Source organism: Rhodoferax sp. AJA081-3 (assembly GCF_017798165.1).
Classification (GTDB): domain Bacteria; phylum Pseudomonadota; class Gammaproteobacteria; order Burkholderiales; family Burkholderiaceae_C; genus Allorhodoferax.
Window position 1 is genome coordinate 54,643 of sequence record NZ_CP059068.1, and the last position, 56,947, is coordinate 111,589.

General features: G+C 61.3%; 55 protein-coding genes and 2 pseudogenes (2 of these 57 running past the window's edge). 26 read left to right on the top strand and 31 right to left on the bottom strand.

What is annotated here, in order from left to right; genetic code table 11:
* Positions 1-281: the 5' portion of a tetratricopeptide repeat protein gene (locus HZ993_RS00305; RefSeq protein ID WP_209395292.1), read on the bottom strand. It extends 187 nt beyond the left edge of the window; 281 of the gene's 468 nt are visible here — the first part of the coding sequence; it begins with the start codon at positions 279-281; its stop codon lies beyond the left edge, outside the window.
* A gap of 120 nt (positions 282-401) precedes the next feature.
* Entirely contained in the window at positions 402-1,442 is a 1,041-nt protein-coding gene (locus HZ993_RS00310; RefSeq protein WP_209395293.1) for a zinc-dependent alcohol dehydrogenase family protein, read from the bottom strand.
* 156 nt (positions 1,443-1,598) lie between these two features.
* On the opposite strand from HZ993_RS00310, the gene HZ993_RS00315 reads away from it, so the two are divergent.
* On the top strand, positions 1,599-2,078 hold the full coding sequence (locus HZ993_RS00315; protein ID WP_209398193.1) for an Lrp/AsnC family transcriptional regulator: 480 nt from the start codon (positions 1,599-1,601) through the stop codon (positions 2,076-2,078).
* A 170-nt stretch (positions 2,079-2,248) separates the two neighbouring features.
* Here the strand turns inward: HZ993_RS00315 and HZ993_RS00320 are convergent, their stop codons facing one another.
* The 4 genes from HZ993_RS00320 to HZ993_RS00335 form a co-directional block, all read right to left on the bottom strand.
* Positions 2,249-2,788 (bottom strand): GNAT family N-acetyltransferase, encoded by a 540-nt coding sequence (locus HZ993_RS00320; protein WP_209395294.1) that lies wholly within the window; start codon positions 2,786-2,788, stop codon positions 2,249-2,251.
* A gap of 12 nt (positions 2,789-2,800) precedes the next feature.
* Positions 2,801-3,403, bottom strand: a complete 603-nt coding sequence (locus tag HZ993_RS00325) for a DUF6151 family protein (RefSeq protein ID WP_209395295.1) — start codon at positions 3,401-3,403, stop codon at positions 2,801-2,803.
* 3 nt (positions 3,404-3,406) lie between these two features.
* A complete protein-coding gene (locus HZ993_RS00330) occupies positions 3,407-3,886 on the bottom strand; it encodes a VOC family protein (protein WP_209395296.1) in 480 nt (159 codons plus the stop codon).
* An 84-nt stretch (positions 3,887-3,970) separates the two neighbouring features.
* Positions 3,971-4,138, bottom strand: coding sequence for a hypothetical protein (locus HZ993_RS00335; protein WP_209395297.1), 168 nt, complete (start codon positions 4,136-4,138; stop codon positions 3,971-3,973).
* Between the two features lie 132 nt (positions 4,139-4,270).
* On the opposite strand from HZ993_RS00335, the gene HZ993_RS00340 reads away from it, so the two are divergent.
* Positions 4,271-5,869 carry a thioredoxin fold domain-containing protein gene (locus HZ993_RS00340; RefSeq protein ID WP_209395298.1) on the top strand — a complete coding sequence of 533 codons (1,599 nt, stop codon included), beginning with the start codon at positions 4,271-4,273 and terminating at the stop codon, positions 5,867-5,869.
* 51 nt (positions 5,870-5,920) lie between these two features.
* On the opposite strand, the gene HZ993_RS00345 is transcribed toward HZ993_RS00340, so the two are convergent.
* Positions 5,921-6,295 carry a C40 family peptidase gene (locus HZ993_RS00345; protein ID WP_371816954.1) on the bottom strand — a complete coding sequence of 125 codons (375 nt, stop codon included), beginning with the start codon at positions 6,293-6,295 and terminating at the stop codon, positions 5,921-5,923.
* 233 nt (positions 6,296-6,528) lie between these two features.
* Between HZ993_RS00345 and HZ993_RS00350 the strand changes: the two genes are divergently transcribed.
* The 3 genes from HZ993_RS00350 (at position 6,529) to HZ993_RS00360 (ending at position 9,504) form a co-directional block, all read left to right on the top strand.
* Positions 6,529-6,780 (top strand): hypothetical protein, encoded by a 252-nt coding sequence (locus HZ993_RS00350; protein WP_209395300.1) that lies wholly within the window; start codon positions 6,529-6,531, stop codon positions 6,778-6,780.
* A gap of 20 nt (positions 6,781-6,800) precedes the next feature.
* Positions 6,801-7,415: an isochorismatase family protein gene (locus HZ993_RS00355; RefSeq protein ID WP_209395301.1), complete on the top strand. Its 615-nt coding sequence runs from the start codon at positions 6,801-6,803 to the stop codon at positions 7,413-7,415.
* A gap of 193 nt (positions 7,416-7,608) precedes the next feature.
* Positions 7,609-9,504 (top strand): propionate--CoA ligase, encoded by a 1,896-nt coding sequence (locus HZ993_RS00360; RefSeq protein WP_209395302.1) that lies wholly within the window; start codon positions 7,609-7,611, stop codon positions 9,502-9,504.
* Positions 9,505-9,620: 116 nt separating this feature from the next.
* On the opposite strand, the gene HZ993_RS00365 is transcribed toward HZ993_RS00360, so the two are convergent.
* Positions 9,621-10,097, bottom strand: a complete 477-nt coding sequence (locus HZ993_RS00365) for a hypothetical protein (RefSeq protein ID WP_209395303.1) — start codon at positions 10,095-10,097, stop codon at positions 9,621-9,623.
* Between the two features lie 145 nt (positions 10,098-10,242).
* Complete coding sequence (locus tag HZ993_RS00370) at positions 10,243-12,114, bottom strand: fibronectin type III domain-containing protein (RefSeq protein ID WP_209395304.1); 1,872 nt, start codon at positions 12,112-12,114, stop codon at positions 10,243-10,245.
* Between the two features lie 49 nt (positions 12,115-12,163).
* Here HZ993_RS00370 and HZ993_RS00375 point away from each other — a divergent pair, with 49 nt between their 5' ends.
* From HZ993_RS00375 to HZ993_RS00405, 7 genes are all read left to right on the top strand, one after another.
* Positions 12,164-12,523 (top strand): DUF2946 family protein, encoded by a 360-nt coding sequence (locus HZ993_RS00375; RefSeq protein ID WP_245213765.1) that lies wholly within the window; start codon positions 12,164-12,166, stop codon positions 12,521-12,523.
* Between the two features lie 113 nt (positions 12,524-12,636).
* Positions 12,637-13,188, top strand: coding sequence for a YcnI family protein (locus HZ993_RS00380; RefSeq protein WP_209395306.1), 552 nt, complete (start codon positions 12,637-12,639; stop codon positions 13,186-13,188).
* 25 nt (positions 13,189-13,213) lie between these two features.
* Positions 13,214-13,708, top strand: a complete 495-nt coding sequence (locus HZ993_RS00385) for a copper chaperone PCu(A)C (protein WP_209395307.1) — start codon at positions 13,214-13,216, stop codon at positions 13,706-13,708.
* Positions 13,709-13,747: 39 nt separating this feature from the next.
* Entirely contained in the window at positions 13,748-14,158 is a 411-nt protein-coding gene (locus HZ993_RS00390) for a DUF2946 family protein (RefSeq protein WP_209395308.1), read from the top strand.
* Positions 14,159-14,239: 81 nt separating this feature from the next.
* Positions 14,240-16,546, top strand: a complete 2,307-nt coding sequence (locus HZ993_RS00395; protein ID WP_209395309.1) for a TonB-dependent receptor — start codon at positions 14,240-14,242, stop codon at positions 16,544-16,546.
* 16 nt (positions 16,547-16,562) lie between these two features.
* The gene (locus tag HZ993_RS00400) at positions 16,563-17,825 is read left to right on the top strand and encodes a sialidase family protein (protein WP_209395310.1); all 1,263 of its coding nucleotides are present in this window, start codon (positions 16,563-16,565) and stop codon (positions 17,823-17,825) included.
* Entirely contained in the window at positions 17,809-18,318 is a 510-nt protein-coding gene (locus HZ993_RS00405; RefSeq protein WP_209395311.1) for a hypothetical protein, read from the top strand. The genes HZ993_RS00400 and HZ993_RS00405 overlap by 17 nt, the downstream gene beginning before the upstream one ends.
* Positions 18,319-18,421: 103 nt before the next feature.
* Here HZ993_RS00405 and HZ993_RS00410 read toward each other — a convergent pair whose 3' ends face one another.
* The 4 genes from HZ993_RS00410 to HZ993_RS00425 all read right to left on the bottom strand — a co-directional run bounded on the left by HZ993_RS00410 (position 18,422) and on the right by HZ993_RS00425 (position 21,086).
* Positions 18,422-18,898, bottom strand: a complete 477-nt coding sequence (locus HZ993_RS00410) for a RidA family protein (protein WP_209395312.1) — start codon at positions 18,896-18,898, stop codon at positions 18,422-18,424.
* Positions 18,899-18,904: 6 nt separating this feature from the next.
* Positions 18,905-19,564, bottom strand: a complete 660-nt coding sequence (locus HZ993_RS00415; RefSeq protein WP_209395313.1) for a glutathione S-transferase family protein — start codon at positions 19,562-19,564, stop codon at positions 18,905-18,907.
* Between the two features lie 151 nt (positions 19,565-19,715).
* Entirely contained in the window at positions 19,716-20,303 is a 588-nt protein-coding gene (locus HZ993_RS00420) for a PEP-CTERM sorting domain-containing protein (protein WP_209395314.1), read from the bottom strand.
* A gap of 126 nt (positions 20,304-20,429) precedes the next feature.
* The gene (locus HZ993_RS00425; protein WP_209395315.1) at positions 20,430-21,086 is read right to left on the bottom strand and encodes an ABC transporter ATP-binding protein; all 657 of its coding nucleotides are present in this window, start codon (positions 21,084-21,086) and stop codon (positions 20,430-20,432) included.
* A gap of 44 nt (positions 21,087-21,130) precedes the next feature.
* Between HZ993_RS00425 and HZ993_RS00430 the strand changes: the two genes are divergently transcribed.
* Complete coding sequence (locus HZ993_RS00430) at positions 21,131-22,105, top strand: tripartite tricarboxylate transporter substrate binding protein (protein ID WP_209395316.1); 975 nt, start codon at positions 21,131-21,133, stop codon at positions 22,103-22,105.
* 2 nt (positions 22,106-22,107) lie between these two features.
* Here the strand turns inward: HZ993_RS00430 and miaA are convergent, their stop codons facing one another.
* The 6 genes and pseudogenes from miaA to mutL (HZ993_RS00460) all read right to left on the bottom strand — a co-directional run.
* Positions 22,108-23,094 (bottom strand): tRNA (adenosine(37)-N6)-dimethylallyltransferase MiaA, encoded by a 987-nt coding sequence (gene miaA, locus HZ993_RS00435; protein WP_209395317.1) that lies wholly within the window; start codon positions 23,092-23,094, stop codon positions 22,108-22,110.
* On the bottom strand, positions 23,081-24,301 hold the full coding sequence (locus tag HZ993_RS00440; protein WP_209395318.1) for a multidrug effflux MFS transporter: 1,221 nt from the start codon (positions 24,299-24,301) through the stop codon (positions 23,081-23,083). The genes miaA and HZ993_RS00440 overlap by 14 nt, the downstream gene beginning before the upstream one ends.
* Positions 24,276-25,697, bottom strand: coding sequence for an MATE family efflux transporter (locus HZ993_RS00445; RefSeq protein WP_209395319.1), 1,422 nt, complete (start codon positions 25,695-25,697; stop codon positions 24,276-24,278). Before HZ993_RS00445 ends, HZ993_RS00440 begins: the two co-directional genes overlap by 26 nt.
* 85 nt (positions 25,698-25,782) lie before the next feature.
* Positions 25,783-26,058 (bottom strand): cell envelope biogenesis protein TolA, encoded by a 276-nt coding sequence (locus HZ993_RS00450; protein ID WP_209395320.1) that lies wholly within the window; start codon positions 26,056-26,058, stop codon positions 25,783-25,785.
* Between the two features lie 39 nt (positions 26,059-26,097).
* Positions 26,098-26,991, bottom strand: a complete 894-nt coding sequence (locus tag HZ993_RS00455; protein WP_209395321.1) for a DMT family transporter — start codon at positions 26,989-26,991, stop codon at positions 26,098-26,100.
* A 71-nt stretch (positions 26,992-27,062) separates the two neighbouring features.
* A pseudogene (mutL, locus tag HZ993_RS00460) lies at positions 27,063-27,680 on the bottom strand (DNA mismatch repair protein MutL); the annotation flags it as partial.
* Positions 27,681-28,006: 326 nt separating this feature from the next.
* On the opposite strand from mutL (HZ993_RS00460), the gene HZ993_RS00465 reads away from it, so the two are divergent.
* On the top strand, positions 28,007-28,984 hold the full coding sequence (locus HZ993_RS00465; protein ID WP_209395322.1) for an IS110 family transposase: 978 nt from the start codon (positions 28,007-28,009) through the stop codon (positions 28,982-28,984).
* A 33-nt stretch (positions 28,985-29,017) separates the two neighbouring features.
* Here the strand turns inward: HZ993_RS00465 and mutL (HZ993_RS00470) are convergent.
* Positions 29,018-30,340 (bottom strand): annotated as a pseudogene (mutL, locus tag HZ993_RS00470) (DNA mismatch repair endonuclease MutL); the annotation flags it as partial.
* A gap of 43 nt (positions 30,341-30,383) precedes the next feature.
* Positions 30,384-31,061, bottom strand: a complete 678-nt coding sequence (locus HZ993_RS00475; protein ID WP_209395324.1) for a hypothetical protein — start codon at positions 31,059-31,061, stop codon at positions 30,384-30,386.
* Between the two features lie 311 nt (positions 31,062-31,372).
* Here HZ993_RS00475 and HZ993_RS00480 point away from each other — a divergent pair, with 311 nt between their 5' ends.
* Complete coding sequence (locus tag HZ993_RS00480) at positions 31,373-32,596, top strand: M20 aminoacylase family protein (RefSeq protein ID WP_209395325.1); 1,224 nt, start codon at positions 31,373-31,375, stop codon at positions 32,594-32,596.
* Here HZ993_RS00480 and HZ993_RS00485 read toward each other — a convergent pair.
* The 6 genes from HZ993_RS00485 to HZ993_RS00510 form a co-directional block, all read right to left on the bottom strand.
* Positions 32,593-33,597, bottom strand: coding sequence for an ABC transporter ATP-binding protein (locus HZ993_RS00485; protein ID WP_209395326.1), 1,005 nt, complete (start codon positions 33,595-33,597; stop codon positions 32,593-32,595). The two genes, HZ993_RS00480 and HZ993_RS00485, sit on opposite strands and share 4 nt — an antisense overlap.
* Positions 33,594-34,565 (bottom strand): ABC transporter ATP-binding protein, encoded by a 972-nt coding sequence (locus tag HZ993_RS00490; RefSeq protein ID WP_209395327.1) that lies wholly within the window; start codon positions 34,563-34,565, stop codon positions 33,594-33,596. Before HZ993_RS00490 ends, HZ993_RS00485 begins: the two co-directional genes overlap by 4 nt.
* Before the next feature lie 6 nt (positions 34,566-34,571).
* Positions 34,572-35,483, bottom strand: a complete 912-nt coding sequence (locus HZ993_RS00495) for an ABC transporter permease (protein ID WP_209395328.1) — start codon at positions 35,481-35,483, stop codon at positions 34,572-34,574.
* A gap of 41 nt (positions 35,484-35,524) precedes the next feature.
* Positions 35,525-36,505, bottom strand: a complete 981-nt coding sequence (locus tag HZ993_RS00500; RefSeq protein ID WP_209395329.1) for an ABC transporter permease — start codon at positions 36,503-36,505, stop codon at positions 35,525-35,527.
* 63 nt (positions 36,506-36,568) lie between these two features.
* The gene (locus HZ993_RS00505) at positions 36,569-38,140 is read right to left on the bottom strand and encodes an ABC transporter substrate-binding protein (RefSeq protein ID WP_209395330.1); all 1,572 of its coding nucleotides are present in this window, start codon (positions 38,138-38,140) and stop codon (positions 36,569-36,571) included.
* Between the two features lie 164 nt (positions 38,141-38,304).
* On the bottom strand, positions 38,305-39,018 hold the full coding sequence (locus HZ993_RS00510) for a DUF2726 domain-containing protein (RefSeq protein WP_209395331.1): 714 nt from the start codon (positions 39,016-39,018) through the stop codon (positions 38,305-38,307).
* Positions 39,019-39,163: 145 nt separating this feature from the next.
* Here HZ993_RS00510 and HZ993_RS00515 point away from each other — a divergent pair, with 145 nt between their 5' ends.
* The 10 genes from HZ993_RS00515 to ald all read left to right on the top strand — a co-directional run bounded on the left by HZ993_RS00515 (position 39,164) and on the right by ald (position 50,129).
* Positions 39,164-39,925, top strand: a complete 762-nt coding sequence (locus HZ993_RS00515) for a pseudouridine synthase (RefSeq protein WP_209395332.1) — start codon at positions 39,164-39,166, stop codon at positions 39,923-39,925.
* 190 nt (positions 39,926-40,115) lie between these two features.
* Positions 40,116-41,081, top strand: coding sequence for a YncE family protein (locus tag HZ993_RS00520; protein ID WP_209398195.1), 966 nt, complete (start codon positions 40,116-40,118; stop codon positions 41,079-41,081).
* Entirely contained in the window at positions 41,065-41,871 is an 807-nt protein-coding gene (locus HZ993_RS00525; protein ID WP_209395333.1) for a polysaccharide deacetylase family protein, read from the top strand. The genes HZ993_RS00520 and HZ993_RS00525 overlap by 17 nt, the downstream gene beginning before the upstream one ends.
* A 39-nt stretch (positions 41,872-41,910) precedes the next feature.
* On the top strand, positions 41,911-42,867 hold the full coding sequence (locus tag HZ993_RS00530) for a sterol desaturase family protein (protein WP_245213767.1): 957 nt from the start codon (positions 41,911-41,913) through the stop codon (positions 42,865-42,867).
* Positions 42,868-42,984: 117 nt separating this feature from the next.
* Complete coding sequence (locus HZ993_RS00535; RefSeq protein WP_209395334.1) at positions 42,985-43,863, top strand: EI24 domain-containing protein; 879 nt, start codon at positions 42,985-42,987, stop codon at positions 43,861-43,863.
* A gap of 235 nt (positions 43,864-44,098) precedes the next feature.
* Positions 44,099-45,514 carry a type I glutamate--ammonia ligase gene (glnA, locus tag HZ993_RS00540; RefSeq protein WP_209395335.1) on the top strand — a complete coding sequence of 472 codons (1,416 nt, stop codon included), beginning with the start codon at positions 44,099-44,101 and terminating at the stop codon, positions 45,512-45,514.
* A gap of 197 nt (positions 45,515-45,711) precedes the next feature.
* Entirely contained in the window at positions 45,712-46,221 is a 510-nt protein-coding gene (locus HZ993_RS00545) for a hypothetical protein (RefSeq protein ID WP_209395336.1), read from the top strand.
* A gap of 5 nt (positions 46,222-46,226) precedes the next feature.
* Positions 46,227-47,285, top strand: a complete 1,059-nt coding sequence (glnL, locus tag HZ993_RS00550) for a nitrogen regulation protein NR(II) (protein ID WP_209395337.1) — start codon at positions 46,227-46,229, stop codon at positions 47,283-47,285.
* Between the two features lie 22 nt (positions 47,286-47,307).
* A complete protein-coding gene (gene ntrC, locus HZ993_RS00555; RefSeq protein ID WP_209395338.1) occupies positions 47,308-48,822 on the top strand; it encodes a nitrogen regulation protein NR(I) in 1,515 nt (504 codons plus the stop codon).
* Between the two features lie 191 nt (positions 48,823-49,013).
* Positions 49,014-50,129, top strand: a complete 1,116-nt coding sequence (gene ald / locus HZ993_RS00560; RefSeq protein WP_209395339.1) for an alanine dehydrogenase — start codon at positions 49,014-49,016, stop codon at positions 50,127-50,129.
* A gap of 50 nt (positions 50,130-50,179) precedes the next feature.
* Here the strand turns inward: ald and HZ993_RS00565 are convergent, their stop codons facing one another.
* A complete protein-coding gene (locus tag HZ993_RS00565; protein ID WP_209395340.1) occupies positions 50,180-50,950 on the bottom strand; it encodes an exodeoxyribonuclease III in 771 nt (256 codons plus the stop codon).
* 99 nt (positions 50,951-51,049) lie between these two features.
* Between HZ993_RS00565 and HZ993_RS00570 the strand changes: the two genes are divergently transcribed.
* Positions 51,050-54,361, top strand: coding sequence for an ATP-binding protein (locus HZ993_RS00570; protein ID WP_209395341.1), 3,312 nt, complete (start codon positions 51,050-51,052; stop codon positions 54,359-54,361).
* Positions 54,362-54,445: 84 nt separating this feature from the next.
* On the opposite strand, the gene HZ993_RS00575 is transcribed toward HZ993_RS00570, so the two are convergent.
* The 3 genes in view from HZ993_RS00575 to HZ993_RS00585 are tightly spaced (at most 20 nt apart) and all read right to left on the bottom strand, a layout consistent with a single transcriptional unit that may run on beyond the window.
* Positions 54,446-54,853 carry a response regulator gene (locus HZ993_RS00575; RefSeq protein ID WP_209395342.1) on the bottom strand — a complete coding sequence of 136 codons (408 nt, stop codon included), beginning with the start codon at positions 54,851-54,853 and terminating at the stop codon, positions 54,446-54,448.
* Positions 54,854-54,873: 20 nt separating this feature from the next.
* On the bottom strand, positions 54,874-56,619 hold the full coding sequence (locus tag HZ993_RS00580; protein ID WP_209395343.1) for a bifunctional diguanylate cyclase/phosphodiesterase: 1,746 nt from the start codon (positions 56,617-56,619) through the stop codon (positions 54,874-54,876).
* Positions 56,616-56,947: the 3' portion of a response regulator gene (locus HZ993_RS00585; protein ID WP_209395344.1), read on the bottom strand. 49 nt of this gene lie beyond the right edge of the window; the window shows 332 of its 381 coding nt (coding positions 50-381); the start codon falls outside the window, past its right edge — the gene reads right to left on this strand; it ends in the stop codon at positions 56,616-56,618. The genes HZ993_RS00580 and HZ993_RS00585 overlap by 4 nt, the downstream gene beginning before the upstream one ends.

Here is a 56,947-nt window from a genome sequence, read left to right on the forward strand (position 1 = left end):
TAGGCCGCAAAGGCTGCGTCGTAGCGGCCCAGCCAGCGGTTGGAGAAGCCCAGGTAGTTGTATGCATCTGCGTTCTTGGGGTCTTGCGCCACCACCTTGTCGAAGCTGGCCACGGCCAGTTCCCAGTTCTTGGCGTCAATGGCGTTTTTGCCAGCGACAAAGCTGTCGACCTGCGCGTTTTGCACCGGTGCGGCTTCGGCCGGTGCGGCCAGGGCAGCGCCGGCCATGGCGAGGCTCAGCGCGGACGTGAGGAACAGATTGCGGATAGAGATTGAGGACATGTTTGACTCCCGGTAATAAATAAGGGGTTAAAGGTTCGCGCTGCATTGCGGCACCTAAGACAAACGATGGATCTCCTCAAACGGATGCAAATTATCTGAAAATACTTTGTGGTGGCGACTTCAGAACTCAGTCACCACGGTTACGCCGGCCACGTCGAACCTGTCCATGTTCATCAATGCATGGATGGATTGCTCCAGGTTGATCTGTTTGCCTATGAGTTTTTCGGGCGCCAGTTTGCCGGACTGCACCATGTCCAGCATCGCGCCGTAGCGGTGTGCCTGCATGCCGTGGCTGCCCAGGATTTCCAGCTCGTGGGCGATGACCTTGGCCATGGGGATGGCGGGTGTGCTGTTCTCCGCCAGCATGAGCCCGACCTGTATGTGTTTGCCGCGCCTGCGCAGGTTGCTGATCGAATTGAAGCAGGTGGTGGGGTGGCCCAGTGCATCCAGCGAGACGTGGGCGCCGCCTTGGGTGATGTCGGTCACGGCCTCCACCACGTTGGCCACCTGGGTCGCGTTCACGGTGGCAACCGCACCCATGGCCCGCGCCATGGCTAGCTTTTCATCCGAGATGTCGATGGCAACCACGTTGGCCCCCACCGCGTTGGCAATCATGATGGCCGACAGGCCCACACCTCCGCAGCCGTGCACCGCCACCCACTGCCCGGCGGACGTTTTGCCCTGGTCTACCACCGCGCGGAACGAAGTCACAAAGCGGCACCCCAGGCTGGCAGCGGTGGCAAAGTCCAGCGTGTCGGGCAAGGCCACCAGGTTGAGATCTGCCTTGTGGATGGAGACGTATTCGGCAAACGAACCCCAGTGGGTAAAGCCGGGTTGAAACTGCCTTTCGCAAACCTGCTGGTTGCCCGAGTGGCACTCTGGGCAGGTACCGCAGCCCCCTACAAATGGCACGGTGACCCGGTCGCCCACCCGCCATTTGTATACGTCTTTGCCGACCGCCTCCACAATGCCCGCCAATTCATGGCCAGGAACATGGGGGAGCACGATGTCGGTGTCATGCCCAACCCAGCCGTGCCAATCACTGCGGCAAACACCCGTGGCCTGCACCTTGACGACAACACCATGTGCCTCGGGTGTGGGGTCCGGCACGGTTTTCAGTTGGGGTGGGGCGGAAAAGGCTTCATAAACTACGGCTTTCATGGGGGATGCTCCTTATATCTGGGGGTGGTTTGAGTTTTGCGGTCCAAAAATTATGGGTGATTTCGTCTGAAATTACCTTTCCTTCTTCACTACCAAACACGGCATTTTGTGGAGCTATATTTCTACAATGTAGAAAAACTGGAAGGATCCACTCAAATAGCTGATTTTGATAAAACAGATGCCGAAATCCTGGATCACCTGCAACGTGACGGCCGCCTGTCCAACGCCAAACTCGCCGAGCAGCTCTCGCTGAGCGAAACGCCTTGCTGGCGGCGTGTGAAGCGGCTGGAAGAGCAGGGCGTCATCGAGGGATATCAGGTCATGCTGAACCGCCGCAAGTTGGGCTTCGGGGTGATGGCGTTTGTGCAGCTGTCTTTTACGCGGCACAGTGAAGAGTCGACCGCTGCGTTCGAGAAAATCATTCAGGCCAGCCCCAATGTGCTGGCTTGCCACAACACGACCGGCGAGGCCGACTTCCTGCTGCAGGTGGTCGCCAGAGACCTTGATGACTACAGCCGTTTTGTGGAAACGGTGCTTAGAAAGTTGCCATTCGTGTCGAGCATCCGGTCGAACTTGTCCTTGCGGGAGATGAAGGCGTCGAATCGCTTGCCCGTGGTGGATATGTTTTCCGTCTGATTGGTGTTGGTGGCTTGGGGGACATCACCAGCGTCGGCGGGCCACTTCAGCGTGTACCACCCGCCCATTATGGAACGGCTGGTTGAGGATCAGACGGAGTTCATTACTATGTATTTGATAGCTAAGTAGCTATATTGCACGGGGGCTATAGGCAGATTTTGCTTAAGCCGTTAGCTGGTGGCGGTGTTTGGAGTGATCCAGTAGCGTTGCACCACTTCGCCCCTGTCGGGCAGAAACTCTTCGGACTCCAGCACACCGCCATTGCGCACAATCACGCCCGCAGACGCCACGTTTTGCTTGGCGCAGGTGAGCAGTGCGCGCCCCACGCCCAGATGCGCGGCCCGCAACAACGACAGCCGCAAGATGGCAGTGCCCAGGCCTTGGCGGCGCGCGGTGGGGCGGATCCCGTAGCCTATGCTGCCGCCATCGCGCAGCAGCGCGGGCGTCAGGCTGTGGCGGATGTTGGATACACCCACCACTTCGGTCCAGTCGCGTACCAGCCAGAAGGTGGAGTGGGCGACAAAACCTTCGGGCACGCTCACGCCTTTGGCGCAGTCGGCCAGCTGGCTCAAAAAGGCGTCGAAGTCCGTGTGGTCAAACGACAGGGTGAACGGGACCAGTGCATTGCCGTAGGCAACAAACTCCGCAACCAGCGCGCGGTACGAGTCGCGCAGGTGGGCGCTTGGGGGTACGAGTACTAGGGCAGACATAACAGGCCCGGGTCAGGATGCGGTGGATGCTTTTGCCGCGCGCAGCTCATTCGCCGACAGCACGGTGGGTACTGCCACCGCAACACCGGTGTCTTGTTGAAAGAAGGGATTGCGCCGGTAGGCGCCGTTCAGGCGTGCCTTCAGGATCATGGCCATGGTTTTGGCGATGCCACTGAACAGCCCCTTCTGCACGGGCTTGTCTGCACCGATTGCGGTCTTGACGCCCACCACCATGGTCACCGGGCCGAACGCGGCTTCTCGGCCTGCAGCGTCACCTAGGCAGGTGTGGATCAGGCCTACAAAGGACATACCCTGTTTGGCGGGTGTGTTGCCAATGGGGGTGTTGCAGCAGGCTGCGTACCAGCGCAGCATACCGGTGTCGGTCAGGCGCAGGCAGGCCAGCTTGTCGGCGCCCTGGGTGAACTGCAGGTTGGAGGGCGGTACCTGGATGATCTCAGTGCCGCCCTGCGTGTCCAGTGTGCGGTGGGCTTGCAAGTGCCGTGCAAAAGCCTGGCAATCGTCGCAGTAACAAACGCAGCGGTTGGAGGGTATGGTGGAAGAGAGCAGGCCCCGGATCTGGCCGCATTGGCATTGAATGGTGTGAATATTTGGCACGTGTCACCCTCGGAGTGCGATTTCAATGGCGGCTATGTCAATCTTGGTCATCTCCATCATGGCCTGGAATGCGCGTTTGGCGGCCACGGGGTCGGGGTTGCTGATAGCGGCCATCAGCATACGCGGGGTGATCTGCCAGGAGAGTCCCCATTTGTCTTTGCACCAACCGCAGGCGCTGGCCTGGCCGCCGTTGTCGATGATGGCGTTCCACAGGCGGTCGGTCTCTTCCTGTGAGTCGGTAGCCACCTGGAACGAGAACGCCTCGGTGTGTTTGAAGGTTGGCCCACCGTTCAAGCCCAGGCAGGGAACGCCCATCACTGTGAACTCAACCGTCAGTACATCGCCCTGTTTGCCCGACGGGTAGTCACCCGGTGCGTGGTGCACGGCGTTTACGGTGCTGTCCGGGAACGTCTTGGCGTAGAACGTGGCGGCATCGAGCGCGGTGCCGTCGTACCAAATGCAGACCGTGTTTTTGCTGGCCATGGTGGTTCTCCTGAATTGAGAGATGAGCCATTCTCGCAAATTGAGCGACGTTAGAGTGCAGGCACTCAGAAGCATCGTCCATCGTCACTTGCAGGGGCAACTGTTTGCCCTTGCGCCATAGGCGGACGGGTTGGCGGCGATGCGGGTCATACCGGGTAGCGGCAAGCCCATGGTGGCCAGTGCCCAGTCCACGGTGAAAACCTGGAGGGGCAGGGGGCGGCACTGGGGCTTGGGGTGATGGGGCTTTTGCATGCCCGTAAACTGAAGCTGAAGCTGAAGTGCAGGTAAAGGCAGTGCCTTGCGGGTGGCTAGGGGTGTCACCGGATGCGGCGTGCTGCAACTTGGCGCAAAATCCTAAGTTTTCCTCACAAGGGTTTGCTCTCCATGACACGTTTAGCATTGCTTGCCACCATCCCCGCTGTATTGCTGGCTTGCTCCAAGGCGCCAGAAGTCGCCGTAGTACCCCCCGCCAAACCGGCCGCCGCTGTGGCGCCTGCCACCATAGGCTGGGTCAAGCCCGAGGGCGCAAGCTTGGATGCGGTCTTTACCAAGGCCAAGGCAGAAAACAAGCCAGTGTTTTTATATTGGGGCGCCGTGTGGTGCCCTCCGTGCAACCAGATAAAGGCGACGGTGTTCAACCGGCCAGACTTTGTGGAGCGCAGCAAAGGCTTCATTCCCGTCTATCTGGATGGCGACACGCCCGGTGCGCAAAAACTGGGCACGCAGTTCAAGGTGCGTGGTTACCCCACCACCATTTTGTTCAAACCCGACGGCACGGAGCTGACACGCCTGCCCGGGGAGGTGGACGCAGCGCAGTACATGCAGATCCTGAAGATGGGCATGAGCGCGACACAACCGATCAAGGAAACACTGACCGCCGCCATGGCCGCGCCCGGTGCAACACCTGCACTGAGTGCCGATGATTGGCGCATGCTGGCTTATTACGCATGGGACATTGACGAGGCGCAGTTGCTACCCAAGAAAGACCTGGCGTCCACCGTTCATCAGCTGGCGCAGAAATGCCCGCCCGAGCAGCAAGAGGCCTCCGCGCGGCTGACGCTGCGGTCCGTGGCCATGGCCGCCCAGGATAAGACGACCGGTCTGGACAAAGCGCAGGCCTTGGCCCAAGTGCACAAGATTCTGGGTGACGCACCGCGTGCGCGGGAAAACGGCGATATTTTTGTCAACTACTCCAACGACATCGCGACCGTGCTGACCACGGCTGGCACGGCGGAGCGCACCACGCTGTTGGCCGCCCTGAACGCTGCTTTGGATAAATTGTCAGTCGATGCCGGTTTGTCCAAGGCCGACCAACTGGGCGCTGTGCAGGCCAAGGTGGCACTGGCGTTGATGGACCAACCCAAGGGCGCCAAACCCGAGCTCGCACCCGAACTGGTGGCACAAGCCCAGGCGGCAGCCACCAAGGCCGACACCAGCAGCACGGACAAATACGAACGCCAGGCGGTCATCCCATCGGCCGCGCACCTGCTGAGCCAGGTGGGCCTGATCGACGCATCGGACGCCATGCTGAAGACCGAGCTGCCCAAGGCCGTGTCCAGCTACTACCACATGCTGGTGCTGTCATCCAACGCCAAGCTGCGCGATGACAAGGTCTCTGCGCTGGACTGGGCCGAGAAGGCCTACGCTGGCTCCCAGGGCCCGGCCACCCGCCTGCAGTGGGGCAGTGGTTACGTGCAGAAGCTGATCACCATGGCGCCACAGGACAGCGCCCGCATCGAGAAGGCTGCCGCACAGGTGATTGGGGAGTTGGACGCTGCGCCTGAGACTTTTTATGAGCGCAACCGCCGCAGCCTGGAGAAGATGGGTGCACAACTCAACACCTGGAATGCCGGTGGCAAACACACACCGGTGGTGCAAAAACTTACGGCTCAGCTGAATGCGGTGTGCGCCAAACTGCCCGAGAAGGACAGCGCGCGTGACGCCTGTACCGGCGTGTTTGCCAAGGCAGGTAAAAAGGCTTGAGTTGTTGAGAAAGGCCCCGCAGAACGCAAAGCGGGGCCGTAAAGCAGGGCGTTAAGGAACGCTGGGAGCGGGGGCGTCCTCTACCGCAACGCGTCGGGCGCCATCAAACCGGCGTGCCCAATAGGCAACAGACAAGCTTTCGACCCGAACTTCAGCGCCCGGTTTGGGGGCGTGGATGAATTTGCCTTCGCCAACATAAATGCCCACATGGCTGAAAGCGCGGCGCATGGTGTTGAAGAACACCAAGTCTCCGGGTTGCAGATCTGCGCGTTCGATTTTTTGGGATGCTGCGGCTTGTTCCACAGCCTTGCGGGGCAACACTAGCCCGGCGGTTTGCTCAAAAATCGCACGGACAAATCCGCTACAGTCAAAACCGGTGGAGGCGTCGGTACCGCCGCGTTTGTAGGGTACACCGAGGAAAGTCATCGCATTTACCACTAACTCGGATGCTTTTGCCTCCATTTTGTGGCTAACTTCGCCGATTCGTCCTAAGAGGCCTCGTTCTGCCAGGAGTGTGTTTATGTCGTCAGGTTGGGTTTGGGGCTTGGCGTATGCACTAAAGGCTAGGAAAAGGAGCGTAAGAACGAGGATAATTCGCATCGATGGAGCTTAACCCGTGGTTTTCACGGCGTCAAGCCAAGGCTAAAGAGGGTAATTACATGGCAAAAGCAGAATCAAAGACAACCGTTTTACCGGACGGACTGCGGTACAAATCCAAGGTTTCCGGCTCCCCATTCATGGCCGCTGCGTCGTTTGGTGGCGCCACCATGTCGTGTTTCCTGTGCGGTAAGCACCGGGCGCGTTCGCTGATGACAACCCGCAAGGTGCTGGGCAAATCGCAGGCCGTGTGTTCCCCGTCCTGCAAGGCGCTGGACGAGGCTACCGCCGCCGCCGCGGCCGAGCGTTCTTAAACCAATCCTGGCCACGCAGCATGCTGTTAGATATAGAAGACTCCCAGCTGGTGCTGGTGGATTACCAGGAACGCCTGATGCCCGCATTGCTGGACGGCCCCGTCGTGCTGGCCAATGCAGTGCGCCTGGCCCAATTGGCCGCGCTCTTGCGCGTGCCGACCTTTGCTACCGAACAAAATCCTTCCAAGCTAGGGGGCAGCGTGCCTGAACTGGCGGCTGCCTTGCAGCAGGCTGGTGCGCGCGTCTTGTCCAAGATGCAGTTCAGCGCGGTGGAAGAGGGCCTGGGCGAATGGTTGCGCCCTGAGCCCAAGCCGGTGCAGGGCAATGCCCGCAGCCTGCCCAAACATTTGCAAAAACCGCCCCCTGGCAGTGAGCCGCGTGGCACGATTGTGCTGGCCGGTTGTGAAGCCCATGTCTGCCTGCTGCAGACGGCGCTGGATCTGATGGAAGATGAGTTTGAGGTCTGGGTCGTCACCGACGCCTGCACTTCACGTACCGAGCGCAACCGAGATGCCGCCTTTGACCGTCTGGCTGGCGCTGGCGCGGAGCTGGTGACCACCGAAATGGTGGCCTTTGAGTGGATCCGCAGTGCCGAGCATCCAGATTTCAAGGCGATGCAGGCGCTCATCAAGTAACTCCGGGAGCATGGGCGGTAAAGCGCTCTGCTCCGTGTCCTCCGCCCGCTGCGCGGGCTCCCCGTTTACCTGCGCAGAGCGCCTTACCGCCCAAGCTCCCTAGCGGGTCGGCGGACGAGTGTGGCGCGTCAGGCGCCTGCAAGCTGCATGCTCATAATTATGAATTCAGTTTTACTGATTCTAGGGATGCACGATGACCGCCTACGCAGATTTCTACCGCCGCTCCATAAACGACCGCGACGGCTTTTGGGCCGAAGAGGCCAAACGCATTGACTGGCAGACGCCGCCCCAACAGGTTTGCGACTACAGCAACCCGCCATTCGCGCGCTGGTTTGTCGGTGGCACCACCAATCTGTGCCACAACGCGGTCGACCGCCACCTCAAAGACCGGCCCGACCAGCCCGCGCTGATTGCCGTCTCCACCGAAACCAATACCGAGCAGGTCTACACCTTCACCCAACTGCATGCCGAGGTGCAGCGCATGGCCGCCGCGCTGCTGGAGCTGGGAGTGCAAAAAGGCGACCGGGTCTTGATCTACATGCCCATGATTGCAGAGGCTGCGTTTGCGATGCTGGCCTGCGCCCGTATTGGCGCCATCCATTCCGTGGTGTTTGGTGGTTTTGCGGCCGGTTCTTTGGCCTCGCGCATTGAAGACGCCAGCCCCACGGTCATCGTCAGCGCCGATGCGGGCTCGCGGGGGGGCAAAGCCATCGCCTACAAGCCGCTGCTGGATGAAGCGATCAGCCTGTCCAGCCACAAACCCACAGCCGTGCTGCTGGCCGACAGGCAACTGGCTGCTATGGAAATGGTAGCGGGACGCGACCATTCCTGGGGGGCTCTGCGGCAAAAACATCTGAACACCGTTGTCCCCTGCGTGTGGCTGGAATCCACTCACCCCAGCTACACGCTGTACACCAGCGGCACCACCGGCAAGCCCAAAGGTGTGCAGCGCGACACCGGCGGGTACGCCGTGGCGCTGGCGGCCAGCATGGAGCACATCTTCTGCGGCAAGGCAGGCGAGACCTATTTCTCGACCAGCGACATCGGCTGGGTGGTGGGCCACAGCTACATCATCTACGGCCCGCTGATCGCCGGCATGGCCACCATCATGTATGAGGGCCTGCCCACGCGACCCGATGGCGGCATCTGGTGGAGCCTGGTCGAAAAGTACAAGGTAACGGTCATGTTCAGTGCCCCTACCGCTGTGCGGGTGCTGAAGAAACAAGATCCGGCCCTGCTCACCAAATACGATCTGTCCAGCCTGCGTGCACTGTTTCTGGCGGGTGAACCGCTGGACGAACCCACCGCACAGTGGATCAGCCAAGGGCTGGGCGGCAAACCCATCATCGATAACTACTGGCAGACCGAAACCGGCTGGCCGATTCTGAGCATTGCCAACGGTGTCGAATCCAAGCCCAGCAAATTCGGCAGCCCGGGCGTGGCCATGTACGGCTACAACGTCAAGCTGCTGGACGAGAACACGGGTGAAGAACTGATGGGTGCCGACCAGAAGGGTGTGGTCGCCATCGAAGGCCCATTGCCGCCCGGCTGTATGCAGACGGTCTGGCGTGACGATGCCCGTTTTGTCAAAACCTATTGGAGCAGCATTCCCGGCAAGCAGGTCTACAACACCTTCGACTGGGGTGTGCGCGACAAAGATGGCTACTTCTTTATCCTGGGCCGTACCGACGACGTCATCAACGTCGCCGGCCACCGCCTGGGCACACGTGAGATTGAAGAGAGCATCTCCAGCCATCCCAATATCTCCGAGGTTGCCGTGGTGGGTATTGCAGATGCGCTCAAGGGCCAGGTGGCCGTCGCCTTTGCCGTGGTCAAGGATGCCAGTGCACTGGTAGATGACGCGGCCCGCGCCAAGCTGGAGGCCGAAGTGATGAAGGTGGTGGACAACAGCATTGGCGCGGTGGGTCGCCCGGCCCGTGTGCGTTTTGTGACCGTGTTGCCCAAGACCCGCAGCGGCAAGCTGCTGCGCCGCGCCATCCAGGCCGTGTGTGAAGGGCGTGACCCGGGTGATCTGACTACGATGGAAGACCCGGCGGCTTTGCAGCAGATACGAGATTTGCTAGTGTAAGTATCGAGTCAGAGGATCCAATCCATCAATCTGGCCCGAGGGGTTGCAGATGATTTTGGCAAGGGCAAGGTCACCTTTAGATTCGATAGCCGCGGTCAGCGCTGCCACGGTCTTCGCTACTGCAGCAACCCCGGCCCCCGGTACGCGCCCAACTGGTTGTCCAACAACGCCCTCAATTTTTGAATGGTCAGGTCCGTCTTTTCGCGGAAGTCGTCTATCTCATGCGCATCGAAGCTGCTTTTGCGCGACGCCAACCCGGGCTGGCCGGTGCGCAGCACCAGGCGGGAGTGGTGGTTGTCCAGCGTTTGGCGTACGTAGTCCACCAGCTCCAGGCCGGCCAGATCACGCTCCATCACCACGTCTACCAGGGCCAGGGCGATGTCTTTGCGGTCTTCAAAAATCTGTTGGCCTTCTTTACCCGAAAAGGCGCTGATGAACTCCAGGGACCGGCCCTGGAACTCGTAGCCGCGCAGGGCCAGGCGGGTGACGGTGTGGACTTCGGCATCGTCATCCACCATCAGCACGCACCAGGTGTTCTTGGGGCGCCAGTCGGGCGCCACGGGGAGTAGGGAGTCTTCTTCGGCAAATTGCATGGTGGTCAGTGCCTCTGAGGGGAGCTAGTGGGGGGAGCGTTCTGAGACGTTTTCCGTACCAACTTGAAACCATTCTGCGGCAACTCTCTGCACAGCGGTCACTATTTCCATGCTGCGCTGCACACAACCAGCGGCCCGCCTTGCCTCAGGGGTTTAGCAGGATCGCCGCCACGGCAAAGGGCACCACCACGCCATCGGTAGTCGTCAGGTAGCCCACCTGCAGGTCCAGGCTACCGGTGGGCGCGAGGAAGTGGTAGTCGTCGATGTAACCCTCGGCCTTGTCGTCCAGCCGTGTGCCGTTGGGCCACAAGAAGGCAATATCGCGTGAGGCGGTCTGTGCCTCCCAGTCTTCAAACTCCACGGTGGCGTCCGCACCGCTGCCGCTGCCGTCGGCATACATCAGCTTCTTAGGGCCCAAAAAGGGCAGGTTGGAGCCAGTGACCTTGCCCGCGGTAATGGACGGGTCGCCGCAGTACATCTTGTAGCGCGCGCCGCCCACATGCATGGGCAGGCAGGCCTGGGCGCTGGTGAAGAGTTTGGGGCAGCCGTCGGAGCGGTATTGCACGTTCCAGCGGGTGCCGTCCCACACCGCGTAGCCGTGGTTCTGCTGCACGGTGCTGCAGCTGGCCACGCTGTCGGTGGTGAACACCATAAAGGCGCCCGGTGCGCCGTCCCAGCGCCAGTCGGTCTGGGTGGGGTGGGCGACCTTGTTCTGGCGCGCATTCTTGATGCGCAGGTTGCCGCCGGTGGCGTCACCGTCAACGCCGATGACCAGGGTGGGCGCGCAGCCGCCCGTGCTGGCGTAGTCGGCATCGGTGGAGCAGGTCAGGGCGGCACCGCTGTTGAAGTCTTGGCCCACAAAGCCGTCCTTGCTGTCCACGGAGTAGATGCGCGTCTTGCCATCGCTGCCCGCAGCTTCAAAAAACACGCGCACCTTGTTACCCAGGTTGGCGGCCAGCGGCACGCCCTGGCCGGTGGCCACGCTGGCGATGCTGCGCGCGGTGCTGGAGGTGGGCGGGTTGACCAGGCCTGAGGTGCCCGCCTTGCTGGTGAAGCTGAGGTAGCTACTGGGTGTGGCGGCATTGGCCGCCGCATTGCCCACCGCCACGGCCAGCGACGCGGTGCTGCCCTGGCTGAACATGGGGCCGTAATAAAACTGAACCCGTCCCGCATTGGCCGTGCCGGCGTCCGGGCCTATGCGTGTGGCGCTCAGGCGGGCGTTCCCGTCGGATACCACCTTGGTCAGGCCGCTGATGCTGGCACCGCTGCCTTGTAATTGCCAGTATTCGGTGGATGTGGTGGCACTCACGGGTGCTGCAGCGCCATACAAGGTGCAGGCTGCATCCTGGCAGGCCCTCACCATTACGCGGTAGGCGGTGGAGGCCTTTAGCCCGGTCAATGTCGCAGCGGTTTCACTTGCAAAGGCGCTGACGCTGGTGCGTGTGCCACCCACTGACTCTGTGCCAATGATCTCGAAGTGGTGTACGGCAAAGCTGGTAGGTGCTGTCCAGGTGGCGCTGAGTTTGCTGGACGAGCCGAAGCTGAAGCTGCCTACGATTTGGGAGTTAGGCCCGCTGACGGCGACACCCGTGGGCGGCGCCAGTGTGTTGGATGTGGCAACCACGGACACCGAGTTCGGCACCACCGTCCATTGCGACAGGTTGGTCGTGGTCAGGCTGGCGCTGTAGGCCTGGGCCAGGCCGTCCACCTCCACATACGGAAACGCCAGCACATAGGTGCCACCGGTCTGTTGCAGCGTGATGGTGTTGCTGACGCCGCTCTGTACGGCTGTGGGTGCGACCGAGCCAGTGTCGGCAGTGAAGGTGGACAAATCCCCCGTTGTGGCCTTGGCCGTGTAGGCCTGCTTGGCACCGCCGGGACTGAACTCCAGGTAGGGAATCTTCAACGTGTAGCCGGTGCTGGTCTGGACAAGCGTGGGCGTGGTTTGAGCCAGCGCCCAGCCGGTGCATGCCAGGAGTAACCCCATCCCTAACGAACGCGTGGTGCTTGGGTGCATGGTGCAGACCTCCTGGGTGTGGCGCGGCAGTGCTGCGATAATGCACCCAATGCAAACCCTGCGCAACGCCCACCTCTTAGCCCGCTTCGTGCTGGTGTGGTTTGTGGTGTCCATGGGGGTGGCGATTGCGTCACCGCTGGTGCAGCCCAAGGGCATGCAACTGGTGTGTTCGGCCGCTGGCGCCATCACGGTCCAGTTGGACCAGGGTGATGGTGGCTTGAGTGGCTCGCAGGCCAACACGCTGGATTGCCCGCTGTGCGCCGCCGCCGGCGCACCCCCGCCCCGGGTCGCCTTGCAGGTGTTGGCCCCTATGGGCTTGACCCAGGCACTGTCCATCACAACCGACCCGCAGAGTACCCGCCGCTCTGCCGCACCGTTCCCACCCCGCGGGCCGCCCGCATCCGTCTGAGTCCGTGACCGGCCCCTGTGGCGGGTTGTGGTGCATTGATTCACCGTGTTGTGGGCAGTGTGGCCGCCAAGGCTGCCCGCCACAACCTGTATTCCAGATTCAGCGGGTTCACCATGAAATACCAATTTGCTATCCATTTGGTAGCTGCATACCTAGCATCCTCGGGGGCTAGCAGCGCTTTTTCTCATATCGTTCTGCAGGATGGAGTCGCTGCGGCGGGTGCCAGCTACCGGGCTACGCTGCGTGTAGGCCATGGTTGTGATGGTGCAGCCACCACCGGCATCACCGTTACGATTCCCGCCGGCTTCAATGGCGCCCAGCCCATGCCCAAACCCGGCTGGACGGTGCGCACCGTCACCGGCAAGCTGGCCCAGCCCTACACATCCCACGGCAAGACCTTTACTGAAGGCGTGCTCGAAATCCACTGGACCGCCGGCACACCCGACAACGCACTGCCCAACGACTTCTACGACGAATTTGTACTGCGCGGCACCACACCCACCAAGCCCGGGCCGCTGTGGTTCAAGGTCGTACAGACCTGCACCAAGGGCGTCAACGCCTGGGTCGACGTGCCTGCCACCGGTACCTCTACCAAGGGCATGAAGAGCCCCGCCGCGCTGCTGGAGGTGCTGGACATCCAGGCCGCTGGTGGCCACAACCATTGAACAAGAATTGAACTCTGGAGTCACTATGACACTGAACCGTTTCACCCCTATCGCCCTGGTCCTGTCCCTTCTGTCCACCGCCGCGTGGGCCCAATCCGTAGACGTAAAGGCCGCCTGGGCCCGCGCCACCGTGCAGGGCCAGAAGGCTACCGGCGCCTTCATGACCCTGACCGCCAAAGACGCCACCAAACTGGTCGGCATCAGCTCACCCGTGGCGGGTGTGGCCGAGGTGCATGAGATGAAGATGGACGGCGACGTGATGAAGATGCGCGCGGTGGAGGGCGGCCTGGACCTGCCCGCGGGCAAGGCCGTCGAACTCAAGCCCGGCGGTTACCACGTGATGCTGATGGACCTGAAGACCCCCCTGAAAAAGGACACCACCATCCCCGTGACGCTGCTGTTCAAGGACGCCAAGGGCGTGCCCAGCAAGCTGGAGATCAAGCTGCCCGTGTCGTCAACACCGCCGGCTGGAGCTGGCGCGGGCGCCGGCGCCGGTGGCCACGCAGACCACAAACACTAAGCCCCGTCTGACCCAACACTGCATTAACACCATCCCCTGATGTCTACACACCAGATGTTGTCACAGCGACTCCGCCCCTGGGCGGTGTGGTTGGCGCTGTGTGTGGCCTTGGTGGGTGTTTTGGTGCCCACGTTTTCACACGCAGTAGCCTGGAGCCAAAACGGTGCACCGGGTTATGGCGCGATCTGCACCACGGCCCCGGACGGCGTGGTGGCTTCGGATGCCGATGGTGCCGAGCCTGGCCCCTATGGTGGGCAGGGCGGAGCGGCATCCATGGCCCACTGCCCGTTTTGCCTGCACAGCAGCGACCGCGCTGCCCCACCCCCCAGCCCATTGGTCTGCGCCGTTCCTGTGCAAGACGGCCCGCAGACACCCACGGTCTCGCACACCATCTATTACAGCGCCCCGCGCGCATTGGTACCGCCACCCCGCGGGCCACCGTTGCTCTGAACTATCAAATGTATAGCGCCTAGAGCCCATTTCACGGGGGCTAGAGGCTGGTTTCTTTATTGATACTTCGGATTTTCTTTCATGCAATTGCATCGCATCGCGCTGGCTGTCGCCGCCGCATTTCCCTTGTCTGTCCTGGCCCAAGGCATTGCCACCGAGGCCCAACTCAAAACCGTTCAAGTCGCTGGCAGCCGCGCCCCGCTGGACCCCAATTTGCCCAGCAACACCGCCAGTAAAACGGCCGAGCAGTTGCGCGAACAAAACATCTACAACCCCGAAGACATCGCCGTCAACCTGCCCAGCACCAGTGTGCGCAAACGCTACATGGGTGATCGCAATGCCAACGTAGCCGGACGCAGTTACGGCACCCTGCAACCGGGTCGTGCGCTGGTGTACCTGGACGGTTATTTGATCTCCAACTTCCTGGGGCGCTTCGACGCGCCGCGCTGGAACATGGTCAATGTGGAAGCCATAGAGCGCGTCGACGCGCTGTATGGCCCGTTCTCCGCGATCTACCCCGGCAACTCCATTGGCACCACGCTGATCGTCACCGAGCGCAAGCCCAAGGGCCTGGAGGCATCGGCCAGCATCAAGCTCAACCAGCAGGGCTTCAACGAATACGCCACCAGCGAAAACTACACCAGCAAACAGTTCTCCGGGCGCATCGCCGCGCGCACGGATTCGGGCCTGTGGTACGCGCTGAGCATGCAGCACCAAAACAGCCAAGGCCACCCCATGGGATATGCCAATGCGGTGCGCGGGTCTACCGCCGGTGCCTTTGCCACCCCCACCGTTTCTTCCACGGCGGCGGCCAAAGCGGTCACCGGCATCCTGTACGACCGCGATGCACAAAGCCGTGACCGCGCCGTGTTTGGCGCCACCGGAATAGACCACAACAAACAAGACACCGTCAACATACGTCTGGGTTACGAGATATCTGCCACCCAGGAGATAGAGGCCCGTGTGTCCTGGTGGCACGACGACAGTACCGTGCGCAACACCACCTACTTGCGTGATGCGGCGGGCAACCCCGTGTGGAGCGGTCTGGTGAAAGATGGCAGCCGCCAGTTCACCGTGGCCGCCGATGCATTTGCCCCCAGCCAGCGCGACGAAACCCACCGGCAGCTGGGCGCCACCTGGAAGACCAAAAACACCAAGGGCTGGAACGCCTCGGTGGTGGCCACCGACTACCAAATCGTCAACGACGCGGCCCGCCAGGCCACACTGGCCCAGCCGCTGGCCGACCTGGGTGGCGCCGGCACCGTGACCCGGCGCGACGGTACCGGTTGGAACACGTTTGAAGTGCAAACCACCTACACCCCAAGTGAAAGTGACTTTGGCAACGGCCGGCACGCACTGGTTTTTGGCCTGCACCGCAACCAGTACAAACTGGAAAACGTGGTCAACAACGCCACCGACTGGCGCAACAACGAGACCACGCTGAACCAGAATTACTACGGCAAGACCACCATCACCGCGCTCTACGCGCAAGATGCCTGGAAGATCAACCCCGACTGGATGCTGACCACCGGCCTGCGGTTTGAGAATTTTGAATCCGCCGACGGTTCGCAGTTTTTTGCCGGCCCACCCGTTGCCGCCAATGCCTTCCCCAGCCGCAGCATCACCGCCACCAGCCCCAAGCTGTCGCTGGCCTGGGCGGCCACGGACGACATCACCGTGAAGACCAGCCTGGGCCGCGGTGTGCGTTTCCCCAATGTGGACGAACTGTTCAACGGCACCAAGACCGGTGCCAGCATCACCACCAGCGACCCCAACCTGCGCCCCGAAGTGTCGGACTCGGTGGAGCTGTCAGCTGAGCGGGAGTGGGGCACCCACTGGATACGCGCCAGCCTGTTCCGTGATGACGTGACCGACACCATCCTGCGCCAGACGGACGCCACCGTCACCCCCACGGTGACCCGCGTCAGCAATGTGGACCGTGTGTTGACCCAGGGCCTGGAGCTGGTGTGGTCCACGCGTGATGTGGGTGTGAAAGGCTTCGACCTGGGCGGCAGCTTTACCTGGACAGATGCCGAGGTAAAAGCCAACGCCGCCAACCCGGCACAGGTGGGCAAGAAATGGCTGCGTATACCCGCGCAACGCTACACCCTGCAAGCCAGCTACCGGCCCAATGCCGCGTGGGTGCTGGGTGCGGCCTACCGCTGGGCCAGCAGCCCGTTTAACACCGAGCTGAACATCGACAACAATCCAGACACCTTTGGTGGCGTCTCCAGCGTGAGCCAGTTGGACTTGAAAGCCAGCTGGAAATTTGCCAAACATTGGGAATGGGGCGTTGGTATCAACAATGTGGCCAACCGGCCGGCTTGGCAATCGCACACCATGCCGCAGCGCAGTGTGCAGACCGAGCTGCGCTATAGCCTTCTGTAAGACTTTGGGGTAGACGATGAACAAACTTTTCTTTGGCAACGCGCTGCGCTTGTTTGCCTTGCTGTTGGTGTGGGGACTTGGCAGTGCCCATGCCCAGCCTGCGCAAGCTGGTCATGGCGGCATGTCGGCCGCCAAGTCTGAGCGCAAGCCCAAGCCGCAACTGGGCATAGGCGTCGCCTTTGCGCCGGACGGCGCCTTGTGGTGGGTGGGTTTGGATGCCAACAACCAGTTGGTGATCCAGCGCACACCTGCGGGGTCCACGAACCAGTGGAGTGTGCCCCGCGTGCTGGACACCGATGGCGACCCGATCTCGGCCGATGGTGAAAACCATCCCAAGCTGCTGTTCGGCCCCAACGCCACGGTGTTGATCGCCTACACCCGCCCGCTGCCCAAACCCAATACGGGCTGGGTGCGCATGCTGCGGTCCACGGATGGTGGCAAGACCTTCTCCAAGCCCACCACTGTGCATGCGGACCAGCAGGAAATCACCCACCGCTTCGAGTCCATCGGTTTTGACGCCAAGGGCGCGTTGCACACTGTGTGGATCGACAAGCGCGACCTGGAGGTCGCGCCCAAGCTGGGCAACAACAAGTCCAGCTACCGGGGCGCGGCCATTTACCGCAATGTGTCGCTGGATGGTGGCGCCACGTTTGGCCCTGACACCAAGGTGGCCGACCACTCCTGCGAGTGCTGCCGCATTGCGCTGGCGCAGGGCGGCGATGGGGTGTTGAACGCGATGTGGCGCCATGTGTTTGAGCCCAATGTGCGCGACCATGCGTTCACCGCATTGGCCACCGCGCCTGCACCGGGCACAACACCAGCCCCAACGGTGCGCGCCACCTTTGACGATTGGCAGGTCAACGGTTGCCCCCACCACGGCCCCGGCCTGGCTGCGGCCACTGGTGGAGGCTTTCACACGGTGTGGTTTGGCATACGCCAGCGGGGCAGCGACATGGAACCCGGCGTGCGCTACGCCCGCCTGAAGGCCGACGGCAGCCCAGACGCCACGACCGTGCGCAGGCTACCCGACGACCGTGCGGAACACGCCAGCGTCATCGCCGATAGTCAACGTGTAGCTGTGGTGTGGCGCAGCAGCGATGGCATGGTCAGCACGCTCAAGGCCTGGTTGTCGACCGACGGTGGCCAGACCTTCACCGAGCGCAAGCTGGGCCAGGTGCATGGCGAAAACGATTTTGCACGCCCCGTGCAGCACGGTGGCCGCATGGCGGTGGTGTGGCGCAACCCCAAGGAGGTACAGGTGTATGAACTCTCGTTTTGATTTATTCCGGCGTGTGCTGCTGGCCGCGGCCCTGGTTTTACCCAGTGTCTATATGCCAAATGCGGCTCTAGCCCTCGCAGAACATAAGCACAGCGCTATCACTACAGTAGCAGACTTCGATGCTTCGACCTGGACCAAGTTGTTGCGCAGCGGGCCACGGCCGGCGGCCTACGTCTTCACCAACAGCTTCTGCGCCACCTGCCCAGAAGCCTTCGACGCCCTGCACCAAAGGGTGCTGGCCTCTGGCAAACCAGTAGAGATGGCGGCGATTTTGATGGACGTGCAGGGTCAGCGGGCCTTGGCCCATGCGCACCACTATGCCGGTGTCACCAAGATTTATGCGTTTGATGGCTTCGAGCCCGCCATTCGCCAGGCGGTAGATCCCACCTGGCGCAACATTACGCCGTATTTGGTGCTGGTGGGCAAAGACGGCAAGCTGCAACGGGTGACGGGCCAGCCGGATGCCAAGCAGCTTAAGGCCTGGTTGTTGTAGGCCTCTACACCCCACCCAAGCTCCGGGGCGCCCCTCACGAGGTTAACGACGGCGCGCAACGGTTCTCGGTTCTTAGCGAGGCGGAGGAGGTGAGATTCGATCTCTAACGCAGCGCCACGGTGGCGTCCAGCTCTACCGCTGCGTTCTTGGGTAGCTGGTAGACACCCACCGAGGTGCGGGCGTGCGGGCCGCTGTCGTGGCCCAAGACGGCTGCCAGCAGGTTGGATGCGGCATCGGCCACCTCGCTCTGCTGCGTGAAGTGGGCTGCACTCTGCGTGAACACATTGAGCTTCAAGACTTTGGCAATACGCTCCAGGCCAAACTGTTGTTCCAGTATGGCCAGTACCCGCAGCGCGCACACCTCGGCAGCGGCCTGGGCCTGCTCCAGGCTGACGGCCTCGCCGACACGTCCCAAGGCGGTGACGGTAGTGCCCACGCGCGGGACCTGGCCACTGACATACACCACGCCATGGTGCTCCGTTGCGGGCACATAGTTGCCGCCAATCACCAGGGGTGCGAGCAAGTCCAGGCCGTGTTTTTCGGCGAATTGGCGGGCGATGTCCAGGCGTGAAAGTGTCATGGTGAATTACAAAAACCGCGCCGGAATGGCGCTGTAAAACGGGTACATGGGGAAGTAGGGCTTGGCCTCGGCCAGCACACGCTGGACCGACGGCCTGGCGATCAGTTTCTCAAAATAGGCGTGCAGATGCACATGGTGTTCTGGAAAGGCCTCCAGCGTGTGGGCGTAAAAGAGGGCAGGGGCGGCGGCACAGTCGGCCAGGCTGAAGTTGTGCCCCGCGGCCCAGGGCTGCGATGCCACCTGTTGGTTGATCAGTCCGTAGGCGGTCTGGATAGTGGCCCTGGCACCGGCCATGTCCCCTTGTGAGCCGTGTATGCGGTCGAGCACGATGTTTTGCATGGGCTCATGCACATGGTTATCAAGAATGCGGTCCCACAGGCGGACCTGCAAGGCGTCTTCGGCGTTGCGGGGGACCATGGGGTTTTGCTCTCCGAACCGGTCCAGGTATTCGATGATGATGGACGATTCCGGCACGCTGCGCTGGCTGGTGTGGTCTTGCAGCACGGGGAACTTGCAGAAGGGCCACAGGGCGCTCAGCGTGGCACGGTCTTGCTCTGCACCGAGATCAATCATGCGCGCTTCAAACGCAATGTTGTTCTCGTAGAGGGCGACCAGAACCTTGTGGCAGAAAGATGCCAGTGGGTGGTAATAGAGGGTGAGCGCCATGGTTGTTCAATCCTTGTGTAGCAGCGACAGTTAGTCGCTTGGCCGGTTCCGGCCTGGGTTTACAAGGCTGTGCAGTCAAGCAACTGACAAATTAAAGTACAAAAAAAGGAGCCGAAGCTCCTTTTTTTTGTTCGACAAGACCGGGGTCTTATCAGGCTTGTTTGGCCTTGCGACGGCGGGCAATTGCACCCATCAGTCCCAAACCAGCCAACATCAGGGCGTAAGACTCTGGCTCTGGTACGGCCGAGGTGAACACCACGTTGTCCACATTGTGCGTTTCAGCTCCACCACCGAAGTTGCCGCTGCGCACCGTCACCAGGTTAAAAGAAGTGGTAGACACCACGCCGAAGAAACCACCGGAGAACGTATTGGCAATCTGGGGGGTGACCAATTCGCCACCCAGGAACAGGCGCAGGCCTTGGCCTGGGCCACCGGGTGTCAGATCCCAGTTGGCGCCAAAGGCGTTGATCATGGAACCGAAGTGGTAGTTGGTGTAGGTGCTATCCAGGACCGTACGGTCATGGTACACACCGCCATTGATGCCAGAGGAGTGGCCGCTGCCCACTTCTTCGAGGCTGAAGCCGGAGAGTACGGCATCGTCAAATGCTTCTTCGGAGAAGGTACCGCCAACGGCGAGTTCCCAAGCGGCACGGTCTGTAAATGTGATGAACGATGCATGGGCGGCAGAGGACAGTACAACTGCGCTGACTGCGGCAACGACGAGCGATTTGATGTTCATGGAATGGATGTTTGGTTAATAACAGTCGGGATTTCATTGTCGGAGGAGCATTGCTGCATCGCAATAGTCCATATGGACTAATGGCTGGCCGCCAATTGCAACCGGTTGTAAGCGGCGAACAGTGGTTCAGCTTTTGAACGGCGCCATACCGTCCACTCGCAGGTGCAACACCCGATCCGCCCGGGCGGTGGCCGCCTCCGAATGGGTGACCAGCACCAGTGAAGTGCCATGCGCCCGCGTCTGTGCCACCAGGGCTTCCATGACCTTGGTGGCGGTCGTGGGGTCCAGGTTGCCGGTGGGCTCGTCGGCCAGCAGCAGGGTGGGGCGGTGCACCAGCGCGCGGGCGATGGCCACACGCTGCAACTGGCCGCCGCTGAGCTGCTGCGGCAGCCGCCCACCCATGCCCTGCAGGCCTACGGCCTCCAGCATGGCCTGCACGCGGGCATCGTCCGGCGTGCCTAACAGCAACAGCGGCAGGGCCACGTTTTGGGTTACATCCAGATGGCCCAACACGTGGAAGGCCTGGAATACAAAGCCCACCTTCTTGCGCCGCAGCAGTGCACGGGCGTCGTCGTCCAACTGGCCCAGGTCGGTGCCGTCCAGCAGTACGGTGCCGCTGTCCCAGCTGTCCAGCCCGGCCATGCAGTTGAGCAGGGTGGATTTGCCGACGCCAGATTCGCCAACGATGGCGACGAATTCGCCCGGTGCGACGTCTAAGGACACATTCGCAAAGACCGGCGTATCGCCATAGTGTTTGCTTAAGGATTGGATCTGTAGGTTCATAGAGGAATGGGCCATGATAGTGGAGGCACAATGTTGTGATGACCATGCACCGCAGAACCCTACTCACCACCGCGCTGACCTCCGCAGCGCTGCTCTCCACCTTCAGCGGCGCTTGGGCGCAGGGCCGGCAGATTCGGCTGGTCGTGCCATATGCGGCCGGTGGCCCGATTGACGTGACCGCGCGGGTGCTGGCTGAGCGTGTCAAAGACAGCCTGGGCACCGTCATCATCGACAACAAGCCGGGTGCGGGCGGCAACATCGGAGCCGACATGGTGGCCAAGAGCGCACCCGATGGCCTGACCATTGGTATTGCCGCCACGGCTACCCACGCGGTCAACCCCTGGCTGTACGCCAAGATGCCCTACAACGCCGCTACTGACTTTGCCCCCATCACCCAGATGGTGCGCGTGCCAAATGTGCTGGTGGTCAATGCCGAGACCGCCCAGCGCCTGAAGATCAACACGGTCAAAGACCTGATCGCCTACGCCAAGGCCAACCCCGCCAAGCTGAACTACGGCAGCGGCGGCAATGGCAGCGCCGGCCATCTGGCGGGCGAGATGTTCAAGGCCCAGGCCGGCATCTTTGCGCTGCACATTCCGTACAACGGCGGCAACCCGGCGCAGTTTGCACTGCAGAGTGGTCAGGTGGACTTCAATTTTGACAACCTGGCGACTGCGGCACCGGGCATCAAATCCGGCAAGCTCAAGGCTCTGGCCGTGACCACGCCCACGCGTTCGTCCGCGCTGCCTGATGTGCCACCGGTGGCCGATACCTTGAAGGGGTTTGCGATTGACACCTGGTGGGGGTTGGTGGCACCGGCTGGTACACCCAAGGAAGTGATCGCCAAGCTGAATGCAGCCTTTGTTGCCGCGCTGAATACGCCTGAAGCGCAGAGCCGTTTTGCCAGCCTGTTGGCGGAGCCGGTGCCCAGCACGCCGGAACAGTTTGGCGCTTTGATGAAGAGTGAGATGGCCAAGTACCAGGGGGTGGTCAAGGCGACGGGTGCCAAAGTAGACTGATCTCAGTTGGCTAGCAGACGTACTTTTTGCAGCACTGCATCCAGGGCCCCAGCCTGATCAGTCGCAACCACCTGCCGCTGCGGCATAGATCGCAGCCAAGTTATCTGGCGCTTGGCCAACTGGCGGGTAGCGATGATGCCCAGCTCGCGGAGCACAGCAGTTGGCAGAGGCCCAGCAGCGCCTGATGCTTCATACGCATCCAAAGCTTCCCAGGCCTGGCGGTAACCCACGCAGCGCATCGACGGCAGGTCGGGGTTCAGGTCGCCACGTGCGCGCAGGGTTCGCACTTCGTCCACTAATCCCTGTTCCAGCATGGTGTCAAAACGCTGGGCAATACGACCATGCAACCAGCTTCTGTCCAGCGGTTCCAAGGAAATGAGGCCTCTAGCCCCCGTCGAATCTGACTCTTCTATTGATTTGATAGTGTCTTTGGCGGAATGGAAGTGCGACAAGGGTAGCCCCGATACGCGGTACACCTCCAGCGCACGCTGGATGCGCTGGCTGTCCATGGGCGCCAAGCGTTGAGCCGTCACCGGGTCGACGCGGGCCAACTCGGCATGCATGGCGGGCCAGCCCTTCTCTGCTGCTTCCTGTTCCAGCACGGCGCGTATGGCGGGGTCGGCTGCGGGCATGTCGTCCATGCCGTCGAATAGTGCTTTGAAATACAACATAGTGCCGCCGACCAGCAGCGGCAGCTTGCCGCGCGCGCTGATGTCAACGATCAGCTGACTTGCATCGCGCACAAATTCGGCAGCGCTGTAGGCCTGTAGCGGGTCGCGGATATCGATCAGGTGGTGGGGCACCTGGGCCAGCTCGGCTGCGCTGGGCTTGGCCGTGCCAATGTCCATGCCGCGGTAGACGAGGGCCGAGTCCACGCTGATGATCTCGCAGGCATGTTCTTGTGCAATCGCCAGTGCAGCCGCGGTTTTGCCCGAGGCCGTGGGACCGGCCAGGCATAGGTAAAAGGGTAGTGCCTCAGTGTTTGCCATAACGCTGCACCAGTGTCCACGCGCTCAGTGCGATCAGCACGCTCCAGAACAGAATGCCCATGACCAACGGGCCGGTTGTGCCATCCATGTGTGCACCCAGCCACTGGCCGGTGGCAAAGGCGCTGACCATGGCGATGAATCCATTCAGTGCTGACGCGGCACCGGCCGCCTGTGGGAAAGGCCCGACTGCACCGCTTTGCCCGCAGGGGTTGTGGATGCCGTGGGCCAGCATAAACAGTGCAAACGGTATCTCAATCGCCCACACCGACTGGACACCGGCAAACGCCAACACGGCCACCGTGCCGCCCCCAGTCAATGTCAATGCACCGGCAATGGCCACGGCACGGCGCACGCCAAAACGCAGCAGCAGGCGCCGGCACAAAAAGGTGCCCAGCAGGTAGATAAAAGAGTTGGCAAACATCACCAAGCCGTACTCAGTGGTGCTCAAGCCCAGCACACGGATGAACACAAAGGACGACGACGCCAGAAAGGTAAATAAGCCGCTGTAGGCAAAGGTAGACAAGGCCGTAAACGCCAGGAAGGTGGGGTTGCGCAGAATGACCAGCCAGGTGCGCATCAGCGTGCCAAACTGGAGCGCTTGAGGGTTTTTGACGGGTACGGTTTCTTCAAAACGCAATGCGATCAGCGCCAGCGTGACGGCGCCAAACACCGATAACGCCAACAGCGCCGCATGCCAGTTGAACAGTGCCGTCAGCAGCCCGCCCAGCGGCGCACTCAGGCAGGCGATGACCCCCAGGCCGCTCAGGCCCTTGGACATCACGCTGGCGCCCTGCACCGGCGTGTACAGGTCGCGCACGATGGCGCGGGCGCACATCACCGCGGCACCCATGGCCGCGCCCTGTAGTGCGCGCCATACGATGAGTACATCCATGCTGGGCGAGAACGCACTGCCCAACGAGGCCAGCACATAGGCCGACATGCCGATCAGCAACACGGGCCGCCGGCCAAATCGGTCCGACAGCGGCCCCCAGAACAACTGCGACACACCAAAGGCCAGCAGTAATGCGGTCAGCGTCAGCTGGGCCTGGACCATGCTGGCCCCCAGCTCCTGCGTCAGCCCCGGCAGGGCGGGCAGGTACAGGTCGGTGGTGATAGGCTGTATGCCCAGCAGCAGGGCCAGCGTCAGCACAATCAGTGCCGGCGGCATGCGGGTGAGGGAACTAGTGGACGGCACGGGCAGACTCATCAATGTGTCGATTGGCCACATGGTGCAGCAAGAACCCCAGGCAGCCTGCGGCCACAGTCAAGCCCACGACCAACGCAATCCAGAAGCCTTGAGCCTGCATGGCCACAGCGGGGCGCCACGGCAGCCATTCGGGCGCCAGGCCCAGCACACAACCCAGCGGCAATGCGAAGATCCAGAAGGCCGTCAGGTGGATGACCATGGGTGAACGTGTGACCTTGTAGCCGCGGATGGCACAGCTGGTGGACACCTGGGCCGCATCGGATATCTGGAACAACGCGGCCAGAAACAGCAGACCGGCCGCGATTTGGGCCACGGTTGCGTCGGTCGTATACAGCGCGGCAATCTGGTGGCTGAAGAGCGCCATCAGCGCGGCCGTCACGGCGGCCAAGCCCACCGACAAGGCGACGCCCACGGCCGAGCGAAAACGCGCGGCCTCGGCATCACCCGCACCCAGCGCGTGGCCCACACGGCTCAGTAAAGCGATGCCCAGGCTCAGTGGCAACATAAATACCAGCGAAGAGAAGTTCAGCGCGATCTGGTGGGCCGCCACCTGGGTGCTGCCAAAGTGCGCCACCAGCAGCGCAATCAAACTGAAGGCACTGCTCTCGGCGAAATAGGTCACGCCAATCGGCAGGCCCAGCTTGAGCAGGCTCTGCACCTTTTGCCGGTGCGGCCATTCGAAACGGTCAAACGGCCATGTGCTGCGGTAGGCCGGGCTGCGCTGCATCCACCACATCAACCCCAGCAGGTTGAACCAGGTGCACAGCATGGTGGCCCAAGCACAGCCCACACCGCCCAGCTTGGGGAAGCCCCAGTGGCCGTAGATCAGCACCCAGTTCAGCAGGCAATTGAGCAACAGGGCGACGATGGCAATCGCCATCATGGGTTTGGTCTGGTTCAGGCTGGCGCTGTAGCCATACAAGACGCGGTAACAGGCGAAGGCCGGCAGCGCAAAACTGGCCACCAGCACAAACCGCGTGGCAATGTCGCGCACCACGGGCTCCAGCGCCATGTGGTCAAAAACCAGGGCCGCCACATTGGCCAGCACAAAAGCGATCAGGCCCACGCCCAGGCCTTTCCACAAACCTTGGCGCACAACATGGGGCACGCGGTTAAATTCTCCGGCGCCCACATAGTGCGCCACCGTGGGGTTGACCGACATCATGATGCCCATCAGTGTCACCACCACAATCATCCAGATGGACGAGCCCAGCGCCACACCGGCCAGGTCTTGTGCGGACGCATGGCCCGCCATGGCCACATCGGCCACCGCCATGCCCACATTCGCCAGTTGCCCCACCAGAATCGGCCATGCCAGTTGCCACAGGGCGGAGATTTCGGTGGTGATGCGTGCGCCGCGTGTAGTGGCGCTTATCGGGTCTGGGGGGATGGGCATGGGCCTGCCATTCTACGGGGCGGCCCCTAGCCCAGAAATGCAAAAGGCCCGCGCGGGGCGGGCCTTGGTGCTTGGGCGAACCTGCTTACTTGGGTGCTGAAGCGGCTGCCTTGGCCTTCTTGGCTTTTGTGCCTTTCTTCTTGCTCTTTTTCTTGGTGGCTTTGGCGGGTGTGGATGCCGCCGCTGCGGGTGTGGCGGCCACGGCGGGCGCGGCGGCGACAGCAGGGGTTGCGGCTACTGCGGGTGCGGCTGGTTTGGCTGCAGCGGGAGCCGAGGCTGCGTTCATGGCGCCCCCGTGTGAAGCAGCAAACGCGCCGGTAGCGAACAAACCGGCGATCAGGGTGGCGAGGATCTTGCGCATGGTGTCAATAGCCTTTCAAAGCGTGTGGATTACACCCCACTATAACTTGGTGTCGGCCACGTCCAGCCACTTTTGCCATGGGTTAAACCCGGTGATCAGCGCGCTGGCGACAAGTACCAGGGCTCCACCCGCAAAAATGCCCGTGCTCAAGGCCTCACCCAGGAACACATGGCCCCAGATGACGCCAAACACCGGGATCATGAAGGTGGGGCTCATGGCCGCCACCGACGATACGTGGGCCAAGATACGGATATGCATCCAGTAGGCGATGCCCGATGTGACCACCCCCATGATGACCACGGCCAGCAGGGCCATGGGTGTGAACTGGGCTGCGCTCCAGGTCCACGCGGCACCGGGTATCAGCATCACAAAGGACAGGGCGTGTAAGCCAGCCGCAATCTGCAGCGGCTGCATGCGGGAGAGGGCCCGCTTCATCAGCGGGGTGGAAAAGCCGTAACAGGCCGAAGCCGTCACACAGGCCAGTGCGGCCACATACACGCCCACCGACGGTTCCACCGGGCCCAGGCCGACGATCAGCCCGACGCCCGAGAAGCCGAGGACACAACCAAAGAGTTTGCGCAGCGTCAGCCGGTCTTCCTTGAACAGGGCCGAGGCAAAGATGCCGAACATCACCGCGGTGGAGTTCAGCAGTGCGCTATAGCCCGCAGGCAGCTTCAAGGCGGCCCAGGCGAAGAGCAGGAATGGTGCGGCTACCGACAGCAGGCCGATAAGGGCCAGCTCGCGCCAATGTTCAGTGGGCCAGCTGTGGCGCATGGCGCGCATCAGCACGGCCAGCGTGAGTGTGGCCATGCCGATGCGCAGCGCGGCCAGCACATTGGGCCCCAGCAGCGGGGCGGCAATGCGGATCAGCATGAACGAGGCGCCCCACAACGCGGAGAGACCTACCAGTTGGGCGAAGTGTTTGGTTTGCAAAGTGAAACGATTGTGACCGTGGCGCGCCGTTTATCGGTCGCCTGGGTGTCTTGCCGCAGTAGCCTGTGGGCTTATCGGCCGCGCAGGAAGAGGGCGTCCAGCTCGCGGATGCTGAGCTGGCGCCAGGTGGGGCGTCCGTGGTTGCACTGGTCGCTGCGTTCGGTGGCTTCCATCTGGCGCAGGAGGGCGTTCATTTCTTCGATGGTCAGCTTGCGGTTGGCACGCACGGCGCCGTGGCAGGCCATGGTGGCCAGCAGTTCGTTTTGTGCGCGCTGGATGACGGTGCTGGCCTCGTGTTGGGCCAGTTCGGCCAGTACGCTGCGGGCCAGTTCGACTGCATCGCCTTTCGCCAAGGTGGTGGGTACGGCGCGCACGGCAAGGGTCTTGGGGGAGAAGGGGCTGATTTCCAGGCCCAAGGTTTGCAGTGTGGTGAAGTGGGCTTCGGCGGTGGCGACTTCGCTGGGGGTGGCTGCGAAGGTGGCGGGGATCAGCAGGGGTTGGCTGGTGAGTTGGGCTACTGTGGTGCTGGCGCCTTCTGCGGTTTGTTGGGCCAACTGGTTCTTCAGCCGCTCGTAGACGATGCGTTCGTGGGCGGCGTGCATGTCTACGATCACCAGGCCTTGTTTGTTTTCGGCGAGGATGTAGATGCCTTGCAACTGGGCTATCGCTTTGCCCAGGGGCCAGTCTTGGGCTTCTGTTTCACTCGCTGGGTGGCTGGGCGGCAGAGGGTTTTGCTCCGTGTCCCCCGCCCGCTGTGCGGGCTCCTCCTGATATTGTTCAATCCGCTCTCGTTGCGCTAAAGGGAGCCCGAGCGGACGACCCCGTGCTCCTCCTTGGGAAGCCAAACCCGAGGTAAAGACTGGGGCGCTGCCCGGATTCGACGCAGAAGCTCGAACGGTGTCTTGGGGCGCCGCTGGCCGGATCATTTTGTTTGTATGCGGCCAGCGGTGACCCCGCATATCAGGGTGTGCATGTCGGATACGGCGCTGAGACTTGCATCTGAAGGGAGATGGCAATGATCTGGAGCGTAGGAATCGATGTCAGCAAGGCCAAGCTTGATGCTGCCTTGCTCAGGGTGGATGGTAAATACCGCAGCAAAGTGTTTGCCAACGATGTGTCGGGCTTCCAACACCTGCTGCAATGGATACAGACCCATATCCCGCCAGGCGAGGCAGTACAGGTATGCATGGAAGCCACCGGCGCGTACCACGAAGCACTGGCGCTGTTCCTGTTTGACCACGGTGTGGCAGTATCGGTGGTCAACCCGCTCCTGGTCAAACGCTTCATTGAAGCCGATGGGGTGCGAAACAAGACTGACGAGGGGGATGCGAAGTGCCTGGCCCGGTTTTGCCGGCTGACGGCTCCCGAGTTGTGGGAGGCCCCGTCTGTAGGCGTACGCACCCTGCAAGCCCTGGTGCTGCGCCTGGATACGCTACAGGAGATGCTCCAGGGTGAGAGCAACCGCCTGGATGTGGCGCATGCCTCGGTCCAGCAGTCCATCCGGGATGTGATGCTTGGATTGGAAGAATCAATCCAGGCGGTGCGAGAGCAGATCCGCAAGACCATCGACGACGACCCGGATCTGAAGCAGCGCCGGGGTCTTCTGGAATCGATCCCCGGCCTGGGAGACAAGACAATTCCTAAGTTGCTGGCCTACATTGGCAGGCCTGAGCGCTTCAAGAGTGTCAAAGCCCTGATTGCCTATGCCAGCTTGGCGCCGCTGATCCGCCAGTCTGGAACATCCTTGAATAAACACAAGGGAACACACCCCCAAGGAAACAGGGCACTCAAGAGTGCGTTGTATTACCCAGCCATGGTGGCGGGCAAGTACAACCCGCTGATAGCGGCGTTCTGGCAGCGCTTGAAGGCGCAGAACAAACCGGGCAAGGTCATCGTGGAGGCATGCATGCACAAGTTGCTGGCAATTGCCTACGGCGTGCTGAAGTCGGGCAAACCCTTCAATCCTCACCATTTGAAGCCGATGGGCGCTTGACTTTCACAACGGTGTCTTTACCTGCGCATAACCCTCTGCCGCCCAGCCACCCTGGGGAATGGCGCTAGCGCTGGGTTGCCATAGGGCGCTGATGTCGCTGACGCGGTGACCAATCGGTTCGGGTCTTGCTCCGAAATTTATAGCGGGTTGGGCAGAGTACATGGGGGCTACACCCCGATTTGGCTTAAAGCCCTCTGGTGAGAGGCCACTTGCAGCATTCAACGCTGCGTCGGGTGCTCCCGAGCTGTCTGCAGCGCCGGCGCTGCCGGCACGCGGTGCTGCCAACGTGTCTTCCACCGCGTGGCGCACGCCCTGGTGTACCTCGCGACTGTCCCGAAAGCGCACCTCGATCTTGGTGGGATGCACGTTCACATCCACGCGCGCCGGGTCCATGGACAGGTAGAGCGCGTAGATGGGCTGGCGGTGGCCGTGCAACACGTCTTCGTATGCGCTGCGGGCGGCGTGGGTCAGCACCTTGTCGCGTACAAAGCGGCCGTTCACGTAACAAAACTGCTGGTCGGCGCGGGAGCGGGCGGCGTCGGGGATGCCTACGCGGCCCCACACGCGCAGGGCACTGGCGCCCTGGTTGGATTCTTCGGACGACGGCTCGCCTTGCGCACGCGCTGCACTGGCCGGCCGCCAGTCCACGGCAATCGACTGTGCTATGAAGTCTGCACCCAGCACGTCCGCCAGGCGCTGGTTCAGGCTGGTGGCCAGTGACGGGTCTTCGCAGCGGCGCCATTGCTCCACCAGCTTGCCTTCGTGCCAGATGGCAAAACCCACATCGGGGCGGGCCAGGGCGTGTCGGCGCACGGATTCGATGCAGTGCGACAGCTCGGTGGCGTCGGTCTTCAAAAATTTGCGGCGCGCCGGGGTGCTGTAGAACAGTTCTTTGACTTCGACCGTAGTGCCCTGGCTGCGCGCCACGGGTTTGAGTTCACCGGTGCGGCCGTCCAGCAGGTATGCGGCAGATTGGCCGCTAGCCCTCGAAAATATTGCACAGTCTGCTATGGAGTTGATAGCGGCCAGGGCTTCGCCGCGGAATCCCATGGTGGCCACCGATTCCAGATCCTGCAGGTTGCCGATCTTGCTGGTGGCGTGGCGCCTGAAGGCCAGGGGCAACTCTTCGGGCAAGATGCCCATGCCATCGTCTTCCACGCTGATCAGGCGCACGCCACCGGCGAGCAGGCGCACGGTGATCTGCGTGGCGCCGGCATCCAGCGCGTTGTCGACCAGTTCGCGCACGACCGATGCGGGGCGTTCAACCACTTCACCGGCGGCGATCTGGCTGATCAGCTCGTCGGACAGTTCACGGATGGGGCGGCGGGAGGAAAGGGAGGGGAGTGGGGCGTTCACCGGGCCATTTTAGGGGCGCGCCGGTGAACGAGGGGCGTGCGTGTTACTGCAGCTTGCCGTACTGTGTGCCACCGATCATGATGCCGCTGTCCAGCGGGGCCAGGTCTGACTGGTACTCCCACTCACCCACACGCACCACGGGTGGTGTCAGGCCATTTTGCAGGGCTTCCATAAAGGCCTTGGCCTCGTCGTCGGATACGGGCTGGTAGGCGTGGCGGGCCAAAGGCTGTTCGCCGTTGGCCTGGTCCATGGTGGGGGTAACAGGGCGTTGGCGCACCATGCTTGCGGCGGGGGTGCCATCGACCACGGACTCGGCACCATCGGCGGTGCGCGACAGGCGGTCAAACTGGCTTTCGGTCTCGCTGACCCGCCAATAAATACCCTCGATCAAAACCCCAAAACGCTTGTAGGCATTGGAGCGCATCAGTTTCTCAAGTGCCGCAAAACTCTTGGTCTTGGCGTCCTTGCCGGTGACGAAGGACTTGGCGACATCAATCATTGCAATGAAGCGGTGGTGGCGCACATCGACCGGCATGACCTTGAACTTGTACATGCTGCCAATGACCTCCATGGCCAGAAAGCTCTCGCGTATGGACTGGTACAGCATTTCCTGGCGGAACGCCTTGCGCTCTTCAAGATCCATGCGTTTGGCATGGGCCTCTGCGGCCGCAGCAATCTCTGCCGATGCCTTTTTCTTTTTGGAGCGTAGGAATGAGAACATGGTGTTGAGCAAGTTGGTCGGATTCTAGCCGTGGCTTTTTGTATGCCTGCAGGCTTATACGCAGAGTGTTGTTACCCAGCGAAATTGCCCGTCTGTACTCCCCTTGGCCGCTTCGGGTGTATCTTAGGGTTTATTGGACCCCTAGACCGCGGCCGCCACCCCTGAACCACTGTTCAACCGTGTGAATACGGGGTGAGCTGTTGTTTTTTGTGTTCAAGCAGGTCCCAGTACGCGGATAAGCGTGCTGTATTCAGAGTTTCGACATATTGGATGGGCATGCCGTGGCGCATGGCCGCCGCAGGAGGGTGCAGATGATGGGTTCGCAGGCAGTTCCAACCTTGAGGGCCAATGGCCGGGCCTTTGCCCAGATCTCCCAGTTCCACCCCGAGCTCACCGCCTTTCGGCGCGACCTGCACGCCCATCCCGAGCTGGGGTTTGAAGAGGTTTACACGGCGGCGCGGGTCAAAGAGGCCTTGCAGGTGTGTGGTGTGGATGCCGTCCATACCGGCATTGGCAAGACAGGCCTGGTCGCCACGATCAAAGGGCGTGGCGGCAACAGCACCCGCATGCTGGGCCTGCGGGCCGACATGGACGCCCTGCCCATGACCGAGCTCAACGACTTTGCGTGGAAGTCCTCCAAGCCGGGTCTGATGCACGGTTGCGGCCACGACGGCCATACCGCCATGCTGGTGGGCGCGGCACGTTACCTGGCCGAAACCCGCAACTTCGATGGCACAGCCGTGCTGATATTTCAGCCGGGTGAAGAGGGGTACGCGGGCGCGCGGGTCATGATCCAGGACGGCCTGTTTGAGCGTTTTCCGGTGCAGGCCGTCTACAGCATGCACAACTGGCCGGCCATGCGCCCCGGTACCGTGGGTCTAACCAGCGGCCCGATGATGGCATCTGCGGACCGCGTCACGATAGAGATTTCTGGCCGGGGCGGGCATGGCGCCCACCCTTACCAGACGATTGACCCCGTTGTGGTCGCTGCCCACATCATCACGGCCATCCAGAGCATCGTTTCGCGCAACGTGCGTGCTACCGAAAGTGCCGTCATCAGCATCTGCGCTATGCAGGCCGGTGACCTGGGTGCCATGAGTGTGGTGCCCGGCAAGGCGACCCTGGTCGGCACGGTGCGCACCTTCAACCCCGCGGTGCAGGATCTGGTGGAGCGCCGGCTCAACGAGCTGTGCAGTGCGGTGGCACTGGGTTTTGGCGCCACAGCCACTGTGCATTACGAACGCATTTACCCGGCCACCATCAACTCGGCGGAAGAGACGCGTTTTGCCGGGGATGTGGCGGAGAGCTTGGTAGGCCCCGACCATGTGGTGCGTGACCTGGAGCCCAGCATGGGCTCAGAAGACTTTTCCTTCATGCTGCAGGTCAAGCCTGGCGCTTATATGCGCCTGGGGCAGGGCGCCGAGAACGGGGTTGGCAGTTGCCTGTTGCACAACACCCGTTACGACTTCAATGACGATGTTTTGCCACTGGGCGCGGCCTTGTATGCCGGCCTGGTGGAGCAATCCATGCCCTAAATGCGCCCCTCTTGCACCGCGTGGCAGGCCACACGCACGCCCGCTTGCGCCAGCATCTCCGGCTTTTCGTTGCTGCAACGGGTGTTGGCATGGGGGCAGCGGGGGTGAAAGGCACAACCCGTGGGCGGGTTGAGTGGGTTGGGTACCTCACCGGCCACGGCCGTGCGTGCCTTGCCGGTGTCGTGCATCTTGGGGATGGCGTCCAGCAGCATGCGTGTGTATGGGTGGCGCGGGGTGTCAAACAGGGTGTGTTTGTCCGCCAGTTCCACCAGCCCACCCAAATACATCACGCCCACCTGGTCACTCACATGGCGCACCACCGCGAGGTTGTGGGATATGAAAAGGTAGGTGAGACCGTGCTTGCGCTGCAGGTCTTTCATGATGTTGAGAACCTGGGCCTGCACACTGACGTCCAGCGCGGATGTGGGCTCGTCACAGACCAGGAATTCCGGCTGGGTGGCCAAGGCCCGTGCGATGGAAATACGCTGCCGCTGCCCGCCCGAGAACTGGTGGGGAAACTTCACGCGGTCCAATGCAGACAGGCCCACCGACTGCAGCAACTCACCCACGCGTTGGTCGATTTCGGCCGTGTCCGACAGGATTTCATGTTCGCGCAGCGGCTCGGCAATGATGTCGCCCACGGTCCAACGGGGGTTCAGGCTTGCATAGGGGTCTTGGAACACCATTTGCACGCGCCGGCGCAACTTGCGGCCTTCCGCCGTTTTGAAGGCTGCGTGTGCGTCTTCACCGTCGAACTGAAAACCGCCCCGCGTGGGCTCGTACAGGCCTACCAGCAAGCGCGCCACGGTGCTTTTGCCACAGCCGGACTCGCCGACCAGGGCCAAGGTCTTGCCGCGTTCGATGTCAAAGCTCACACCATTGACGGCTTTGAGCAGCATCTTGGTCTTGCGCTCGATGACGCGGTTGAGCCAGGGGGCAGACACGTCAAAGGTTTTGGCCAGGTCCGTTGCGCGGACCAAAGGTTGCGTAGTGATGCTCATGCGGCACCCCCTGCTTCGTGCAACCAGCAGGCGGCGTCGGTGTTGCCGGCCTTCAACAAGTCGGGGCGCTGCACACCGCACTTGGCAATGGTCTTGGTGCAACGCGGGTTAAATGCGCAGCCTTGTGGGATTGCGTTGAGTCGGGGCATGGCACCATCAATCTGGTGGAGGTTTTCGCGGTCTTGGCTCATGTCGGGAATACAGGCCATCAGGCCGGCGGTGTAGGGGTGCGACGGTTGGTTGATCACATCGTGCACAGGTCCAATTTCGGCAATACGCCCCGCGTACATCACGGCCACACGGTCACAGGTCTCGGCGATGACACCCATGTCGTGGGTGATCAGCATCACTGCGGCGCCGCGCTCCTTGCAGATGGTCTTGAGCAAGGTAATGATCTGCGCCTGGATGGACACATCCAGTGCCGTGGTCGGCTCATCGGCGACGATGAGTTTGGGCTCTGCAGCCAGTGCCAGGGCGATCACCACACGCTGGCGCATGCCACCGGAGAACTGGTGGGGGTAGTGGTCAATGCGCTGTTCGGCCGCGGGGATACCGGTGTCTTTCAGCAGCTCAATGGCACGTGCACGTGCCTGGCTGGCATTCAGTGGCAGGTGGGTGGTGATGGTTTCGATCAGCTGCCGCCCCACGGAGTACAGGGGGTTCAACGACGTTAGCGGGTCCTGGAAAATGGCACCGATCTTGCGGCCGCGTATGGCGCGCATTTGCGCGTAGGGCAGGTTGTCGATGCGCTGGCCTTCCAGCAGGATTTCTCCGCTGCCCACGCGGCCCGGTGGTTCCAGCAGGCCGATGATCGCGGCGCCCGTGAGGGACTTGCCGGCACCGGATTCACCCACTACGCCCAGGATTTCGCCGGGCGCGATGTCAAAAGAAATGTCGTCCAGGGCACGCAGGGTGCCCTTGCGTGATGGAAACTCCACCACCAGATTTTTTACTTGAAGCAAGCTCATGAAGGGTTACCGCAAACGGGGGTTGAGGGCGTCGCGCAGCCAGTCGCCCAGCAAGTTGACGCTGAGGGCGATCAGGACCAGCATGGCGCCGGGGAAAATCGTGATCCACCACTCGCCTGAAAACAGATAGTCGTTGCCAACACGGATCAGGGTGCCCAGGGAAGGCGATGTGGGCGGCGCGCCCACACCCAGGAACGACAGGGTGGCCTCCGTGATGATGGCTGTGGCCACCTGGATGGTGGCCAACACCAATACAGGCCCCAGAACATTGGGCAATACATGCTTGCGCATGATGCGCAGGGGCGCAACCCCGGTCACACGGGCTGCCTGCACATACTCTTTGTTGCGCTCGACCAGGGTACTGCCCCGCACGGTCCGCGCGTATTGCACCCAGCCGGTTAAGGAGATGGAGACAATCAGCACACCAAATGCGAGCGACTCGTGGGCGTTAGGGAACAGGGCTCGGCCCACACCCGCTATCAACAGGGCCACCAGAATGGCGGGGAAGGACAACATCACATCACACAGGCGCATGAGCAAGCCATCCACCCATCCTCCCAGGAAACCAGCCATCAGGCCTAGGCTCACGCCGACCAACAGCGACAGCACCACAGAGGCCAGACCCACGGCCAGGGAGATGCGGGCACCGTACATGATGGCGGACAAGATGTCGCGCCCCTGGTCGTCGGTGCCTAGAAAGTACTCGGATTTTCCGCCCAGGCTCCAGGAGGGTGGAAGCCGGGCATTGTCCAGTTGCAGTGTTGTTAAATCAAACGGGTTGTGGGGCGCAATCCAAGGCGCAAACAGTGCGCTGACGACACAGATCAGCGCGATCAGCGCGGCGAACACGGCCGTGGGTGATGTGCGAAAGCTGTAGCCCACATCACCATGCCACCATCGGTTAAACAAGGTTTTCAATTCAATATTCCTCGGGGGTGAAGAAGTGGTTAGTGTTGGGTTCAATGGCTACCGGACTTGCCGACGCGCAAGCGTGGGTCCACGGCAAAGTACAACAAGTCCACGATGAGGTTAATCACCACAAAGATCAGCGCAATCAGGCACAGGTAAGCCGCCATCACCGGGATGTCGGCAAACGTGACCGCCTGGATGAACAACAGACCCATACCCGGCCACTGGAACACCGTCTCGGTGATGATGGCGAATGCAATGAGCCCGCCCAGTTGGAGACCGGTGATCGTCATGACGGGCACCAGCGTGTTCTTGAGCGCGTGGCCGAAGTGGACGGCCCGTGTGGTCAGACCCCGTGCACGGGCAAACTTGATGTAGTCCGTGCGCAGCACTTCCAGCATTTCTGCACGCACCAGCCGCATGATCAGCGTGAGCTGAAAAATAGCCAGAGTGACAGCGGGCAACACAATGTGGTGCCAGCCTTTGGCAGTCAGCAAACCACTGGTCCACCAGCCGATACGCATCACTTCACCGCGACCGAAACTGGGGAACCAGCCCAGGGTCACCGCAAACACCAGAATCAGCAGAATGCCGATCAGGAATGTGGGCAAAGAAACACCGACCAACGACAGCGTCATGAACACTTGGCTGAGGAAAGTGCCCCTGCGCAGTGCAGCGTAAACCCCCATGGGTATGCCGACCGCCAGCGCGAGAACAGCCGCCACCAACGCGAGTTCCAGCGTTGCCGGAAAACGCTCTGCGATCAGCGCTGAGACCTTGGTGCCCTGGCGCAAACTGAAACCGAATTCGCCTTGTGCCGCATTGGCCAAAAAGTGCCAGAACTGAACAATAAAGGGCTGGTCCAGGCCCAAGGCTTGGCGCAGCTCACGAATTTGCTCTTGGGTGGCGTCCTGGCCCAGCAGGAATACAACAGGATCCCCTACATACTGGAACAGCATGAAGGAAATCAGGGCAACGGTGACCATCACCAATGCCGCTTGCGCCAGGCGCCGTACTATGAATGCAAACATAGGTTCAAAAAAAATGAGGGTCGCAGCAAGCTGCTGCGACCCTGTTGCGCTGGATGAAGCGGTTTACTTGACTTGGATCAGGCGCCAGTCCAGACGGTTGTCGGCACGGTGAACAACCTGAATGTTCTTCTTCATTGCCCAAGGAATGACCTGGTTGTGCAATGGAATATTGGCAACATCGTCGTTGTGCAGCTGCAGTGCTTTGGTCAGCAGTTCGGTGCGCAGCTTCAGGTCTGTTTCTTTCTTGGTACGTTCCACCAGGGCATCCATCTGGGGGTTGCTGTAGCGGCCAACGTTGTAGTTGCCGTCACCACCGGCGCCCACGGAGCGCACCAGGGATTGCAGGCTGTAGAGGGCATCAAAGGTAGGAACACCCCAGCCCAGCATGTAGATGCTGGCTTCGTTGCGCTGGATCATGGGGAAGTAGGTGACCAGGGGCAGGGTGCGCAGCTTGGCCTTTACACCGATACGCGACCACATCGCGGTGACGGCCTGGCAGATCTGCTCGTCATTGATGTAGCGGTTGTTGGGGCAGGCAAAGTCCACCTCGAAACCGTCCTTGTATCCGGCATCGGCCAGCAGCTTCTGGGCGGCTGCCACGTCAAAGGGGTGGCGCTTGTGCACGGCTTCTGTCCAGCCCGTGACCTGCGGTGCCACGATGGCACCTGTGGCTTGGCCCAGCCCACGCATGGTGACGCGGGTGATGGCGTCTGCATCAATCGCCTGGTACAGGGCCTTGCGCACGCGCACATCCTTCAGGGGGTTCTTGCCCTTGATGTTGCTGCCCACCAGCTCGTCACGGTGCTGGTCCATGCCGAAGAAAATGGTGCGGTTTTCCACGCCATCCATGACCTTCAGCTCGGGGTTGGCACGCACGCGGGGCAGATCCTGCGGGCTGGGGTCCAGCACCAGATCCACTTCACCCGACAGCAGTGCAGCCATACGGGTTGCAACCGCCTTGACGGGGGTGTAGACAATTTCGGTCACGTTGGTGTCGGCCTTGCCCCACCACGCCTTGTTTTGCGTCAGCACCAGCTTCTGGTCAGGCAGCCATTCCTTGAGCATGTAGGGTCCAGTGCCCATGGCATTGCGGTGTGCAAAGTTTTCTTCTTGTGTCTTGATGTCCTTGGGCGCCACCGACTTGTTCTTCTCTGCCCAGGCCTTGCTCATGACGCGCAGTTCGGTCATTTGGTTGAGCAACACGGGGTTGGGAGTCTTGGTGAAAACGTCGAAAGTTTTGTCATCGACCTTGACCACTTTGTCCACGCCCTGGATGTAGGGGCTGAAGTTGGAGGTGGGCATCATGGCGCGCTGGATGGAGAACACAGCGTCGTCGGTTGTTAGCGGGCTGCCATCATGAAACTTAACGCCAGTGCGCAAAGTGAAGCGCATCTGGGTGGGGCTGATTTCTTTCCATGAAGTTGCCAACACAGGTTCCAGCTTGAAGGTCTTGCTGTTGTAGTAGACAAAGCTTTCGTACACGGCAGCATGGATACCGTTTTGAAGTGCATTGTTTTGAGAGTGGATATCCCAGGTTGCAATGTCACTGGCGCTGGACCATTTGAATGTTTTGGCCTGCAGTGCGGTTGCTCCAAATGCCAGGGTAGCGGCCAGAGCGAGTATCTTGAGTTTCATGGACAAAGATCCTTTGAATGAAAGTCGAGAATTATGCACAAAGCGAATCACTACAGTGCATGTTGTGCATAGAAAAACCCTTCGCAAATCTGCACGGGTTTTCCCTGCTTGCGTTCGTGCAGGAGGCGTGTTTTAGGGTCGCGATTTGCAGGTTCTGCGACTGCCTAACGGCCCAGCCCTGCGGAGCGGCTGTCCAGCGGCGTCACGAAGGAGTTTTGTTCCCAGCCCGGCGCAAGTTGCTGGCTTTCGGCGTATTCAGAGGTGTTGGGCATGGCGGCGTCCAACTGCGCCATTGCACTGTTTTTGCCATGGCGCTTGCGGTCCACGATGGCCTGCAGGTTTTCGCGTACATCCCGGAACTGGGATTCCAGCTGGCTATTTTGCCCGGTGCCGCGCGCCGCATGTTCACCCAGGAAGGCCGTGCGTATCTGGATCAGATGGGGCAGGTTGGTCGGGTCCACCACCAGGTAGTGGATACCGCAGTGCGACAGCAGGTTGTGCTTGAGCGTCTGGTTGCTCATGGACAGGCCCTGCGGGCCGGGCACATCGATGCAGCCGATGATCTGGCCCTCCATACTGCACACGGTAAACGTGCAGTACACACCGTTGAGCAGGTGGTACCAGTGGGCTGCATCGGTGCCGTGTTTGGGGGCCGTAAAGCGGGTGACCGGCAGCTTGACCAGGATTTGCTGGTCAAACATGACCTTAGCCAGCCAGACCCAGACCAGTTTTTCGCGGTTGTTGACCAGCGGGCGCACGGCCAATGGCCAATCCCGCGGTATGCGGCGTTGTGCGCGGGCTTGCCGGCGCTGGTAGCCGTAGAGCAGGACTGCGCCCAAACCCAAGCCTGCGAGAAAAAATAAGGCAAAAAACAACATGGTCCACACCCTGCGCGTTGGGCCATCTGCGTGGCTTGTATTCGTAAAACCAGTCTACTGCGGTTTGTAAGCAAATGCATCTGTTTCCTGCGGCCAGCCATTAGTCCGAACGGATTACCATTGGCCGCAATTACCACGGGACATCATGCAGTTACAGGAAATACTTTATTCACAGGGTTTTGGCACACGGCGCGTGTGCGCGGGGCTGGTACAGCAGGGTTTTGTCCAGGTCTATATGGAGAATGGGGCTGTAGCCCCCGTAACCATTACCGATTCCGCTATGGAATTTATAGCGACTGGTTTGCGCTTCCGGGTTCAGGGCGTGGACTGGGAGTATTTCGAGAAGGCCTATGTGCTGCTGAACAAGCCCGCCGGCACCGAATGTTCGCAAAAACCGTCCACCTACCCCAGCATCTACACCCTGCTGCCGTCCCCGCTGCGCCTGCGCCCGCAAAAGAGCGCGGTGCAGGGTGTGCAGGCCGTGGGCCGGCTGGACCAGGACACGACCGGCCTTCTGCTGCTCAGCGACGACGGCCAGTTCATCCACCAGATGAGTTCGCCCAAAAAACACAGCCCCAAGGTGTATGAAGTGACCGCCAAACACCCGCTGGACGACAAACAGGTGCAGCGCCTGCTGGCCGGTGTGGTGCTGGACGACGACCCCAAGCCCGTGAAAGCCGCAGCGTGCGAAATTGTGGATGCCGACGGCGCCCGCCTGCACCTGCGCCTGACCCTGACCGAGGGCAAGTACCACCAGGTCAAACGTATGCTGGCCGCGGTGGGCAACCGGGTGGAGGGTTTGCACCGCTCACGCATCGGTGCGCTGGAGTTGGGAGACCTGGCGACGGGGCAATGGCGCTGGTTGCGGGCGGATGATTTGCAAAAACTGGCGGTAAAAGGCGTCTGAGCGGAGGCTTCGCCCGGTTTTTGGCGACTATGCCTTGATACAGATCACGAGAGGGCAGTTTCCCCAGGGAAAGCAGGGGCTGGGCGTATAAACTCGGCGGTTACCCAAAAAGTGATCGCCTGTGAAGTCTATTTCCCCCCTGTTTTCCGCTGTTCGTCGTCGCATAGCCCTTGTTTTTCCCCGTTCTGCCGTGTTGGCCGCCTTGTGTGGGGTGCTCGCCTTGCCCACCGCGGCCCTGGCACAGGCCAAGCCACCGGTGTTTGTGCTGAACTCGCTGGATGCCACCATCAGTGTGATCGACCCGGTGAGCTGGAAGGAGACCAAGCGCATCACCACCGGCAAAGAGCCGCACCACATGTACCTGACGCCGGATCAGAAGTCCATCATCATTGCCAATGCGCTGAGCGACTCACTGACCTTTATCGACCCCGCCACCGCCGAAGTCCAGCGCACTGTGCGCGGCATACTGGACCCCTACCAGCTGAGCTTTTCGCCCGACATGAAGTGGTTTGTCACCGCCGCCAACCGCCTCAACCATGTGGACATCTACCGCTGGGATGGCACCGACATGGTGCTGGCCAAACGGGTTGCCACCGGAAAAACACCCAGCCACATCTGGATCGACAGCACCAGCAAGACCATTTTCTGCACCATGCAGGACAGTGATGAGCTGGTGGCGATCGACATCAGCACCCAAACCATCAAGTGGCGCACCAAAACCGGGGCCATGCCAGCCGATGTGTTTGGCACACCCGACGACAAGTTCATCTTGGTGGGCCTGACCGGCGGTGACGGTGTGGAGGTGTACGACGTGAGCGGGCCGACCCCGAAGTTCAAACAACACATCAAGACCGACAAGGGCGCACATGCCTTCCGCTCCATGGGTGACAAGCGCCATGTGCTGGTCAGCAACCGGGTGGCCAACACCATCAGCAAGATCGACTTTTTGAACCTGAGCGTGGTGGACTCCTACCCCGCACCCAGTGGACCGGATTGTATGGATGTGACGGCGGACGGCCGCTTCATTTATGTGACGTCGCGCTGGGCGGGCAAGCTCTCGGTGATCGACACCACAATCCGCAAGGTGGTGCGCCAGGTCAAGGTGGGTAAATCACCCCACGGCGTCTGGACGCTGGACCATGTGGCGCGGCGCTGACAACCTACGATTCGCTATTTTTTTAATAGCGATAGGTCTAGTATCGACGGGGGCTATAGCCCAAAAATCCTGTGAACGAACGCTGTACCTGACACTGGACACCGGCCATATGGAGGTGGCGCCTTTGATCGCCGAGGTGCTCAAGCGCCAGGACGTCAAGGTCACCTTCTTTGGCGCCAACGAACGCACCAAGACCGGCGACGGCAGCCTGGGCCGCGATTGGGCGCCGTGGTGGAAAGCGCGTGCCGCCGAGGGCCACGCCTTTGCCTCCCACACCTGGGACCACGTGTACTGGCGTGCCGACCTGCCGGGCGAGCCGCTGCGTTTTCGGATGCGCCCGTCGGCCGGCCCCCAGGAGGGGCAGGAGTCGGTGTGGACCGCTGCCCAGTACTGCGCCCAAATCAATCAGGCCAGCCAGCGCTTGCAGGAACTCACGGGCCAGAAGCCCCTGCCGCTGTTTCGCGCACCCGGGGGCAAAACCTCGCCCCAATTGTTGGCCGCCGCCAAGGCCTGTGGTTATGCCCATGTGGGCTGGGCACCGGCCGGATTTTTGGGGGACGAGTTGCCCAGTGAACGCTTCAGCAACGACGCCTTGTTGACCAAGGCCCTGCGCACGATCCGCAGTGGCGATATCCTGATGGCGCACCTGGGTATCTGGTCCCGCAAAGACCCTTGGGCCCCCGCCGTGCTGGAGCCGTTGATCACCGGGCTCAAAGCCAGGGGTTTTTGTTTCCATACCCTGCGTGAACATCCCGCCTACAGCGGCTGGATTGCAGCGCAGAATCCTTGACTTCCATGCCCAACCGGTGACTTTGTTGTGAACGCTTTTGTGGACTCTTTTACAGACCTTTTCAGCAGCGCGCAGCAGTGGCTGTTTGAGGCGCTGGTGCAGCCGCTGATGTTTGAGCTGGGCCTGGCCAGTGTGCTGGAAGACGGCTTTGATGCCACCGGGTGGTTGCTGGTAGGGCTATTGCAGATAGCGGTACTGGTTGCCGTAGTGGGGCCGCTGCAGCGCTGGCGACCTGTGGAGCCCATTGTGGACCGCGCCACCATCCGCACCGACATGCTCTACACCGTGATCCACCGCCTGGGCTTGTTCCGCTTGGCCCTGTTTTTCTCCACGGCGCCTTTGTTTGACGAGTTGTTGGGACGCCTGCGCGTGGCGGGCTGGGAGACCTTCCACCTGGACGCCCTGTGGCCCGGCGTGACGGACCTTCCTCTGGTCAGTTTTGTGTTGTACCTGGTGTTTCTGGATTTTTTCAACTATTGGGTGCACCGCGGCCAGCATCGGTTTGAATGGTGGTGGCGCCTGCATGCACTGCACCATTCGCAGCGGCAAATGACCATGTGGAGCGACAACCGCAACCACCTGCTGGACGATTTGCTGCGCGACACCCTGATGGTGGTGGTGGCGCAAATGGTGGGTGTGGCGCCGGGGCAGTTTGTGGCCATCAGTGCGTTTACCCAACTGAGCGAGAGTTTTCAGCACGCCAACCTGCGGCTGTGGTTTGGCCGTATCGGGGAGCGGTTGTGGGTTAGCCCACGGTTTCACCGACTGCACCATTCCGTGGGAATTGGCCATGAGTCCCAAGGCAAGAACACCCTGGGCGGAGCCAATTTTGGTGTTTTGCTGCCCTGGTGGGACATGTTGTTTGGCACGGCCAATTTTGAGTACCGGTTTGACCCCACCGGCGTGCGCGACCAGGTGGAGCAGGGCAGGGACTATGGCCGCGGCTTCTGGAGCCAGCAATGGCAAGGCCTGAAGCGCTTGGTTGGCCAAGCCTAGGTTTTTTTTGCCCCCACGCTCCGCCGCTTGCGCGGGTCGCTTCCCCCCGAGGGGGCCGTGTTTCACCTCGGGGCGGCCCAGCGGTGAAACGGCCCCCAAGGGCGTTATGCTTGGCGCATGAATCTGCTTGTTGACGCATTCTGGCGTGCGGCGCTGTACTGCTTGCGGCCCCGGGTAATCTTGTTGTCCTTGCTGCCCCTGGCGCTTGTCATCGGGGTGACGGTGGGCGCGGGTTATCTGTTTTGGGACCATGCCATGGACCAGGTCCGCTTGGTGCTGGAGTCCTCCACCTTTGTCAACCATGGCTGGGCCTGGCTCGACACCATGGGCCTGGGGCGTATCAAGACGGTGCTGGCACCGCTGATCGTCATATTTACGGTGACACCCGTCATCGTCATCCTCTGTCTGCTGGTGGTCGCCCTGTTGATGACACCGGTGCTCGTGCGCCTGGTGGCGCAGCGCCGGTTTGCCGGCCTGGAGGAGCGCAACGGGGCGTCGTTCCTGCAAAGTGTGCTGTGGTCTCTGGGCTCGGTGCTGATGGCCTTGCTGGCGCTGTTGGTCTCTATCCCCCTGTGGTTTGTGCCGCCGCTGGTGCTGGTATTGCCACCCTTGATCTGGGGCTGGCTGACCTACCGGATCATGGCGTTTGATGCCCTGGCCACCCATGCCAGCCGGGACGAAATCCACACCATCATGAAACAGTACCGCCCCCAGTTGCTGGGTATGGGTGTGTTGTCGGGTTACCTGGGCGCGGCGCCCAGTCTGGTGTGGGGGTCGGTGGCCTTCTTCCCGCCCTGGTTTGTATTCTTGGCGCCCATGGCGATCTGGATCTATACCCTGGTGTTTGCCTTTTCATCGCTGTGGTTTGCGCACTATTGCCTGGCACTTTTGCACATTCTGCGGCGCCCTGCGGGTGTGGATACACCGGCGCCCGATATGCGTGCACGCCTGCTCGACGCTGCACCAACAGCAGAAAGCCCAAAATTGGTGCAGTGATAAAAGCGCACCAAATGCGTGCCCGGTGGGTAAATCCCAATTTGGTGCATGGGGCTTGTGTGTCTTTGCCACCGGGTTTTGACTTTGCAGCCGTACGGCGGAAAAGCCGGTTTATCGGTGCAGAATAGAGTGCTTTACCAAATTGGGGTCCCCGGCAGCGGTTGGCACAAAAGCTGCATTGTGGATGGGGCAAACCTTTAATAACCGTGCGTTTTTTTTGTAACAGGAGTATTTGATGGCCAAGACCGTCGCAGACGTGATGAAGATGGTGAAAGAAAACGAAGTCAAGTTTGTTGACTTCCGTTTCACCGATACCCGTGGCAAGCAGCAGCACACCACGGTACCTGTTTCCCATTTTGACGAAGACAAGTTTTCCTCTGGCCACGCATTCGACGGCTCGTCCATCGCCGGCTGGAAAGGTATCGAAGCTTCCGACATGTTGTTGATGCCGGACCCCAATACCGCCAACATCGACCCCTTCTTTGAAGAAACCACCATCATCATGAACTGTGATGTGGTGGAGCCATCGGACGGCAAGGCCTATGACCGCGACCCCCGTTCCATTGCCAAGCGCGCAGAAGCCTACCTCAAGGCCAGCGGCATTGGCGACACAGCCTACTTCGGCCCAGAGCCAGAATTCTTCTTGTTTGACGGCGTGCGCTGGAGCACCGAGCCCAGCAACACCTTCTACGAAATCGAAGAGTACGAAGCACCGTGGAACACCGGTTCCAAGCTCGAAGGCGGCAACCGTGGCCACCGTCCCACCGTCAAGGGCGGCTACTTCCCCGTTCCTCCGGTTGACAGCACGCAAGACATGCGCGCCGAGATGTCCCTGATCCTCGAATCCCTGGGCATCCCGGTCGAAGTGTTCCACCACGAAGTGGCGGGCGCTGGCCAGAATGAAATCGGCACACGTTTCTCCACCCTGGTTGAGCGCGCTGACTGGACCATGCTGCAGAAGTATGTGATCCAGAACGTGGCCAATGCCTACGGCAAGACCGCCACCTTCATGCCCAAGCCCTACCATGGCGACAACGGCTCCGGCATGCACGTGCACCAGTCCGTGTGGAAAGACGGCAAGAACCTGTTTGCTGGCGACGGTTATGCTGGTTTGAGCGACTTTGCGCTGTATTACATCGGCGGCATCATCAAGCACGCACGTGCCCTGAACGCCATCACCAACCCCGGCACCAACAGCTACAAGCGCCTGGTTCCCCACTTCGAAGCACCGGTCAAGCTGGCGTACTCGGCCAAGAACCGTTCTGCATCGATCCGCATCCCGTTTGTTGCCAACCCCAAGGGCCGTCGCGTGGAAGCCCGCTTCCCCGATCCACTGATGAACCCCTACCTGGGCTTCTCGGCCCTGCTGATGGCAGGTTTGGACGGCGTGGAAAACAAGATCCATCCCGGCGAAGCAGCCACCAAGGACCTCTACCATCTGCCTCCCGAGGAAGATGCAAAGGTACCCACCGTGTGCCACAGCCTGGACCAGGCGCTGGAGCATCTGGACAAGGACCGCGCGTTCCTGACCAAGGGTGGTGTGTTCACCGACTCCATGATCGATGCCTACATCGAACTGAAGATGACCGAAGTCACGCGTTACCGTATGTCGGTGCACCCTGTCGAATTCGACATGTACTTCTCTCTGTAATGCCCTTGGGGCAGGCGCTGGTTGAACAACGCCTACCCCCAACCGCGAAAAAAGGACGGCACACGCCGTCCTTTTTCTTTGGAACCTGTTGTTATGAAGTGTGTCCAATGTCCAGCTAGACTGCCGGTTATTTTGTTTTTCGCGTTTTTTGACGCATACTGACTATCCAGCCCTGCACTTTGTTGCGTGGACACAGAATGAATATTCCTCTTTTACTGATTCCCTTGTTGGTTGCGGCCAGTGGCTCCACCAGCTGGGCCCAGGACCGTATCTACCGGTGTGGCAACGAATACACCAACACGGTTCCCGAGGCACAGGCCAAGCACTGCAAGCTGATTTCCGGCGGCAATGTCACGGTGGTGCAGGCCCAAAAACCCAGCGGTGGTGGTACACGTGTGGCCGCAGCGACCCAGCCCAGCCAAAGGGTGGATGCGGGAGAACAGCGCGCCAAGGACTCGGATTCACGCCTGATTCTGGAATCAGAGCTAAAACGGGCAGAGGCCCTGCATGCAGAGCTGCTCAAGGAATTCAACAACGGTGAGCCCGAAAAACTGGGTGCCGAGACCCGTAACAACCAGAAGTATCTGGACCGCGTGGCCGACCTCAAGGCCAAGATCAGCCGCAATGAGCGTGATATCGACGGCATTCGCCGCGAACTCAGCCGTGTGCCATCGGCTGCACCACAGTCCAGCTCCGCGTTGAAATAAGCGATTTGGACACGTCCACCCAGTACCAGTCATTTGACCTGCTGGCCACCCTGGTGGCCGTGGTCTGCCCCAATGCCGAAGTCGTTTTTTCCAATTCTGCGTTGGAGGACGCGCTGGGTATCTCGCGGCGCGCCATTGTGGGCTCCTGTCTGGCAGACGTATTTACCGAACCCTCTTTGCTGCAAAACGCGCTGAGCGGTGCGGGGGAGAATGCCTTTGCCGTGCTGCGGTACGACGCCTTCCTCAAACGTGGCGCCGGTGAGCCCATGCCGGTGCACGTCATCATCACCTGGACAGAGCCCGTTGCATCCATCATCGTCGAGATGGTCCCCTTGGAGCAACAAACCCGCCAGGACCGAGAAGAACGCCTGGCCGAACAGGCCCAGACCAACAAAGAGTTGATCCGCAATCTGGCCCACGAAATCAAGAACCCGCTGGGCGGCATTCGGGGGGCAGCGCAATTGCTCGAAATGGAGATGGCGTCCACCGAGCTCACCGAGTACACCCAGGTCATCATCCGCGAGGCCGACCGCCTGCAAAGTCTGGTGGACCGCCTGCTGGCGCCGCACCGCAGACCCCACATGGTGAGCGACGTCAACATCCATGAAGTGTGTGAACGCGTGCGCTCGCTGATACTGGCCGAGTTCCCCAAAGGCCTGCGTGTCATACGGGACTACGACACCTCCATCCCCGAGTTCCGTGGTGACCACGAACAGTTGATACAGACCGTACTCAACATCGCGCACAACGCCTGCCAGGCACTGGCCGAGCGTATTGCGGCGGGCGATGCAACCCTCACTTTCAAGACCCGTGTCCTGCGCCAAATAACTTTTGGCAAACAACGGTATCGGTTGGCATTGGAATTGCATGTCATCGACAACGGACCTGGCGTGCCAGATTCGATCAAGGACCGCATTTTCTATCCGCTGGTGTCGGGCAGGGAAGGTGGCTCTGGCCTGGGGCTGACATTGGCGCAAACCTTTGTACAACAGCACCATGGATTGATCGAGGTTGACAGCGTGCCAGGCCGTACGGATTTCAAAATATTGATTCCGTTACCTTGAAACTGTAGGGGACGCAAAAACAATGAAGCCAATTTGGATAGTAGATGATGACCAGTCCATACGCTTCGTACTGGAAAAGGCGCTGTTGCGCGAGCACCTTCCCACGCGCAGTTTTTCAAACTCGCGTGATGTCTTGGCGGCGCTCAACACCTCTGCCGACGATGAAGGTCCCCAGATATTGGTGAGCGACATCCGTATGCCGGGGGGCTCGGGTCTCGAACTGCTGGAGAAAGTAAAAGCCAAACACCCGGGTTTGCCGGTCATCATCATGACCGCGTTCTCGGATCTGGACAGCGCCGTGAGTGCCTTCCAGGGCGGTGCTTTCGAATACCTGCCCAAGCCCTTTGACCTGCCCAAGGCCGTGGAGCTGATTCGCCGTGCGGTGGAAGAAAGCCAGCGCGAAGAAGTGGCCGAAGAACGCATGAGCGAAGCGCCCGAAATGCTGGGCCAGGCCCCGGCCATGCAGGATGTGTTCCGTGCGATTGGCCGCCTGAGCCAGAGCAATGTCACGGTCATGATCACCGGCGAATCGGGCTCGGGCAAAGAACTGGTGGCCCGTGCGCTGCACAAACATTCGCCCCGTGCCAATGGCCCTTTTGTGGCCATCAACACCGCAGCAATCCCCAAGGACCTGCTGGAGAGTGAGCTGTTCGGCCATGAGCGCGGCGCCTTCACCGGCGCCCAAACCATGCGCCGGGGTCGCTTCGAACAGGCCGACGGTGGCACGCTGTTTCTGGATGAGATCGGCGACATGCCCTTCGAGTTGCAGACGCGCTTGTTGCGGGTGTTGAGTGACGGCCACTTCTACCGCGTCGGCGGCCACAGTGCCGTCAAGACCAATGTGCGGGTGATTGCTGCCACCCACCAGGACCTGGAGCAACGGGTCAAGGAAGGTGGGTTTCGCGAAGACCTGTTCCACCGCCTGAACGTCATCCGCCTGCGCCTGCCGGCGCTGCGTGAGCGCAAGGAAGACATCTCCGTGTTGACGCGGCATTTTCTGCAGCAGAGTGCCCAGCAGCTGGGTGTGGAGCCCAAGCGCATATCGGACGCGGCCCTGGCCTGGCTGGAGGGCTTCAACTTTCCGGGCAATGTGCGCCAGCTGGAAAACATCTGCCACTGGCTGACCGTCATGGCACCGGCCCAGATGGTGGAGGCCAAGGATCTGCCGCCCGAGGTTGGCGCCCGACCGCCGGAATCCGCTAGCGAAAGCGCAGCCGCTCCGGTCCGCACGGGCTTGCCGGGTGTGGCAGACGCAGTTCCCCCGCTGGCATCCCACCTGGCCGCCCCGGTTGCCGGCTTTACGCCGGTGTTGGTGGGTGGGTTGGCAGGTTGGGAGTCGGAGCTGGAGGCCGAGGCCATCACGCTGCTCAGCGCCGGCAAGGCCGATGTGTGGGATGTGCTGACCCACCGGTTCGAGTCGCGGCTGATTCTGGCGGCCCTGGCCAACACCAAGGGCCGGCGCATCGAAGCGGCGCAAAAACTGGGCATTGGCCGCAACACCATCACCCGCAAGATCCAGGAACTGGGGTTGGAGTAAATCGACCCTTAGCCCCCGTCGGTATTCAGAGATCCGCTATCTAATCCATAGCGGATTTTTTATGACCGGTACGCCGGTCTTTGGGTGGTTTATTAGGTTGCTTAATGCTGCACGCATTGAATGCATAGAGCTACTGTTTTTTCCATTCCTGCGCACAATGGCGATTCATTCCATAACAACAGGAGATCGTCATGCGTATCGGAGTCCCTAAGGAAATCAAGAACAACGAGTACCGCGTCGGCCTGACGCCGGCCAGTGTGCGCGAGCTGGTGTCCCACGGCCACCAGGTTTTGGTGCAGGCCTATGCGGGCACGGCGATTGGGCTGGACGACGCGCTGTACGCCGCAGCCGGCGCAGAAATTGTGGCCACGGCCTCCGACATATTTGCGCGTGCCGACATGGTGGTCAAGGTCAAGGAGCCGCAAGCGGCCGAATGCGCCATGTTGCGCGCCGGCCAGATTCTCTACACCTACCTGCATCTGGCGCCAGACCCAGAGCAGACGGCGGCTTTGATCAAGTCTGGCGCCATTTGTATTGCCTACGAAACCATTACCGGCTCCAACGGCGGCTTGCCCCTGCTGGCCCCCATGAGCGAGGTGGCCGGGCGAATGGCCATCCAGGCTGGCGCCACCCATTTGCAGAAGGAGCATGGCGGGCGCGGCCTGCTACTCGGTGGTGTGCCAGGTGTGGCGCCTGGCCATGTGGTCATCCTCGGTGCAGGTGTGGTGGGTACCAACGCCTTGCAAATGGCCGTGGGCCTGGGCGCACGGGTGACGGTCATCGACAAAAACGTGGACCGCCTGCGCCAGCTGGACCTGGTGTTTGGCAACCGCATCAGCACGCTGTACTCCACCGCGTCCAGCATCGAGGAAGCCGTGCTGGACGCCGACCTGGTGATTGGTGGTGTGCTGGTGCCCGGTGCCGCGGCTCCCAAGCTGGTAACGCGTGACCACATTGCACGCATGAAGAAAGGTGCGGTGGTGGTGGACGTGGCGATCGACCAAGGTGGCTGTTTCGAGACATCCCGCGCCACTACGCACGCCCAGCCAACCTTTGTGGTCGATGGTGTGGTGCACTACTGTGTGGCCAATATGCCGGGCGCGGTGGCGCGCACCTCCACCTTTGCGCTGAACAACGCCACCATAGGCCATGCCGTTGCCTTGGCGAACAAGGGTTGGCGCGGGGCGTTGCGCGACAGCGTGCACCTGCGCAATGGTCTGAATGTTTGCTTGGGCAAGGTGACCTACGAAGCCGTCGCCCGCGATCTGGGTCTGGGCTTTACCAGTGCCGAAACCATGCTGGCTTAAGCGAAATACGACGCTAGCCCCCGCGTTTGGTAATTGTATTGCTATTTAAATTATAGCAAATCCAGTGTTAACACAACGGGGGCGTGGTCGCTGGGGCGTTCGTTCTTGCGGGGCAGTTTGTCGATGGCGCAGGCCAGTACGGCAGGTTTGAGCGCCTGGCTGACCAGGATGTGGTCAATGCGCAGGCCGCGGTTGCGTGTGTAGCCGGCATTGCGGTAGTCCCACCAGGAATAACTTTTGGGCGGCTGGTCAAACAGGCGGTGGCTGTCATGCAAGCCCAGTGCGACCAGGGCGCGCAGGTGGTAACGCTCCTCTTCAGTGCAGTGGATCGTTTCATGCAGGCCAATGGGGTCCCACACGTCCAGGTCGTCGAAGGTGATGTTGTAGTCGCCCATCAGCACCAGCTTGGGGTGTAGCTCCAGCTCGGCCTTGATCCACTGGCGCAGGCTTTTGAGCCACTCCATCTTGTATTCGAACTTGTCGCTCCCCGGTTCCTGGCCATTGGGGAAATAGGCGCCGACCACACGCACACCTTGCACGGTGCCGGTGATCACGCGGGCCATGTCGTCGTCAAAACCGGGGATGTTTTTAACGATGTCACTGGCCGGTGTGCGGGAGAGCAGGGCCACGCCGTTGTAGGTCTTCTGGCCAAACCACTGCGCGTGGTAGCCCGCGTCGCTGAAAGCTGCTGCTGGAAACTTGTCGTCCGTCATCTTGAGTTCTTGCAGCGCCAGCACGTCCACCGGGTTGGCCTGCAGCCAGTCCAGCACCTGGGGCAGGCGCACGCTCAGGGAGTTGACATTCCAGGTGGCTAGTTTCATGGTCGCGCGGATCTTTCTGATGCAGGTGTTTGCGAAACGCGTGAGGGTACCGCAGAAGTCGTCTGTATGATGGAAAGCCTGTGCAATCACTGTCTGGCGATGGAACTTTTTATAGTTAACGAGGACTTGGCCGCTCTGGAGCACGGGTGGACCCTGGCGCATGGCGATGCCAGCCTGGAATTGACCGTCGCCTGTGCCTGGCACCTGCGCCAGCGTGACTGCCAGCGGGCCCTGGCCCTGGCCCTGCAGGCCGAGGGGCTGCTGCCCCCGTCCGGCTTGTCCGCGCAGGCCCAATCTCTGCTTATGGCACGCATCCAGTTGCTACGCGCAGAAATCAAACTGTTGTTGGGTGATGGTGTTCTTGCACAGGAAATGGCAACGGCTGCCACTGCAGAGTTCACCCGTCTGCAAGATGCGTTGGGCACGGGGGATGCCTATTGGCTGCAGGCCTCCATTTGTGTGGACCGGGGCAATAGCCTGCAGGTTGCTGCATGCCTGGCCCAGGCTGCCGAGGCATACCAACAGGCCGGTGACCCGGTGCGTCTGTCGGCGGTGGCCGCACGCATGCTGGTCAATGCCTCGTTTCGGGAGCCGGTGGCCACTGCCGCCGAGCTGCAGCGCCAGTTTCCGCCGGAGCAGGAGCTGCCGGTGGCCGTGCTGGCCTGGGTATCGGCAGCGCGGGCCAATGTGGCCGGTTTGACAAACAACCCCGGCGGCTCCATCAAACACGACCTGGTGGCCTACCACTCCGCGCTGGACAGCGGGCAAGTCCGCCAGGCTTTGGTGTGTGTGACCAATGCCGGTGAATCCTTCGCCACGCTGGGGGACCTGGATGCCGCTCTGGAGTGGAGCGAAAAAGCCCTGGTGTTGGCGCGCAAGACCACATGGCCGGCCAGCATCGGTTTTTGCTTGATGCAGCTGGGCGATGCCATGCGTTTGCTGGGCCGGCATGACGAGTCCCGCCAGTACCTGCAAGAGGCCCTGGCGCTGATGGGCGCTCAGGCCGGGTCGCGCAATTACGAGCTGGGTCTGGGCAATCTGGGCCAGTTGGCGCTGGATGTGGGGGACTACGCCGCCGGGCTGGAGTGGTTTACAAAACTGGAAGAGCATGGCCGCACCCAAATCGAACCGGACCTGGCCATCAAGGCCTGGCGCGGGCAGGCCAGCGCGCTGTTTCGCCTCGGGCGGGTGAAAGAAGGCTATGGCAAGGCCGAAGCCGCACTGGCCTTGGCCCGTCAACAAGGTCATGCCGAGGGACAGATCCAGATCCTGCGCATCTTTGCCCAGATGCACCTGGAGCACAAGCTGGACGCTGCAGGCGTGTTGTCGGCGTCTCGGATGGCGCTGCACTACCTGGAGCAAGCGCTCGACATTGCTAGCGCCATCGGCGGATACGATGTGTCCCCTGAACTGATGGAGGAGGTCGCCGCAGCCCACGCGGCGGCCGGCGACTACGCTGCGGCCTATAAACATGCGCTGGCAGCCAGCGCCGCGCGCAACCGCTCGCGGCGTCTGGAGGCGCAAAAACGCGCCTTGGCCCTGCAGGTGCGTCAGCAGGTCGAGCAGGCCAGGGCCGACACCGAGCACCACCGCAAACTGGCCGCAACGCTCAAGGACACGGCCGCCACGCTGGAGACCCTGGGCACCATCGGGCGCGAGATCACCGCCAGCCTGGACGCTGCCGCGGTCTTTGAAGCACTGCACCGCCACGTACACCAGTTGCTGGATGCCACGGCCTTTGCCATCTACCTGATGGAAGCCCAGGCGCCGTTTCTCAAAATGGCCTTTGGTATCGAGGCGGGTGTGCCGCTGCCGCTGTCCCGTGTGGCGCTGGACAGCCCCACCGCCGTGTCGGCACGCTGCGCCCGTGAACGCAAGGAGGTGCTGGTCGAGGTCCCGCTGGGCAAGGTCACCAGCAGCTGGATTCCGGGCACCTTGCCCACCCGCAGCCTGCTCTACGCACCGCTGATGGTGGGGGACCGTTTGTTGGGTGTAATGACCATACAGTCGCCCAACCCACAGGTCTATGGCGAGCGCGAGCGCTCCATCTTCCACACACTGTGCGCGTACGGCGCTATTGCGCTGGACAATGCATCGGCCTATGCGGCGGCGGCCGAGGCCCAGCAGCGTGCAGACCAGGCCAATGCCGAGCTGCTGCAAACGCAGGTGCAGTTGGTGCAGGACATTGCCGAGCGCGAGCGAATTGACAATGAACTCCAGGCACTGAACAACGACCTGGAAGCCCGTATTGCGCAGCGCACCTACGAGATGCGGGCCACGCTGGACATGCTGGCCGAAAGCCAGCAAAAACTGCAAGGCATTGTGGATACGGCGCTGGATGCTGTGGTCCGGGTGGATGCGACCGGCACCATCGTCGGATGGAACTCGCAGGCCCACCTGATTTTTGGCTGGACGCCCGAGCAGGCCATTGGGCGTGCGTTGCACCAGACCATCATTCCTGAGCAGCACAGAGATGCCCACTTGCGGGGCATGGCGCGCTACATGCAGGGCGGTGCATCCAAGGTGATCGACCGCCGCATCGAGATCACCGCCATGCACGAAAGTGGGCGTGAGTTTCCGATCGAACTGGCCATTACCCGTGTTTCGCTGAATGACCCCGAGAAGTTTGAGTTTTGTGCCTTCATACGCGACATCACCCAGCGCAGGCAGGCCGAAGAGGAGATTAGGACTTCACTGGAGAAGCAGAAGGAGCTCAACCAGCTGAAGTCGCGATTTGTGTCCATGGCGTCGCACGAGTTCCGCACACCCCTGGCCACAATTCTCTCGTCCACGGACCTGTTGTCCCACTACTATGCGCGGCTACCAGAGCACGAGCGCACCGAGCTGTTTGGCTCCATTGCGCTGGCCGTCAAACGTATGACCAAGATGCTGGAAGACATTCTGGTCATTGGCAAGGACGAAGAAGAACGCATGGAATTCAAACCCCTGCCGATGGCGCTGGACACTTTGTGCCAGGCCATGGTGCAGGAGCAGCGCGCTGAACTGTCCGGTGCGGGGCCGCTGCGGCACACGCTAGACCTGTCGATACGTGGCGATGCCTTACACGCCAGTTTTGATGAAAAACTGATGCGCCACATCTTTGGCAATTTGTTGTCCAACGCCATCAAATATTCGCCCGGTGGCGGCACGGTGGCTTTTGACGTGGACGCTGGTGATGAGGCGTTTACCTTCCAGGTGCGTGACCAGGGCATTGGTATCCCGGAGGCTGATTTGCCGCGGCTGTTTGAGACCTTTCACCGCGCAGCCAACGTGGGCAATATTGTGGGCACGGGTCTGGGCCTGGCCATTGTCAAACGGTCCGTGGACCTGCATGGCGGCAGCCTGGAGGTGCGCAGCGCCCTGGGTCAGGGCACGGTCTTTACGGTGACCCTGCCGCGCATCCCAGCGTAGGAGGTTTCACCGCCGGGCCGCCCCAAGGTGAAACGCGGCCCCCTCGGGGGGCAGGGAGCCACACGCAGTGGGCGACCGTGGTGGTCACATAACCTTGGGCGCGGGCCGCGCATGCTCCAGAGCCTGTTTCACACGGTGCTCCAGCAGTGCGCCAGTAAAAGGTTTGACGATGAAGTCCGTCACACCACCGGCAATGGCGTTCCTGACCATGTCCGAGGCGTTTTCCCCCGTGATCATGATGAAGGGCAGGTGGTGCAAGGCCGGCGTGGAGCGCACTTTTTCCAGCAACTCACGGCCCGACATCTTGGGCATGTTCCAGTCGCACAGGACCAGGTCAAAGTTGTGGATATTGAGCTGTTCCCAGGCCTCAGCCCCATTGGTCACCGTGGACACGTTGGCAAAACCCAGTACGCCCAACAGGCGACGCAAAATGTCGCGCATTTCGTTCAGGTCTTCCACGACCAGGATTTTGGCTTTGGCAGGTTGTATCAATGCATGCCCCTTGCTGCGCTTTACGGAAATACAGCCCCATGGTCGCGATTTTGCAACCACTGCGCCACATCGTCCCCCGGCATGGGTTTGCCATGCAGGTAACCCTGGATCTGGTCACATCCCATGTCGCGCAGCAGCCGGTGTTGATCTTCGGTCTCCACGCCTTCGGCAATCACATCCAGCCCCAGGCTGTGGGCCAGGTTGATCACGGCCCCTGCAATGGCCTGGTCTTCGCGGTTGGTGCACAGTTGGCGCACAAAAGACTGGTCTACCTTCAGCACGTCCAGCGGAAAACGCTTCAGGTAGGCCAGGCTGGAGTAACCGGTACCAAAATCGTCAATCGCCAGCTTCAGGCCCAATGCCTTGAGCTGCTTGAGCACCTCCAGCGTGTGCTGCAGGTCAAGCATGGCTGTGCTTTCGGTGATCTCCAGCTCCAGTTGGGCCGCGTTCAGGCCCGTGTTCTCCAGCACGGTGCGAACATGGTGCAGCAACAGGGGGTCGCTGAACTGGCGCAGTGACAGGTTGACCGCTACCCGCAGGGGGGCTGTCTCTGCAGGCATATGGGCTTGCCACAACACGGCCTGTTTGCAGGCCTCTTGCAAGACCCAGGCGCCCATGGGGACGATCTGGCCGTTGTCTTCGGCGATGGGTATGAAGCGCACCGGTGAGACCAGGCCCAGCTCGGGGTGGCGCCAGCGCATCAGGGCCTCAAAACCGATCAGCCGGCTGTTCTGTGCCATCACCTGCGGCTGGAAAAAGGCCTGCAGCTCCTGGCGCTCCACGGCGCGGTGCAGGTCGTTGTGCAGGCGGAAGGTGGCCGACAGGTCGGACGTGGAGGAGGGCTCATGCACCACTATGCGCTGGGCCGAGCGTGCGCGTGCGGCGGCCAATGCAATGTCCAACCGCGCCAACATGGCGTCGGGGCGCTCGCCGTCCATGGCCTGGGCACACGCACCAATCGATACCACCGGAAACTGCTCCTGGCCTTCCAGCGTGATGGCGGCGGACATGGCGTCCAACAAAGACAGTGCCAGTGCATCCAGCGGGCGGCCCGCGGGCCAGTTGGGCACCAGCAGCGCCAGGCGGTCTTCACCCAATCGCCCGACGGTGTAACGGCTGTCGGACAGGTGCTCGGATGCATTGGCCAGCAGGCTCAGGCGTTGCGCCATCTGGCGCACCGCGTCGTCCAGCAGGCCTACGCCCATGATCTGTGCCATTTGCGGCAGGCTGTCCAGGCCAATCACCCATAGGGCGGGGCCAGGGCCCTTTTGTTCTTTGAGTGCCTGGCCCAACAGCAGCAGCAAATGGCTTCGGTTGGGCAGGCTGGTGATGGCATCAAAGTGGGCCATCTGATGTGCCTGGCTGGCCAGTTGGCGTGCTGCCAGTTGGAGTGCGGCTGCCTTTTCCAGCTGGGCGCGTATGCAGTCCAGCAGTTCGTCGCGCTGGAAGGGTTTGGTCAGGTAGTCGTCTGCGCCCAGGTTCATGCCTTCGCGCACATCGCTGCGGTCGGCCTTGGCAGTGAGTAACACGGTGGGGATATGGGCCGTGAGCGGGTCGGCGCGCAGTGCCTGCACCAGCTGGTGCCCGGTCATCTCGGGCATCATCACATCGCTGAGCACAATGTCGGGCAGGTGTTGGCGCACCAGTTGCAGGGCCTCACGGCCATTGGGTGCGGCCCAGACCTCGTAGTCCTCCAGCGTCAGCAGGCGGGTCAGGTTGGCGCGAATATCGGCTTCGTCTTCGGCGATAACAATGCGATGGCTCATACGGCGGGGGGAAGGTGGGCTAGCTGGGTTGCCAGCAACTGGCGCAGGTTGGCCAGGTTAAAGGGTTTGGTTACGTAGCCGGTAGCGCCTTGCTGCAAGGCCGCCTCCAGTTTTTCGGGCTCGGCGCTGGCCGACAAGAAGACAAAGGGTATGCCGCGCAATGCAGGGTCGGCATGGGTTGCGGCCAGGACTTCAAAGCCGTCCATGTGGGGCATCATGACATCGCAAAAAATGAAGTCGGGTTTGTGTGCACGTATGGCTTCCAGGCCCAAACGCCCATCCACAGCCTGCAAGACCTGGTGTCCTTCCAGGGCCAAAAATCGCACCA

Coding starts and splice junctions, on each gene's coding strand:
- HZ993_RS00430 (WP_209395316.1), top strand. CDS start 21,131: ATGCACCGCAGAACCCTACTCACCACCGCGCTGACCTCCGCAGCGCTG.
- HZ993_RS00445 (WP_209395319.1), bottom strand. CDS start 25,697: ATGCCCATCCCCCCAGACCCGATAAGCGCCACTACACGCGGCGCACGC.
- HZ993_RS00310 (WP_209395293.1), bottom strand. CDS start 1,442: ATGAAAGCCGTAGTTTATGAAGCCTTTTCCGCCCCACCCCAACTGAAA.
- HZ993_RS00570 (WP_209395341.1), top strand. CDS start 51,050: ATGGAACTTTTTATAGTTAACGAGGACTTGGCCGCTCTGGAGCACGGG.
- HZ993_RS00500 (WP_209395329.1), bottom strand. CDS start 36,505: ATGTTTGCATTCATAGTACGGCGCCTGGCGCAAGCGGCATTGGTGATG.
- HZ993_RS00400 (WP_209395310.1), top strand. CDS start 16,563: ATGAACAAACTTTTCTTTGGCAACGCGCTGCGCTTGTTTGCCTTGCTG.
- HZ993_RS00405 (WP_209395311.1), top strand. CDS start 17,809: ATGAACTCTCGTTTTGATTTATTCCGGCGTGTGCTGCTGGCCGCGGCC.
- HZ993_RS00385 (WP_209395307.1), top strand. CDS start 13,214: ATGACACTGAACCGTTTCACCCCTATCGCCCTGGTCCTGTCCCTTCTG.
- HZ993_RS00450 (WP_209395320.1), bottom strand. CDS start 26,058: ATGCGCAAGATCCTCGCCACCCTGATCGCCGGTTTGTTCGCTACCGGC.
- HZ993_RS00420 (WP_209395314.1), bottom strand. CDS start 20,303: ATGAACATCAAATCGCTCGTCGTTGCCGCAGTCAGCGCAGTTGTACTG.
- HZ993_RS00425 (WP_209395315.1), bottom strand. CDS start 21,086: ATGAACCTACAGATCCAATCCTTAAGCAAACACTATGGCGATACGCCG.
- HZ993_RS00345 (WP_371816954.1), bottom strand. CDS start 6,295: ATGACTTTCCTCGGTGTACCCTACAAACGCGGCGGTACCGACGCCTCC.
- HZ993_RS00395 (WP_209395309.1), top strand. CDS start 14,240: ATGCAATTGCATCGCATCGCGCTGGCTGTCGCCGCCGCATTTCCCTTG.
- HZ993_RS00375 (WP_245213765.1), top strand. CDS start 12,164: ATGCAAACCCTGCGCAACGCCCACCTCTTAGCCCGCTTCGTGCTGGTG.
- HZ993_RS00580 (WP_209395343.1), bottom strand. CDS start 56,619: ATGAGCCATCGCATTGTTATCGCCGAAGACGAAGCCGATATTCGCGCC.
- HZ993_RS00505 (WP_209395330.1), bottom strand. CDS start 38,140: ATGAAACTCAAGATACTCGCTCTGGCCGCTACCCTGGCATTTGGAGCA.
- HZ993_RS00350 (WP_209395300.1), top strand. CDS start 6,529: ATGGCAAAAGCAGAATCAAAGACAACCGTTTTACCGGACGGACTGCGG.
- miaA (WP_209395317.1), bottom strand. CDS start 23,094: ATGGCAAACACTGAGGCACTACCCTTTTACCTATGCCTGGCCGGTCCC.
- HZ993_RS00410 (WP_209395312.1), bottom strand. CDS start 18,898: ATGACACTTTCACGCCTGGACATCGCCCGCCAATTCGCCGAAAAACAC.
- HZ993_RS00370 (WP_209395304.1), bottom strand. CDS start 12,114: ATGCACCCAAGCACCACGCGTTCGTTAGGGATGGGGTTACTCCTGGCA.
- HZ993_RS00485 (WP_209395326.1), bottom strand. CDS start 33,597: ATGAGCATCACTACGCAACCTTTGGTCCGCGCAACGGACCTGGCCAAA.
- HZ993_RS00365 (WP_209395303.1), bottom strand. CDS start 10,097: ATGCAATTTGCCGAAGAAGACTCCCTACTCCCCGTGGCGCCCGACTGG.
- HZ993_RS00565 (WP_209395340.1), bottom strand. CDS start 50,950: ATGAAACTAGCCACCTGGAATGTCAACTCCCTGAGCGTGCGCCTGCCC.
- HZ993_RS00515 (WP_209395332.1), top strand. CDS start 39,164: ATGCAGTTACAGGAAATACTTTATTCACAGGGTTTTGGCACACGGCGC.
- HZ993_RS00480 (WP_209395325.1), top strand. CDS start 31,373: ATGATGGGTTCGCAGGCAGTTCCAACCTTGAGGGCCAATGGCCGGGCC.
- HZ993_RS00510 (WP_209395331.1), bottom strand. CDS start 39,018: ATGTTGTTTTTTGCCTTATTTTTTCTCGCAGGCTTGGGTTTGGGCGCA.
- HZ993_RS00340 (WP_209395298.1), top strand. CDS start 4,271: ATGACACGTTTAGCATTGCTTGCCACCATCCCCGCTGTATTGCTGGCT.
- HZ993_RS00380 (WP_209395306.1), top strand. CDS start 12,637: ATGAAATACCAATTTGCTATCCATTTGGTAGCTGCATACCTAGCATCC.
- HZ993_RS00475 (WP_209395324.1), bottom strand. CDS start 31,061: ATGTTCTCATTCCTACGCTCCAAAAAGAAAAAGGCATCGGCAGAGATT.
- HZ993_RS00330 (WP_209395296.1), bottom strand. CDS start 3,886: ATGGCCAGCAAAAACACGGTCTGCATTTGGTACGACGGCACCGCGCTC.
- HZ993_RS00355 (WP_209395301.1), top strand. CDS start 6,801: ATGCTGTTAGATATAGAAGACTCCCAGCTGGTGCTGGTGGATTACCAG.
- HZ993_RS00525 (WP_209395333.1), top strand. CDS start 41,065: ATGTGGCGCGGCGCTGACAACCTACGATTCGCTATTTTTTTAATAGCG.
- ald (WP_209395339.1), top strand. CDS start 49,014: ATGCGTATCGGAGTCCCTAAGGAAATCAAGAACAACGAGTACCGCGTC.
- HZ993_RS00320 (WP_209395294.1), bottom strand. CDS start 2,788: ATGTCTGCCCTAGTACTCGTACCCCCAAGCGCCCACCTGCGCGACTCG.
- HZ993_RS00465 (WP_209395322.1), top strand. CDS start 28,007: ATGATCTGGAGCGTAGGAATCGATGTCAGCAAGGCCAAGCTTGATGCT.
- HZ993_RS00490 (WP_209395327.1), bottom strand. CDS start 34,565: ATGAGCTTGCTTCAAGTAAAAAATCTGGTGGTGGAGTTTCCATCACGC.
- ntrC (WP_209395338.1), top strand. CDS start 47,308: ATGAAGCCAATTTGGATAGTAGATGATGACCAGTCCATACGCTTCGTA.
- glnA (WP_209395335.1), top strand. CDS start 44,099: ATGGCCAAGACCGTCGCAGACGTGATGAAGATGGTGAAAGAAAACGAA.
- HZ993_RS00545 (WP_209395336.1), top strand. CDS start 45,712: ATGAATATTCCTCTTTTACTGATTCCCTTGTTGGTTGCGGCCAGTGGC.
- HZ993_RS00440 (WP_209395318.1), bottom strand. CDS start 24,301: ATGAGTCTGCCCGTGCCGTCCACTAGTTCCCTCACCCGCATGCCGCCG.
- HZ993_RS00335 (WP_209395297.1), bottom strand. CDS start 4,138: ATGCAAAAGCCCCATCACCCCAAGCCCCAGTGCCGCCCCCTGCCCCTC.
- HZ993_RS00535 (WP_209395334.1), top strand. CDS start 42,985: ATGAATCTGCTTGTTGACGCATTCTGGCGTGCGGCGCTGTACTGCTTG.
- HZ993_RS00390 (WP_209395308.1), top strand. CDS start 13,748: ATGTCTACACACCAGATGTTGTCACAGCGACTCCGCCCCTGGGCGGTG.
- HZ993_RS00360 (WP_209395302.1), top strand. CDS start 7,609: ATGACCGCCTACGCAGATTTCTACCGCCGCTCCATAAACGACCGCGAC.
- HZ993_RS00415 (WP_209395313.1), bottom strand. CDS start 19,564: ATGGCGCTCACCCTCTATTACCACCCACTGGCATCTTTCTGCCACAAG.